This is a genomic window from Acidovorax sp. ACV02 (assembly GCF_014851475.1).
Classification (GTDB): Bacteria; Pseudomonadota; Gammaproteobacteria; order Burkholderiales; family Burkholderiaceae_C; genus Acidovorax; species Acidovorax delafieldii.
Map to the genome: position 1 here is coordinate 279,896 of NZ_JACUZU010000005.1, position 56,696 is coordinate 336,591.

52 protein-coding genes (1 of these 52 cut by a window edge) are annotated in these 56,696 nt (G+C 65.2%); 24 read left to right on the forward strand and 28 right to left on the reverse strand.

Features of this window, described 5'->3' with window-relative positions:
• The 3 genes from IB236_RS14150 to IB236_RS14160 all read right to left on the reverse strand — a co-directional run.
• On the reverse strand, positions 1–363 hold the start of the coding sequence (locus tag IB236_RS14150; RefSeq protein WP_192421324.1) for an O-acetylhomoserine aminocarboxypropyltransferase/cysteine synthase family protein. It extends 921 nt beyond the left edge of the window; the window shows 363 of its 1,284 coding nt (coding positions 1–363); its start codon is at positions 361–363; its stop codon lies beyond the left edge, outside the window.
• A gap of 169 nt (positions 364–532) precedes the next feature.
• Positions 533–3,226, reverse strand: coding sequence for a cation-translocating P-type ATPase (locus tag IB236_RS14155; protein ID WP_192421227.1), 2,694 nt, complete (start codon positions 3,224–3,226; stop codon positions 533–535).
• A 169-nt stretch (positions 3,227–3,395) separates the two neighbouring features.
• On the reverse strand, positions 3,396–5,399 hold the full coding sequence (locus tag IB236_RS14160; protein WP_192421228.1) for a U32 family peptidase: 2,004 nt from the start codon (positions 5,397–5,399) through the stop codon (positions 3,396–3,398).
• 196 nt (positions 5,400–5,595) lie between these two features.
• On the opposite strand from IB236_RS14160, the gene IB236_RS14165 reads away from it, so the two are divergent.
• From IB236_RS14165 to IB236_RS14180, 4 genes are all read left to right on the forward strand, one after another.
• Complete coding sequence (locus IB236_RS14165; RefSeq protein WP_192421229.1) at positions 5,596–6,750, forward strand: branched-chain amino acid ABC transporter substrate-binding protein; 1,155 nt, start codon at positions 5,596–5,598, stop codon at positions 6,748–6,750.
• A gap of 141 nt (positions 6,751–6,891) precedes the next feature.
• Positions 6,892–7,143, forward strand: a complete 252-nt coding sequence (locus IB236_RS14170) for a hypothetical protein (RefSeq protein WP_192421230.1) — start codon at positions 6,892–6,894, stop codon at positions 7,141–7,143.
• 58 nt (positions 7,144–7,201) lie between these two features.
• Positions 7,202–8,593: a tRNA adenosine(34) deaminase TadA gene (gene tadA / locus IB236_RS14175; protein ID WP_056744206.1), complete on the forward strand. Its 1,392-nt coding sequence runs from the start codon at positions 7,202–7,204 to the stop codon at positions 8,591–8,593.
• An 84-nt stretch (positions 8,594–8,677) separates the two neighbouring features.
• Positions 8,678–9,667 carry an LD-carboxypeptidase gene (locus IB236_RS14180; protein ID WP_192421231.1) on the forward strand — a complete coding sequence of 330 codons (990 nt, stop codon included), beginning with the start codon at positions 8,678–8,680 and terminating at the stop codon, positions 9,665–9,667.
• A gap of 91 nt (positions 9,668–9,758) precedes the next feature.
• Here the strand turns inward: IB236_RS14180 and IB236_RS14185 are convergent, their stop codons facing one another.
• The gene (locus tag IB236_RS14185) at positions 9,759–10,118 is read right to left on the reverse strand and encodes a hypothetical protein (RefSeq protein ID WP_056067399.1); all 360 of its coding nucleotides are present in this window, start codon (positions 10,116–10,118) and stop codon (positions 9,759–9,761) included.
• 397 nt (positions 10,119–10,515) lie between these two features.
• Between IB236_RS14185 and IB236_RS14190 the strand changes: the two genes are divergently transcribed.
• Positions 10,516–11,445 carry an adenylate/guanylate cyclase domain-containing protein gene (locus tag IB236_RS14190; RefSeq protein WP_192421232.1) on the forward strand — a complete coding sequence of 310 codons (930 nt, stop codon included), beginning with the start codon at positions 10,516–10,518 and terminating at the stop codon, positions 11,443–11,445.
• A gap of 113 nt (positions 11,446–11,558) precedes the next feature.
• A complete protein-coding gene (locus IB236_RS14195; RefSeq protein WP_192421233.1) occupies positions 11,559–14,111 on the forward strand; it encodes a penicillin acylase family protein in 2,553 nt (850 codons plus the stop codon).
• Between the two features lie 294 nt (positions 14,112–14,405).
• On the opposite strand, the gene IB236_RS14200 is transcribed toward IB236_RS14195, so the two are convergent.
• Positions 14,406–15,023: a hypothetical protein gene (locus IB236_RS14200; RefSeq protein WP_192421234.1), complete on the reverse strand. Its 618-nt coding sequence runs from the start codon at positions 15,021–15,023 to the stop codon at positions 14,406–14,408.
• A 233-nt stretch (positions 15,024–15,256) separates the two neighbouring features.
• Here IB236_RS14200 and IB236_RS14205 point away from each other — a divergent pair, with 233 nt between their 5' ends.
• Complete coding sequence (locus tag IB236_RS14205) at positions 15,257–15,985, forward strand: hypothetical protein (RefSeq protein ID WP_192421235.1); 729 nt, start codon at positions 15,257–15,259, stop codon at positions 15,983–15,985.
• Between the two features lie 36 nt (positions 15,986–16,021).
• On the opposite strand, the gene IB236_RS14210 is transcribed toward IB236_RS14205, so the two are convergent.
• The 5 genes from IB236_RS14210 to IB236_RS14230 form a co-directional block, all read right to left on the reverse strand.
• On the reverse strand, positions 16,022–17,296 hold the full coding sequence (locus IB236_RS14210; protein WP_056067410.1) for an acyl-CoA dehydrogenase family protein: 1,275 nt from the start codon (positions 17,294–17,296) through the stop codon (positions 16,022–16,024).
• 52 nt (positions 17,297–17,348) lie between these two features.
• Complete coding sequence (locus tag IB236_RS14215) at positions 17,349–18,434, reverse strand: phosphotransferase (RefSeq protein ID WP_192421236.1); 1,086 nt, start codon at positions 18,432–18,434, stop codon at positions 17,349–17,351.
• A gap of 44 nt (positions 18,435–18,478) precedes the next feature.
• Positions 18,479–19,198 (reverse strand): Crp/Fnr family transcriptional regulator, encoded by a 720-nt coding sequence (locus IB236_RS14220; protein ID WP_015013747.1) that lies wholly within the window; start codon positions 19,196–19,198, stop codon positions 18,479–18,481.
• A 183-nt stretch (positions 19,199–19,381) separates the two neighbouring features.
• Positions 19,382–20,161, reverse strand: coding sequence for an oxepin-CoA hydrolase, alternative type (locus tag IB236_RS14225; RefSeq protein WP_192421237.1), 780 nt, complete (start codon positions 20,159–20,161; stop codon positions 19,382–19,384).
• Positions 20,162–20,197: 36 nt separating this feature from the next.
• A complete protein-coding gene (locus IB236_RS14230) occupies positions 20,198–21,721 on the reverse strand; it encodes a 3-hydroxyacyl-CoA dehydrogenase (RefSeq protein WP_192421238.1) in 1,524 nt (507 codons plus the stop codon).
• Positions 21,722–21,887: 166 nt separating this feature from the next.
• On the opposite strand from IB236_RS14230, the gene IB236_RS14235 reads away from it, so the two are divergent.
• The gene (locus tag IB236_RS14235; protein WP_370539917.1) at positions 21,888–24,005 is read left to right on the forward strand and encodes a hypothetical protein; all 2,118 of its coding nucleotides are present in this window, start codon (positions 21,888–21,890) and stop codon (positions 24,003–24,005) included.
• Between the two features lie 102 nt (positions 24,006–24,107).
• On the opposite strand, the gene IB236_RS14240 is transcribed toward IB236_RS14235, so the two are convergent.
• From IB236_RS14240 to thiO, 4 genes are all read right to left on the reverse strand, one after another.
• Entirely contained in the window at positions 24,108–25,004 is an 897-nt protein-coding gene (locus IB236_RS14240; protein WP_146872408.1) for a thiamine phosphate synthase, read from the reverse strand.
• Complete coding sequence (locus IB236_RS14245; RefSeq protein ID WP_146872409.1) at positions 24,997–25,806, reverse strand: thiazole synthase; 810 nt, start codon at positions 25,804–25,806, stop codon at positions 24,997–24,999. Before IB236_RS14245 ends, IB236_RS14240 begins: the two co-directional genes overlap by 8 nt.
• A gap of 78 nt (positions 25,807–25,884) precedes the next feature.
• Positions 25,885–26,082 (reverse strand): sulfur carrier protein ThiS, encoded by a 198-nt coding sequence (gene thiS, locus IB236_RS14250; RefSeq protein ID WP_056067422.1) that lies wholly within the window; start codon positions 26,080–26,082, stop codon positions 25,885–25,887.
• A complete protein-coding gene (thiO, locus tag IB236_RS14255) occupies positions 26,079–27,212 on the reverse strand; it encodes a glycine oxidase ThiO (RefSeq protein WP_192421239.1) in 1,134 nt (377 codons plus the stop codon). Before thiO ends, thiS begins: the two co-directional genes overlap by 4 nt.
• A 534-nt stretch (positions 27,213–27,746) precedes the next feature.
• Here thiO and thiD point away from each other — a divergent pair.
• Complete coding sequence (gene thiD, locus IB236_RS14260) at positions 27,747–28,622, forward strand: bifunctional hydroxymethylpyrimidine kinase/phosphomethylpyrimidine kinase (RefSeq protein ID WP_146872411.1); 876 nt, start codon at positions 27,747–27,749, stop codon at positions 28,620–28,622.
• 81 nt (positions 28,623–28,703) lie between these two features.
• Here thiD and IB236_RS14265 read toward each other — a convergent pair whose 3' ends face one another.
• The gene (locus tag IB236_RS14265) at positions 28,704–29,984 is read right to left on the reverse strand and encodes a cytosine permease (protein ID WP_192421240.1); all 1,281 of its coding nucleotides are present in this window, start codon (positions 29,982–29,984) and stop codon (positions 28,704–28,706) included.
• Between the two features lie 2,025 nt (positions 29,985–32,009).
• Between IB236_RS14265 and IB236_RS14270 the strand changes: the two genes are divergently transcribed.
• Both IB236_RS14270 and IB236_RS14275 read left to right on the forward strand, forming a co-directional pair.
• Positions 32,010–32,537, forward strand: coding sequence for a hypothetical protein (locus IB236_RS14270; RefSeq protein ID WP_192421241.1), 528 nt, complete (start codon positions 32,010–32,012; stop codon positions 32,535–32,537).
• 315 nt (positions 32,538–32,852) lie between these two features.
• Positions 32,853–33,296, forward strand: coding sequence for a DUF4375 domain-containing protein (locus IB236_RS14275; protein ID WP_192421242.1), 444 nt, complete (start codon positions 32,853–32,855; stop codon positions 33,294–33,296).
• 297 nt (positions 33,297–33,593) lie between these two features.
• Here the strand turns inward: IB236_RS14275 and IB236_RS24605 are convergent, their stop codons facing one another.
• From IB236_RS24605 to IB236_RS14335, 12 genes are all read right to left on the reverse strand, one after another.
• Positions 33,594–34,475, reverse strand: a complete 882-nt coding sequence (locus tag IB236_RS24605; RefSeq protein ID WP_056744236.1) for a helix-turn-helix domain-containing protein — start codon at positions 34,473–34,475, stop codon at positions 33,594–33,596.
• A 12-nt stretch (positions 34,476–34,487) separates the two neighbouring features.
• Entirely contained in the window at positions 34,488–34,847 is a 360-nt protein-coding gene (locus IB236_RS14285; RefSeq protein ID WP_056744238.1) for a nuclear transport factor 2 family protein, read from the reverse strand.
• 125 nt (positions 34,848–34,972) lie between these two features.
• Positions 34,973–36,028 (reverse strand): NAD(P)/FAD-dependent oxidoreductase, encoded by a 1,056-nt coding sequence (locus IB236_RS14290; protein WP_192421243.1) that lies wholly within the window; start codon positions 36,026–36,028, stop codon positions 34,973–34,975.
• A 124-nt stretch (positions 36,029–36,152) separates the two neighbouring features.
• Positions 36,153–36,482 (reverse strand): ferredoxin FdxA, encoded by a 330-nt coding sequence (fdxA, locus tag IB236_RS14295; RefSeq protein WP_056744243.1) that lies wholly within the window; start codon positions 36,480–36,482, stop codon positions 36,153–36,155.
• Between the two features lie 114 nt (positions 36,483–36,596).
• Positions 36,597–37,967 carry a sulfate adenylyltransferase subunit 1 gene (locus IB236_RS14300; RefSeq protein ID WP_056744245.1) on the reverse strand — a complete coding sequence of 457 codons (1,371 nt, stop codon included), beginning with the start codon at positions 37,965–37,967 and terminating at the stop codon, positions 36,597–36,599.
• Positions 37,967–38,920, reverse strand: coding sequence for a sulfate adenylyltransferase subunit CysD (cysD, locus tag IB236_RS14305; RefSeq protein WP_056744248.1), 954 nt, complete (start codon positions 38,918–38,920; stop codon positions 37,967–37,969). The genes IB236_RS14300 and cysD overlap by 1 nt, the downstream gene beginning before the upstream one ends.
• Before the next feature lie 14 nt (positions 38,921–38,934).
• Entirely contained in the window at positions 38,935–39,558 is a 624-nt protein-coding gene (locus tag IB236_RS14310; protein WP_192421244.1) for a phosphoadenosine phosphosulfate reductase family protein, read from the reverse strand.
• 50 nt (positions 39,559–39,608) lie between these two features.
• Positions 39,609–39,995: a DUF934 domain-containing protein gene (locus tag IB236_RS14315; protein ID WP_056745094.1), complete on the reverse strand. Its 387-nt coding sequence runs from the start codon at positions 39,993–39,995 to the stop codon at positions 39,609–39,611.
• A gap of 40 nt (positions 39,996–40,035) precedes the next feature.
• Positions 40,036–41,820, reverse strand: coding sequence for a nitrite/sulfite reductase (locus tag IB236_RS14320; protein ID WP_192421245.1), 1,785 nt, complete (start codon positions 41,818–41,820; stop codon positions 40,036–40,038).
• A gap of 6 nt (positions 41,821–41,826) precedes the next feature.
• A complete protein-coding gene (locus tag IB236_RS14325; RefSeq protein ID WP_192421246.1) occupies positions 41,827–42,630 on the reverse strand; it encodes a sulfite exporter TauE/SafE family protein in 804 nt (267 codons plus the stop codon).
• Positions 42,631–42,745: 115 nt separating this feature from the next.
• A complete protein-coding gene (gene mnmC / locus IB236_RS14330; protein WP_192421247.1) occupies positions 42,746–44,704 on the reverse strand; it encodes an FAD-dependent 5-carboxymethylaminomethyl-2-thiouridine(34) oxidoreductase MnmC in 1,959 nt (652 codons plus the stop codon).
• A 297-nt stretch (positions 44,705–45,001) separates the two neighbouring features.
• Complete coding sequence (locus tag IB236_RS14335) at positions 45,002–45,274, reverse strand: oxidative damage protection protein (RefSeq protein ID WP_010461281.1); 273 nt, start codon at positions 45,272–45,274, stop codon at positions 45,002–45,004.
• 158 nt (positions 45,275–45,432) lie between these two features.
• On the opposite strand from IB236_RS14335, the gene IB236_RS14340 reads away from it, so the two are divergent.
• The 13 genes from IB236_RS14340 to IB236_RS14400 all read left to right on the forward strand — a co-directional run bounded on the left by IB236_RS14340 (position 45,433) and on the right by IB236_RS14400 (position 55,246).
• Positions 45,433–46,455, forward strand: coding sequence for a sulfate ABC transporter substrate-binding protein (locus tag IB236_RS14340; protein ID WP_056744259.1), 1,023 nt, complete (start codon positions 45,433–45,435; stop codon positions 46,453–46,455).
• 176 nt (positions 46,456–46,631) lie between these two features.
• The gene (gene ssuE, locus IB236_RS14345) at positions 46,632–47,222 is read left to right on the forward strand and encodes an NADPH-dependent FMN reductase (RefSeq protein WP_056067455.1); all 591 of its coding nucleotides are present in this window, start codon (positions 46,632–46,634) and stop codon (positions 47,220–47,222) included.
• 138 nt (positions 47,223–47,360) lie between these two features.
• Positions 47,361–47,537, forward strand: coding sequence for a hypothetical protein (locus IB236_RS14350; RefSeq protein ID WP_156379578.1), 177 nt, complete (start codon positions 47,361–47,363; stop codon positions 47,535–47,537).
• 58 nt (positions 47,538–47,595) lie between these two features.
• Positions 47,596–48,567, forward strand: coding sequence for a sulfonate ABC transporter substrate-binding protein (locus IB236_RS14355; RefSeq protein WP_056744263.1), 972 nt, complete (start codon positions 47,596–47,598; stop codon positions 48,565–48,567).
• 41 nt (positions 48,568–48,608) lie between these two features.
• Positions 48,609–48,749: a hypothetical protein gene (locus IB236_RS14360; protein ID WP_165836556.1), complete on the forward strand. Its 141-nt coding sequence runs from the start codon at positions 48,609–48,611 to the stop codon at positions 48,747–48,749.
• A 46-nt stretch (positions 48,750–48,795) separates the two neighbouring features.
• The gene (gene ssuD / locus IB236_RS14365) at positions 48,796–49,959 is read left to right on the forward strand and encodes an FMNH2-dependent alkanesulfonate monooxygenase (protein ID WP_056744266.1); all 1,164 of its coding nucleotides are present in this window, start codon (positions 48,796–48,798) and stop codon (positions 49,957–49,959) included.
• Positions 49,960–49,982: 23 nt separating this feature from the next.
• Positions 49,983–50,357, forward strand: a complete 375-nt coding sequence (locus IB236_RS14370; RefSeq protein ID WP_056744268.1) for a VOC family protein — start codon at positions 49,983–49,985, stop codon at positions 50,355–50,357.
• Positions 50,354–51,220 (forward strand): aliphatic sulfonate ABC transporter permease SsuC, encoded by an 867-nt coding sequence (gene ssuC, locus IB236_RS14375; protein WP_056067463.1) that lies wholly within the window; start codon positions 50,354–50,356, stop codon positions 51,218–51,220. The genes IB236_RS14370 and ssuC overlap by 4 nt, the downstream gene beginning before the upstream one ends.
• 48 nt (positions 51,221–51,268) lie before the next feature.
• A complete protein-coding gene (locus tag IB236_RS14380) occupies positions 51,269–52,231 on the forward strand; it encodes an aliphatic sulfonate ABC transporter substrate-binding protein (RefSeq protein WP_192421248.1) in 963 nt (320 codons plus the stop codon).
• 4 nt (positions 52,232–52,235) lie between these two features.
• Positions 52,236–53,045 (forward strand): ATP-binding cassette domain-containing protein, encoded by an 810-nt coding sequence (locus IB236_RS14385; protein ID WP_056067467.1) that lies wholly within the window; start codon positions 52,236–52,238, stop codon positions 53,043–53,045.
• Positions 53,046–53,105: 60 nt separating this feature from the next.
• Positions 53,106–53,321, forward strand: a complete 216-nt coding sequence (locus IB236_RS14390) for a molybdopterin-binding protein (protein ID WP_015013774.1) — start codon at positions 53,106–53,108, stop codon at positions 53,319–53,321.
• 440 nt (positions 53,322–53,761) lie between these two features.
• Positions 53,762–54,166: a GreA/GreB family elongation factor gene (locus IB236_RS14395; RefSeq protein WP_121943170.1), complete on the forward strand. Its 405-nt coding sequence runs from the start codon at positions 53,762–53,764 to the stop codon at positions 54,164–54,166.
• 123 nt (positions 54,167–54,289) lie between these two features.
• Positions 54,290–55,246, forward strand: a complete 957-nt coding sequence (locus IB236_RS14400; RefSeq protein ID WP_192421249.1) for a universal stress protein — start codon at positions 54,290–54,292, stop codon at positions 55,244–55,246.
• 56 nt (positions 55,247–55,302) lie between these two features.
• On the opposite strand, the gene IB236_RS14405 is transcribed toward IB236_RS14400, so the two are convergent.
• Positions 55,303–56,667 (reverse strand): LLM class flavin-dependent oxidoreductase, encoded by a 1,365-nt coding sequence (locus IB236_RS14405; protein WP_108497575.1) that lies wholly within the window; start codon positions 56,665–56,667, stop codon positions 55,303–55,305.
• Between the last annotated feature and the right edge of the window lie 29 nt (positions 56,668–56,696).

Sequence of the window (56,696 nt, forward strand, 5' to 3'; positions counted from 1 at the left end):
CTGCTGCGGCAGTGTGTGGGCAAAGAGGTTGTAGGTGCCGCCGTAGAGCGTGCTGGCCGAGACGATGTTGTCGCCCGCCTCGGCAATGGTCTGGATGGCGTAGGTGATGGCGGCCATGCCCGAGGCCACGGCCAGCGCGGCAATGCCGCCTTCCAGCGCCGCGACGCGCTTTTCGAGCACGTCGGTGGTGGGGTTCATGATGCGGGTGTAGATGTTGCCCGGCACCTTCAAGTCAAACAGGTCGGCGCCATGCTGGGCGCTGTCAAACGCGTAGGCCACCGTCTGGTAGATGGGCACGGCCACCGCCTTGGTGGTGGGGTCGGGGCTGTAGCCAGCGTGGACGGCCAGGGTTTCGATCTGCATGGGTGCTGTCTCTTTCATTGAAGGGATGGGAGTGGAACAACCGGGCTCGGCCCATTGCTGGACGAGGCCCGATGTGCCGATGGCGCGGGCCATTCTGGCACCCTGGACCCCTGGCGTCATCGAATCGTTGGCTATGTGCTTATGACGTTCTTGTGCGCCCTGGACTCTTTCAGGCCGAGGGCTCGTCCATGGCGCTGTCCATGGGCTCTGGGGTGGTGCGCCGCGTCTGCTGGCTACGGCGCCAGGCCTTCTCGACTTCCACGACCACCAGCACCACCAGCGCGGCGCCGATGCACAGCACCAGCTCACCCAGGCTCAGCGGCTCGGTGCGGAAGATGGGGTTGAGCCAGGGCACATAGATGGTGGCCATCTGCAGCGCAAAGGTGAGCAGCACGGCACCCAGCAGCGGGCGGTTGCTCAGCAGGCCCAGGCGCCAGATGGGTTCGGATTCGGAGCGAATGGCGATCACATGCGCCATCTGCGCCAGCGTGAGCACGGTGAACACCATGGTCTGCCAGTGCGTGTAGCCGGTGTGCAGGGCCCAGGCCTGCACCGCCAGGCACAGCCCGCCGATGAGCAGGCCCACACCCAGGATGTGCTGCCACATGCCGTGGGCAAACAGGCTTTCGCGCGGCGCGCGGGGCGGGCGCTGCATGATGCCGCGCTCGGCCGGTTCGGCCGCCAGCGCCAGGCCGGGCAGGCCATCTGTGACGAGGTTGACCCACAGGATGTGGATGGGCAGCAAAGGGATGGGCAACAGCAACAGCGGCGCGAGGAAGATGGTCCAGATCTCGCCCGAGTTGCCCGTCATCGCGTAGCGCACAAACTTGCGGATGTTGTCGTAGATGCGGCGGCCCTCGCGCACCGCCGCGACGATGGTGGCGAAGTTGTCGTCCAGCAGCACCAGGCTTGACGCCTCGCGCGCCACGTCGGTGCCGCCCTGGCCCATGGCCACACCGATGTCGGCACGCTTGAGCGCGGGGGCATCGTTCACGCCGTCGCCCGTCATGGCCACGAAATGGCCTTGCGCTTGCAGGGATTCGACGATGCGGATCTTCTGCGCCGGGTCCACGCGGGCGTAGACCTGCACCTGCTCCACGCGGGCGCGCAGGGCAGCATCGTCCAGTGTGGCCAGGTCGGCGCCGGTGAGCACCGAGGCATCGCTGCTCTTCAAAATGCCCAGGCGGTGCGCAATCGCGCGCGCGGTGGCGGGGTGGTCGCCCGTGATCATCACCGGGGTGATGCCCGCGCTGATGCAGTCGCGCACTGCGGCCTGGGCCTCGGCGCGGGGTGGGTCGATGAGGGCGATCAGGCCCAGCAGCTCCAGCTGGTTTTCTACTGCGTCGATGTCGTTGGTGTCCGGCAGGCGGGCGTGGCTGCGGCGGGCGAGGGCCAGCACCCGCAGGCCCTGGGCGGCGAGCTGCTGGGCGGTGGCGAGGACCTTGGCGGTGTCGAGTGCGGCAGCGCCTTCAGGCGTCCAGTGGGCGGTGCAGCGGGGCAGCACGGATTCGGGCGCGCCTTTGGTGTAGGCCACAAAGCCTGCGGCCGCGCGGTGGAAGGTCGTCATGCGCTTGCGGTCGGAGTCAAACGGTTGCTCCTGCACGCGGGGGCTGGCGGCATCGAGCTGGGCCTTGTCCAGCCCGCCCGCGTGGGCGGCCAGCACCAGTGCGGTCTCGGTGGGGTCGCCCAGCCAGTGGATGCCCGACTGGCCCTCTTCGTTGTGGACCTGCAGCGTGGCGTCGTTGCACAGCGCGGCGGCGCACAGGGCTTCAGCATGGGCGGGGCCGGGCAGGGGATCGCCGGGCACCCAGCGCACACCGTGGGCCAGCAGCAGCTCGGCATTCATGCGGTTCTGGGTCAGGGTGCCGGTCTTGTCCGAGCATATGGTGGTGACCGAGCCCAGGGTCTCCACCGAGGGCAGGCGCCGCACCAGGGCATGCACCGCCACCATGCGACGTGCGCCCAGGGCCAGCAGCACCGTGACCACGGCGGGCAGGGCCTCGGGGATGGCGGCCACCGCCAGGCTGATGGCGGTGAGGGCCATGAGCAGCGGCGCCTCGCCGCGCAGCACCCCCACCACAAAGATCACCGCGCAGATGCCCAGCACCGCTATCGCCAGGCGCTTGCCAAACGCCGCCAGGCGCAGTTGCAGCGGCGTGCTGCGGTCGCTGGTGTCGAGCAGCGTGGCCACCTTGCCCAGCTCGGTGCGCATGCCGGTGGCCACCACCAGGCCGCGTGCGCGGCCGTGGGTGGCGGTGGTGCCCTTGAAGGCCATGTTGGTGCGGTCGCCCAGCGCGCCCACGTCTTCGGCTGCCAGGGCTTCGGTCTGTTTGGCTACGGTGACGGACTCGCCCGTGAGGGCCGATTCATCCACCTGCAACTGCGCAATCTCGATGAGCCGCAGGTCGGCCGGGATCTGGTTGCCCGCCTCCAGCAGCACGATGTCGCCGGGCACGAGCACGGTGGCAGGAACCACCTGCACCGCACCGCTGCGCAGCACGGTGGCGTGCGCCGCTGCCAGCTGGCGCAGTGCCGCCATGGCCTGGTCGGCGCGCCAGGCCTGCACAAAGCCGATGACGGCATTGAGCACCACGATGACGAGGATCACCAGCGTGTCGGTGACCTCGCCCACCAGCCCCGAGATGACGGCCGCACCCAGCAGCACCAGCACCATGAAGTCCTTGAACTGGTCGGCCAGCAGGCGCCACCAGGGGCGGTCCTGCGATGCGGCCAACTCGTTGGCGCCATGGGTGGCGCTGCGGCGCAGCGCTTCGTCGGCGTGCAGGCCTGCGTCAGGGTTGACGCCATGGGCCTGGGCCACGGCGTCGGTGGGGTGCAGGTGCGGCGCAGTGGATGGGGACATGCGGCGATCGGTGAAACGGGCCGCACGCCCACACAAGGGCTTCTTCGCGTTGCCTTAGAGCGGCTAACAAAACTCAGCGAAGCGGCCCTGGCTAGGCGTTTCGCCGCAGGCAGTACAAGTAGTACGACAAGGCGAGACAACGACGCCAGGGGAGTTTTGTTAGCCGCTCTTAGTGCGCGACTTGCGGCCGGGCTTTGTAGAACTGGAGCGGGGCTTCTGGCACCTGGTTCAGCACCTGGCGCTTGATCTTGCCCACCACATGCATTTCACAGGGCTTGCAGTCAAAGCGCAAGGTCAGCTTTTCCTTGCCATTGATCAACATCAAGGGTTCGGCCTTGATGGTGCCCTGCACACCCGTCACGCCCTTGGCCTGCTTGGGGCACAGGCTCATGGAAAAGCGCACGCAGTGCTTGGTGATCATGAGGCTGACCTCGCCTTCCTCTTCGTGCGCCTCGTAAGCCGCAGCGATCACCTTCACACCGTGGCGCACGTAGAAGTCGTGGGCCTTGTGGTTGAACACATTGCCCAGGAAAGAAAGCGTGTCCTCAGGGTAGGGCGCAGGCGGCTCCACCGGCGTGGCGCGCGGCAGGCGGGCAAAGTTGTGGGCCCGGTTGGCTTCCAGTTCGGCCACGGCATCGCGGCGCAGGGCGTTGAGCACCGAGGCGGGCACAAACCACGGCTGCGAGAGCTGCAGCGCAATGTCATGCACCGCAAACGCCGTGGCGCCAAAGCGGCCGAGCTGCTCGCGCAGGCTGGCCTCGGCCTTGGCTGCGTCAGTGGCTGGCTGGTGGGGTTGCTGCACGGATGCACAGCCCACGTTGCCGTCCTCGTCGGTCAGCATCAGGCTGAAGCCGGTGGGCGTTTCGCTCAGGTGCGCCCACAGGCCGATGCGGCGGTCGCTGGACTTTTTCTCCAGCGTGCGCACCCAGTCCATGTCGCGGTTGCGGTTGACCTCGGTGCCCTTGCGCAGGTCCTTGAAGCCGTCCATCGGGTCCTTGGGGTACACGCGCCATTGGCCCACGCTGCGGGCCGACACCGGTTCGGCCACATTGATGGCCATGCCCACCAGTTCCTTGTGCAGGTCGTAGTAGCACAGGCCGTCGCCGTTGTGCAGCACGGTGGCTGGGTCACTCAGTTCCAGCTCCACAAAGTCTGGGCCCAGCTTGGTCACCCAGCCGATGGCCTGGCCGGGGTTCTTGGGGGTGTCGAACGCGCCGATGTCTTCCTTGCGGCCGGTCACGAAGTAATCGGTGAACTCGCGGTTGAAGTTCTGCAGTGGGTCGGGTGTGAAGGTGAAGGTGGTGCGACCACTGGACGAGCGCGACAGCGGCCGGCCTTGGGCCTCGCGCTCTTCGATGATTTCGTCGAGCAAGGTGCGGTAGTGGGCGGTGATGTTCTTCACGTAGCCCATGTCCTTGTAGCGCCCTTCGATCTTGAAGCTGCGCACGCCCGCATCGATGAGCGCGCGCAGGTTGTCGCTCTGGTTGTTGTCCTTCATGCTTAGCACGTGCTTGTCGTGCGCGATGAAGCGGCCCTGCGCGTCGGTCACCTGGTAGGGCAGGCGGCAGGCCTGGCTGCAGTCGCCGCGGTTGGCGCTGCGGCCAGTTTGCGCATGGCTGATGTTGCACTGGCCGCTGTAGGCCACGCACAGCGCGCCGTGGATGAAGAACTCGATGTTGGCGCGCCCCGGCGCATCCACGGGCCCCAGCGCCTTGTGCACTGCGGCGATCTGCTGCACCGTCAGCTCGCGTGCCAGCACGATCTGCGAGAGGCCGGCGTCCTGCAAGAAGCGTGCTTTTTCGGGCGTGCGGATATCGGTCTGGGTGCTGGCGTGCAGCTGGATGGGCGGCAGGTCGATTTCGAGCAAGCCCATGTCCTGGATGATCAATGCATCCGCGCCCGCCTCGTACACCTGCCAGGCCATCTTGCGCGCCGCCTCCAGTTCATCGTCGCGCAGGATGGTGTTGAGCGTGATAAAGATGCGGCTGTTGAAGCGATGCGCGTGCCTGACCAGGCGCTCGATGTCCCGGATGTCGTTGCCCGCACTGGCCCGCGCGCCAAAGGCCGGGCCGCCGATGTAGACGGCATCGGCGCCGTGGTTGATGGCTTCGATGCCAATGTCTGCGTCGCGCGCGGGCGAGAGCAGTTCGAGCTGGTGGGGCAGGAGGGACATGGGGCGCGATTATCCCAGCCTGCCTGGCCGGGCGGTAGGCGCCGGACTCATTAGCCCGGTTAATGCCGGAGCAAATTACTAAGTTTGCTTAGTAATTTTGCGAAAACGAGGGTTGAGGTGGCTACGATGCGGGGTTTGTTGTGTACAAGTTCGGTGCACAACAGGATGCTTTGACCGACCCAGGAGACTTTGTACCGTGCTGCGCCCCGTTTTCGCTTCTTCGCCCCTGTTCCGAATTTCTGCACTGACCGCCCTTGCGCTGGCGGCCCATCTGGCCTCTGCCCAGGACGTACAGACCGTCAAGATCGCCCACGCAGGCCCGGTGTCGGGCGGCATTGCCCACATCGGCAAAGACACGGAAAACGGTGTGCGTCTGGCCATTGACGACCTGAACGCCCAGAACCTCGTCATTGGCGGCAAGAAGATCAAGTTTGAAATCGCGGCCGAAGACGACGCGGGCGACCCACGCCAGGCCACCGCCGTGGCCCAGAAGCTGTGCGACCAGAAGGTGGCGGGCGTGGTGGGGCACCTGCAATCGGGCACGTCCATTCCCGCCTCGGCGGTCTACGCCAAGTGCGACCTGCCACACATCACGGCTTCTGCCTCCAACCCCGACCTGACCAGGCCCGGCCACAAGACCACCTTCCGCCTGATCGCCAACGACAACGCGCTGGGTGCTGCCCTGGCCTTGTTTGGTGCGGATCACCTCAAGCTCAAGAGCGTGGCCATCATCGACGACCGCACGGCCTATGGCCAGGGCGTGGCCTCGGTTTTCAAGGCGACGGCGCAACAAAAGGGCCTGAAAGTGGTGGCCGAGGAGTTCACCAACGACAAGGCCACCGACTTCATGGCCATCCTCACCGCCATCAAGAACAAGAAGCCCGACGCGATCTTCTACGGCGGCCTGGACGCCCAAGCTGGCCCCATGCTGCGCCAGATGGAGCAGCTGGGCCTGGGCAGCGTGAAGTTCTTTGGCGGTGATGCGCTGTGCACCGAGAAGCTGCCCGAACTGTCGGGCAAGACCCCCGCGCTGAAGAATGTGACCTGCGCGACGGGCGGGGCCTCGGTGGACAAGATGCAGGGCGGCTCGGACTGGAAGAAGCGCTACGACGCCAAGTTCCCCGGCCAGTTCCAGATCTACAGCCCCTATGCCTATGACGCCGCCATGGTGCTGGCCGACGCGATGAAGCGCGCCAACTCGGTGGACCCCAAGGTGTTCGCGCCGTTCCTCACCAAGACTGAATACAAGGGCGTGACCGCCAACATCGCCTTCACCGCCAAGGGCGAGTTGACCACGCCCGCCGTGACCTTGTACACGTTCAAGGACGGCAGCCGCGTGGCATTGAACTGAGGTCACTCTCCGGCGTTGCTTCATCGACTCCTGACCCCACGGCCGCTCCATGCGGCCGTTTTTGCGTGCGGCGTTTGGCTTTACAGTCAGATCCCATCGCAAGAACGCGCGGGCCCCCGGTGCCCGCCAAGGAGCCCAGGTATGCGCGCAATGTTTGGATTGGTCGGACTGGTGGTGGTGCTGGCCATCGTGGGCCTGCTGGCCAAGAAGCAACTGGCGGCCACGCGCGCCCCCGTGCCCGCATTGCAAACCGCCACAGGCGCGGCGGGGCCTGCGTCGGCGCCGACCGGCACGGTGCGTGAGCAGAGCCAGCAGATGCAGCAGCAGTTCAAGCAGCAGGTAGAAGGCCTGATGCAACAGGCACGCCCCATGCCCGAAGACGAGAAAAAATGAGCCAGATCGGCTTCAAGCGCTGATATTTCATGCCTTGGATGCTATTGAAAATATAGTGATGAAAACCGCCGACGATGCGCACTGGATGCGACTGGCCCTGACCGAGGCGCAAGCGGCTGCCAGCGCGGGCGAGGTGCCCGTGGGCGCCATCGTGGTCAAGGACGGCCAGGTCATCGCCACTGGCCGCAATGCCCCGGTGGAAGGCCACGACCCGACGGCCCATGCCGAGATCGTGGCCCTGCGTGCCGCGGCGCTGCGCCTGGGCAACTACCGGCTGGACGGCTGTAGTCTGTATGTGACGCTGGAGCCTTGCGCCATGTGCAGTGGCGCCATGCTGCATGCCCGCCTGGCACGGGTGGTGTTTGGTGCGATGGAGCCCAAGACGGGGGCGGCAGGCTCGGTGCTCAACCTGTTTGGGCATGCCGAGATCAACCACCAGACCGAGGTGCAGGGCGGGGTGCTGGCCGAGGAGTGCGGCGGCCTGCTGAGCCGCTTTTTTGCGCAGCGGCGCCGTCAGCAACGCGCCGAGGCATTGGCCCGCCACCCCCTGCGTGACGATGCCTTGCGTACACCCGATGCGGCTTTCGCGAACCTGCCCGGCTACCCCTGGGCTCCCCACTACGTCAGCGACCTGCCGAGTCTGGCGGGCCTGCGCCTGCACTACCTGGACGAAGGCCCCCGCGATGCACGCCGCACCTGGCTGTGCCTGCATGGCAACCCGGCCTGGAGCTACCTCTATCGCCGCATGCTGCCCACCTTTCTGGCTGCAGGCGACCGCGTGGTGGCGCCCGACCTGATCGGCTTTGGCAAAAGCGACAAGCCCAAGAAGGAAGGTGCGCACCAGTTCGAATGGCACCGCCAGGTGCTGCTGGAGCTGATCGAGCGGCTGGACCTGCGCAATGCCGTGCTGGTGGTGCAGGACTGGGGCGGCATCCTGGGCCTCACGCTGCCCATGGCGATGCCCGAGCGGTTTGGCGGCCTGCTGGTGATGAACACGCTGCTGGCCACAGGCGATGCACCGTTGCCCCAGGGCTTTGTGGACTGGCGTGCGATGTGCCGGGACAAGCCGCTGTACGGGGTAGGGCGCCTGTTGGCACGCGGCAACCCGCACCTGAGCGCTGCGGAATGCGCAGCCTACGATGTCCCCTTTCCGGACAAAGGTTACCGGGCTGCGCTGCGTGCGTTCCCCGAACGTGTCCCTGCCGCCCTGGATGACGCCGGTGCGGCGCTGTCGCGTGCAGCCCGCGATTTCTGGCAGCACCAGTGGCAAGGCCGCAGCCTGATGGTGGTGGGGGCGCAAGACCCCGTGCTGGGGCTGCCTACCATGCGGGCGCTGCAACACAACATCCGTGGATGCCCCGAGCCGGTGGTGCTGCCCCATGCGGGCCACTTCGTTCAGGAGCATGGCGAGGCCATTGCTGCACAGGCTGTGGAATACTTCACGCACTGATGTGCCCGATGGCGCCCCATGACCGCATGGGGCAGCGGGCATCCCCCCTGTTTACGGAGCAGGCCCCACCGGGGCCTGAGCGCTTTGCACGACCACCATCACGATCCCTCGCAGTGCGACCACGACCACGGTCCCAAGCACATCTACATCTACTCGCCTTCCAGTGCGGTGCGCGACAAGGCCGCCTTCAAGCGGGGCATCGCCCGTCTCAAGGCCCAGGGCCATGAGGTGGAGGTGGATGTGGACGCGCTGGCCACACACACACGCTTTGCGGGCGACGACGCCACCCGGTTGGCCGCCATCCACCGTGCGGCGGCCAGTGGTGCCGATGTGGCGCTGATCTCGCGCGGGGGCTATGGCCTCACGCGCATCCTGCCGGGCGTCCGCTACAAGGCGGTGGCCAAGGCCATCGAAAAGGGCACCCACTTCGTGGGCGTGAGCGACTTCACCGCCTTCCAGCTCGCCGTGCTGGCCAAAACCGGGGCCACCACCTGGGCGGGGCCGTCGCTGGGGGCCGATTTTGGCGTAGAGGGCGCGCCCGACGACATCATGGAAGCCTGCTTTGACGACCTGCTGACCGGCCATGGTGAAGGCACGGGCTGGCGCATGCACAAGCAAAAGCAAAAGCCTCATGCCACTACCGGCAAGCCTGCTGTGCCCAACGTCTATGTGAAAAGCGCCACCCTGTGGGGCGGCAACCTGGCGGTGCTGGCTTCGCTGGTCGGCACGCCGTACTTCCCGCAGGTCAAGGGTGGGGTGCTGTTTGTGGAGGATGTGCACGAGCATCCCTACCGCGTTGAGCGCATGCTGACCCAGCTGCTGCACGCCGGTGTGCTGGCCCAGCAAAAGGCCGTGGTACTGGGGCAGTTCACCAACTTCAAGCTGGCGCCGCACGACAAGGGCTACAAGCTGCAGTCGGTGGTGGACTGGCTGCGCACCCAGATCAAGGCGCCCGTGCTGACCAACCTGCCGTTTGGGCATGTCGAGACCAAGGTGCTGCTGCCCGTGGGTGCAACGGTGTCGTTGTCGGTGGAAGAGCGCGATGCGCTGATCTATTGGGGCCACCAGCACTGAACAGGCGGCGCTAACCTGGGGCCGCTGCGTGGCACGCTGCCGGCGCAGCGCATTGACCGGCCCCGGCTGTCAGGGCTGCAATCTCAGGGTTTCAGAGGTGCGCGCGGGGTGCGTTGGGCATTTGTGGCACCCGCAGCGACAGCGGCAACTGCCCCTGGAACATCGGCGTGACCTGGTCCAACACCGTCTGTGCGATGGCCTCGCCGCGCAGCAGGGTGAGCGTGTCGAGCAAATCGCTGCGCAGGTACCACAGCGCTTCAATATCGCCCGCATAGCGCAGGCGCATGTTCATGCGCGCCACTTCGCAGCCGGTCAACCCCATCAGGCTGTGCAGCATGGCACGCCGCACCTCTTCCAGACCCTGGTCGCGCACCCAGGCCGTCGATGACGGCTTGTCACGACCGAGCAGGTCGTGCAGGTTGTTGCGGAGATTGGGCTTGTTCCAGCGCATGGACGGTTAGCTGTGCGATTTTTGTAACAGGGTCGATCAAAGTAAGCGGGAGTGAGGATTGATGCAAGGGTGACGCTCCTGTTTTTGCATAAAGACAACACGGCGCCCCCGTTTGTTGCGAACTTTTACGCAATTCATCGCGAATGCTTCCGGCGGCCTGACGCGAGGCGACCGGGCGAACAGGTGCGCGGCTCGGCGTGGGCTTTGCCGGGTCTTCAGGCACCCAAGATGCGCGCCCTCTACGCCTAATGCCACCCCCAGCGCCTGCAGTGAGGCCGCAAGTGGGGTGCGTGGCTCGCAAAGACCTTGGCAAAGGATTGTTGACGCTTTGATAGATGCGTCTTCGTTGAGCTTGCACTAAACTGGTTCACATGATGTTACTAATCGGCCATCGTCCATGAGTGTGTTGTCAACGGTGGTCTTCGCCGACATTTCGGGCAGCACCTCGTTGTATGAAACGCTGGGCAACGAGCGCGCCACCGAGGCGGTGACGCAGGTCACGCAGTGGATCAGTGACACCATCGAGGCGCATGCGGGGCGCGTGGTCAAGAAGCTGGGCGACGGGGTGTTGTGTGTGTTTGGTGATGCGGCCGGTGCCGTGACTGCCACCACCCACATGCTGCGCCAGCACCAGGTGCGTCTGGACCGGTGGCCGCAGCCGCTGCGCATGGACATCCGCGTGGGAGTGGCCAGTGGCGAGGTGGTCGATGTGGATGGCGACTGCTACGGTGATGCCGTCAATGTGGCCTCCCGCCTGTGCGAGCGCGCGGGCCCCGCCGAAATCTGGGCCACCGAGACGACTGTGCTGCTGGCGGGGGCCGCTGCCGATGTGTGGTACCGCAAGCTGGGCCTGATGGAAATCCGCGGCAAGGCCGAGCTGCAGATGCTCTACCAGGTGGAGTGGCGCGAGAACGAAGAGCCCGATTCGCTCACCATGCAGGCGGCGCTGGTCAGCAGTTTTGCTCCGGCCGATTCCATCCTGGGGCAGATCCAGTTTTCCTGGCATGGGGTGGACATGTCGTTCACCTCGTCGGATGCGCCCGTGCATGTGGGGCGCGCCAACCATGCCCAGCTGTGCATCAATGACCCCCGCGTTTCACGGCTGCATGCGCGCATCGACTGGCGCAACAGCGGCTTTGTGCTGACCGACATGAGCAGCTTCGGCACCTGGGTGCGGTTTGACGGCAGCGACTCGCCCGTGCGGCTGCGCCGCGATGCCTGCATCCTGCATGGCACGGGGCAGATTGCGCTGGGGGTTCCCTTTACCGAGTCCAGTGCTCCGATCATGAACTTTCAGGTCGCCGGCACCAGCGTTCATCTGGGCTGAGGCCGTCGGCTGCCGCCGACAGCTGTCACAGCGCGGCGGGCTCCCGGTCAGCGCGCAGCCCTTTCACTTCCGAACCCACACAAACAACCCAGAACAATCAGGAGACACGAGACATGGCGTGGATGAAGCGAACAGCCGTCGGGCTGGTGGTGGCGGCCTTGCTGGCTGGCACGGGGGCCGCCGTGTATGTACAGCGCAGCTTTGCGACACTGGATGGCAAGTTGGTCGTGAAGGGCCTGCGGCAGGCCGTGCAGGTGCAGCGCGATGGCGCAGACGTCACCCACATCCGCGCGCAGAGCCCGCAAGACGCCTGGTTTGCGATGGGCTACGTGCATGCGCAGGAGCGCACCTGGCAGCTGGAGTTCAACCGCCGCGTGATGCACGGCGAGCTGTCCGAAGTGTTTGGGCCGGCCACGCTGGAGACCGACAAGCTCATGCGCGCGCTGGACATCATGGGCACGGCCAGGCGGCAGTACGCAGGCCTGCCGTTGTATGCCCAGGAGGCCCTGCAGGCCTACAGCCAGGGCATCCACGCCTTCCACCAGAACCGCCCCCAGGCGCTGCCGCCGGAGTTCCACATCCTGGGCGTTCAGCCCAGCGGGACCACGGGCGCCGTGTGGGAGCCGGAGGACAGCGTGGGCTGGGCGCTGATGATGGCGCTGGACCTGGGCGGCAACTGGGGCAACGAGTTTGCGCGACTGTCCATTGCGAAAACGCTGGACACCGAGCGCTTGTGGCAACTGATGCCACCGTACCCGGGCGAGCGCCCCGCAGCCTCGGCCGACCTGGCCACGTTGTACCGGCAGCTGGGGGTGTACCAGGCCACCGATGCCAGCGCTTCTGCTGCACCGGCGGCCGCCGCTGAACCGGTCGACCGGGGAGCTGCATCTGCCGCGCTGGGTGACGGGCCTTTGTCCCGCCAGATCAGTGCCGGCATGCTGGCCTGGGCCGACGAACTGACCCGCAACGCGGGTACCAACGAGGGCAAGGGCAGCAACAACTGGGTGCTGGCGGGCACCCGCACCGTCAGTGGCAAACCGCTGCTGGCCAACGACCCGCACCTGGGCCTGTCGGCACCCGCCATCTGGTACTTTGCGGGCTTGCAGGCACCTGCGGGTCAGGCGTCTGACGGCACCCCCATGGGTGCCATCGACGCGGTGGGCGCCACCTTGCCCGGCATGCCCTTTGTGGTGCTGGGCCGTACGGACAAAGTGGCCTGGGGCTTCACCAACACCGGCCCCGATGTTCAGGACCTGTACCTGGAGCAGATCAACCCCGCAGATGCCTCGCAGTACCGCACGCCCGAAGGCTGGGCGCCCTTCACGGTGCGCAACGAAACCATTCGCGTAAAAGGGCAAACCGACGTCACCCTGAAAGTGCGCAGCACCCGGCATGGCCCTGTGTTGAGCGACGCGCAGAAGTCGCATGCGGACGTGCTGGACCTCGGCAAATACGTGCTGGCGCTGCGCTGGAGCGCGCTCGATGCCGACAACCAGACGGTGCTGGCGGGCCTCCAGACCAACCAGGCCAAATCGGTGGACGCGTTGTTCGCGGCACTGTCGCACTACCACTCGCCGATGCAGAACGTGGTGGCGGCCGATGACCAAGGCAACATCCGCTTCAAGGCCGCAGGCCGCGCACCCGTGCGAGACCCGGCCAACGACATCCGGGGCGTGGCGCCCTCACCGGGCTGGGATGCGCGGTACGACTGGAAGGGCTGGCTGCCGTATGACCAGACGCCCGAGGACAACGGCGCCCGGGGCTGGATTGCCACCGCCAACCAGCGGGTGACCGCGCCGGACTACCCCCACTACCTCACCCAAGACTGGGCCTTGCCCTACCGCTACGAACGCATTGCGCAGTTGATCGAGGCGACCGACAAGCACGATGCCGCAAGCATGCAGGCGATCCACCGCGATGTGACCTCACTGGCCACGCGCAAGCTGCTGCCCTACCTCCAGCAGGCCAAGTCATCGCACCCGCTGGCAGCGGCGGCGCAAGAGCAGCTCCAAGGCTTTGACGGCGTGATGGATGCGGGCAAGGCAGCGCCCCTGGTGTTTGCCGCGTGGACCGACGAGCTGGCACGCGGTCTGATCGTGCCGCGCATTGGCGAGGCGCGATTCACCGCCACCTATGGCAAGCGCGACTACCGGGCGGCTCTGGAGGGCATTCTGGAGCGCAACGACTCCTGGTGGTGCCAGCCTTCCTCGTGCGTAGAGCAATCGGCCGCAGCCCTGGGCCGTGCGCTCGACCGGCTGCAGGCGGCCTACGGCGCCGACCCCGCGCAATGGCGCTGGGGCGCGGCGCACCCAGCACTCAGCGTGCACCGGCCGTTTGGCAATGTGCCCGCGCTGGCCCGCTTTTTTGACGTGAGCGAACCATCACATGGCGACGCCTACACCGTCAATGTGGGGCAGTACAACGCGGGCGAATCCAAGGGCCCGTTTGTGAACCGCCACGCCGCATCGCTGCGCGCTGTGTACGATATGGCCGACCTGGAGCAGTCGCGCTTCATCTACCAGACAGGGCAAAGTGGCCTGGTGTTTTCGCCGCGTTACCGCGACATGAGCAGCACCTGGGCGCAGACGGGCTACCGCGCCCTGCAGCGCCAGCCAGCACGCTGGGCCCATGAGCTGACGCTGGCCCCCGCACCGGCTGCACCGTAACCCCGGGGCCGAAGAATCCCAGCGGGTGGGGTCCTGGAGATCGAGCAGATTTGAGGCATGCAGGCCAACTACCGGCATTGGGAAGACGTCACGGTGAATCACTGCACTTCCGGTCTGTGGGCGCAGATGCCTGACCCGTACATGGTCACTTGAATGGGCTTCGTCATCGCGCCTTTTCAGGCCTGACCGGGAGCCGCAACGGATGGAGCCCACTGCATGACCGTGCGGAATGGCCGTTTTATTGTGCAGTGGCTCCTGGGTGCGCATTTTTGAGCGAAATGAGCCGGTAGCGCACTATTCATATGTGTTGACTGCTTCAAAAAATGTAGCAAAAGGCTCGGTGTCCGGCAGCACGTAGATCACCCCTGGCGCCCGCCCGAACCAGGGGGCGATGAACTGGTCGTAGAACGCTGCGGGTGCATTCACACAGCCATAGCTGATGCGTTTTTCTCGGGCGCTGGAGCTTGCCAGGCGCTGTAGGCGGCGCTCTGCGGCGCTCACGCTGCGCACCCGGTGCAGTGAGACGGCAGCGTCGTAGTCGATCCACACAATGTCTTCACCCTGCAGGTTGCGGCCGGGCTCGGTCACAAAGCGGCCTGCAGGGGTGGTGCGTTCGTGCGGGCGGATGTGGGCCAGCGGCTTGGCCCCGATGCCCGGGGCTGAGCGGTCGCCTGCCGCGGCACCCAGCAGCACGGGCGCGCTGCCCAGCCATTGGGCCTGGGCAGAAAACACGTGGATGCGCGCGGCAGGCTTGTCGATCACGGCAAACGGCAAGCCCTGGTGATCGGCCGTTGCGGTGGACCAGCGCGCCAGCTGGCGCACCCGGGCCGATGCATCGTCGGGCAGCGCCAGGGCGGCCCCCGGAGCGGCCAGCGCACCAGCCAGGGTGATCAGGGCAAGTCTGCGGTCCATAGAGAAGAGCATGTGGGCTGTTCAGATCGCCAAAAGTGAATGCGGCGGGGTTGCTCCGGCGCGGTGCAGTGCCCATGCGCTTGGGTAGTGGCCGCACCAGCCGTTCGCCGCTTTGCCCTTCCGGTATGGTGAACCAGGTCACAGAACGCGTTCCGCCGGTTTGCCGCAGCGGCCGATGCCCCCAATAATGCCTGCATCCGTGACTTCCGCGAAGCCTTGGGCTTCGAATCGCCATGTTTGACCGTCTTCGCAAAGCGCTGCATCTGCCCGGTGGCCAGAATACCGCACGGCCCGTGTCCAACCAGGAGGTGGTGCGTTGGGCGGCCACCCAGCGCCTGGCGGTGGTGCCGCAGGCCGTGGACGGGCATTTTGACCTGGGGGGCGACCTGAATGGCCACCCGTGGCGGCTGGAATGTGGCAATCCCACGCGTGACTATGTGCGCGGCCTGGAGTTGCGGGGGCGCGCCGACCTGGGGGTGGACCCGGACGCGGCGGTGATGGTGCTCAACCGCCCCTTGCAGGAGTCCCTGGAGGGCAATGCCTACAACGCCATCACCGACACCCTGCAGACCACGGTGAATGCCAGCCTGCCCGAGGAAATGCGCTGGCTGGCGATGTTTGAAGAGGTGACCTGGCCGGGCCTGCCCGCCTCGTTTCGCCAGCACTTTGCGGTGGTGGCGGAGCGCATGGAGACAGCGCAGCGCTGGATCCATGCGCCGGTGGTGTCCCAGTTGCTCAACATCGTGGAAGGTGAGGGCGGGGAGGTACGGGCGCAGTCGCCGCTGCTATTGATGCTGGTACGCGGCAAGGTGTACCTGCGCATGGAGCACACGCAGCGCAGCATGACGGAGATCGCCCAGGCCACGCAATTGCTGCTGGCGGCTGCCCAAGGGGCATTACACAACCTGCCGCCCCCTGCGGCCGCAGGCGGGGCGACGGGAGACGCTGAAGACCCGCAGTAGAGCGTCTGCGGGTCCTGTGTCCTGTGCCGTGGAGCGTCAGCTGCCGCGGGTGACCGGCACGGCGGCGTCGCGGCCGTAGGTGCCGTACTTGCCCAGCTCCCACTTGGCAATGGCGTTGCGGTGCACTTCGTCCGGGCCGTCGGCAAAGCGCAGGGTGCGCGCACCGGCGTAGGCATAGGCCAGCGGGAAGTCGTCAGACATGCCGCCACCGCCGTGCACCTGCATGGCCCAGTCGATGACCTGGCAGGCCATGCTGGGGGCCACCACCTTGATCATGGCGATCTCAGTCTTGGCGACCTTGTTGCCAGCCACGTCCATCAGCCAGGCAGCCTTCAGTGTGAGCAGGCGGGCCATGTCGATCTTGCAGCGGGCCTCGGCAATGCGCTCCTGTGTCACCGTCTGCTGCGCAACGGTCTTGCCGAAGGCCACGCGTGACGATGCGCGCTTGCACATCAGCTCCAAAGCACGCTCGGCCAGGCCGATCAGGCGCATGCAGTGGTGAATGCGTCCAGGGCCCAGGCGGCCCTGGGCGATCTCGAAGCCACGGCCTTCGCCCAGCAGGATGTTGGAGACGGGCACACGCACGTTCTCGAAGGTCATCTCAACGTGGCCGTGCGGGGCGTCGTCGTAGCCCAGAACATTCAGCGGACGGATGATCTTGATGCCAGGGGCGTCGGCGGGCACCAGCACCATGCTCTGCTGCGAATGGCGCGGGGCTTCGGGGTCGGTCTTGCCCATGGTGATGAACACGGCGCAGCGCGGGTCGGCCGCACCAGAGATCCACCACTTGCGGCCGTTGATCACGTACTCATCGCCCTGGCGTTCGATGCGCGTCTCGATGTTGGTGGCGTCGCTCGATGCCACATCGGGCTCGGTCATGGCGAAGGCCGAGCGGATCTTGCCTTCGAGCAGGGGCTTGAGCCAGCGGGCCTTGTTGGCTTCGTCGCCGTAGCGGGCAATGGTTTCCATGTTGCCGGTGTCGGGCGCGGAGCAGTTGAACACCTCGCTGGCCCATGGCACGCGGCCCATGATTTCGGCCAGCGGTGCGTATTCCTGGTTGGTCAGGCCGGCACCTGCATAGCCGGAGGCTGCGGCGCTGTCGACCGGCAGGAACAGGTTCCACAACCCGGCGGCCTGGGCCTTGGGCTTGAGGTTTTCGATGGTGTTCAGCGCGCTCCAGCGCTTGCCTGCGACGGTGTTGGCGGCCAACTCATCCTTGTAGGCAGACTCGTTCGGATAGATGTGGTCATCCATGAACTGGAGCAGCTTGGCCTGCAGTTCCTTGGTTTTGGGCGAGTAGTCAAAGTCCATGGGTTTCTTCTCCGTTGGTAATCGTGGGCGGCGCTGGTGTTGCGTCGTGTGTTCAGCCGCGTTGCGCGAAGGACCAGGCCAGCTGGGCCATGGGTCGTGCGGTGTCGCCCGAGGCCTTGGCCTGGGCGCTGGAGGCCGTGCCAGCCTCTACCCGCTTGGCAATGCCCTGCAAAATGGCGGCGATGCGGAACATGTTGTAGGCGAGGTAGAAGTTCCAGTCGGCACGCAGCGCATCGGGGGTGGTGATGCCGGTGCGCTCGCAGTACAGGCGGATGTAGGTGTCTTCGTCGGGAATGCCCAGTGCGCCCAGGTCCAACCCCGCAATGCCACGCCCCAGCGAGGCAGGAATGTGCCAGCTCATGCAGTGGTAGCTGAAGTCCGCCAGCGGATGGCCCAGTGTGGACAGCTCCCAGTCGAGCACGGCGATCACGCGGGGCTCGGTGGGATGGAACATCAGGTTGTCCAGGCGGTAGTCGCCGTGCACGATGGACACATGGCCCTCATCCCGTGCGCTGGCGGGCATGTTGGCGGGCAACCATTCCATGAGGCGGCCCATCTCTTCGATGGGCTGCGTGATGGAGGCCACGTATTGCTTGCTCCAGCGGCCGATCTGGCGGTCAAAGTAGTTGCCGGGCTTGCCATAGTTGGCCAGGCCTCGGTCTGCAAATTTCACCGTGTGCAGCGCCGCGATCACCCGGTTCATCTCGTTGTAGATGTCACCGCGTTCAGCTGGCGTCATGCCGGGCAGGGACTGGTCCCACAGCACGCGGCCCTGCATGCACTCCATCACGTAGAAGGCGCGCCCAATCACCGACTCGTCCTCGCACAGCACAAACATGCGCGGCACGGGAACGTCGGTGCCGTACAGGCCGCTCATCACCGCAAACTCGCGCTCGATGGCGTGGGCTGAAGGCAGCAGCTTGGCCACGGGCCCGGGCTTGGCACGCATCACGTAGCTGGCGCCCGGGGTGATGAGCTTGTAGGTAGGGTTGGACTGCCCGCCCTTGAACATCTCTACGGTCAGCGGGCCCGCAAAGCCCTCCATGTTCCTGGAGAGCCATGCAGTCAGCGTTTCGATGTCAAAGGCGTGCTGATCGGAAACAGGGCGGGTGCCGACGAAATGGTCAAAGTTGCTCATGGAGGCGGATGAAGGTTCTGGCTGTCAGTGATGGGGTAAATGAGTCAGTTGTCGGCTTCAGCGATGCGCATCAGGGCTTCGCGGTCCCGCACCACCAGGCCGCCCGGCTCGATGCGGATGGCGTCTTCGCGTTCCATGGCCTTGAGTTCCTGGTTCACGCGTTGCCGCGACGCACCCAGCAGTTGTGCCAGTTCTTCCTGCGCCAATTGCAGGCTGATCCGCATTTCGCTGCCGTCCGACAGGCTGGGCACGCCGTAGCTGCGCACCAAGTGCACCAGCTGCTTGGCCAGGCGCGATCGCAGGGGCAGCGTGTTGAGGTCTTCCACCAGCCCGAACAGCTGGCGAATGCGCCGCGCATGCAGGCGCAGCATCGCTTCGTACAGCTCGGTGTGCACGGCCAGGATCTTGCGAAAATCGGCCTTGGCCACACACAGGATCGTGGTGTCGCCGTGCGCGTAGGCGTCGTGCGTGCGCCGGTCCCCATCGAAGATCGCCACATCGCCGAACCAGATGCCCGGCTCCACATAGGTCAGCGTGATCTGCTTGCCCGAGATGGATGTGGAGCTCACCCGCACTGCACCGCGCGCGCAGGCAATCCACTCCTCGGGCGGGTCGCCGCGTGCGGCGATGAGGCCGCCGTCCTTGAAGCGTTTGACGTATGCACATCGCAGGATGTCGTGGCGTAGCGAAGGTGAGAGTGATGAAAACCAGCGACCGGAGTTGATCGCTTCACGTTCTTCGATAGTAAGAATCGGGTCGTCCATGGCCTGTCTTTTGGGTGACTAGAAACAGGCCCATTGTCGCGTCAGGGACCTGCGCAATGCGTCAGGGTTGTCACCTGCGTGTCTGCGCGTAGGCCAAAAGAAAACCCCCGGCGCTGGGTGGCAGCGTACCGGGGGTTGATGGGTCTGCGACGGTGGCTGCGTCGAGGCGTTTGTGGTGCAGCGCTACTCGTAGCGGGGCACGCGCTTTTCCAGAAACGCTGAGATGCCTGCGCCGCCATTGGCGTGGTGCAGGTTCTTCACGAAGTGGTCGCGCTCATGGCCCAGGTGGTGCGTGAGCTGGGCATGGGGAGCTTCGTTCAGCAGCTCCTTGATGCTGGCCAGTGCATTGGGTGCACGGGCATTGAGCTGCTCAGCCATCGCCAGGGCAGCGTCGAGTGCATTGCCTGCTTCGGCAAGGCGGTTGACCAGGCCCAATGCGTGCAGGCGTTCTGCGCCGATGCGGTCCCCGCACATCAGGATCTCGGTGGCAATCTGGCGGGGCAGCGCGTGGGCCAGGCTCCAGCTGGCGCCGCCATCGGGCGACAGGGCCACGTTGCTGTAGGCCATCACAAACACGGCATTGCGGGCCGCCACGATGAAATCGCAGGCCAGTGCCAGCGAAAACCCCGCGCCGGCTGCTGCGCCCTCCACGGCGGCGATCACCGGCTTGGGGTAGGTGCGGATGGTCTCGATCCAGTTGTGCAGGCCCTCGATGCTTTGCGCTTGAACCTCGGGCGGCTGTTGTCGGTTGGCCAGCAGGCGCTGCAGATTGCCGCCCGAGCAGAACATTCCATCGGCGCCCGTGATGACTACGCTGCGGATGTCGGGGCTGCTTTCGGCCACGCCCAGTGCTTCCACACCCGCGGCATACATCACCGGGTCGATGGCATTGCGCCGCTCGGGGTTGCGAAGGGTCAGGATCAGGGTCTGACCCTGGCTTGTGCTCTGGAGTTCTGCGGGCATGGTGGTCTTCAGTGAGGCGGCCGTGGTGCTTGGCAATCAGTCTTCTTCGACATGGCTCAGGCTCAGGCCAATCGCACCCCTTCGGCGCAGCCATGGGCTGGGGCGGTAGCGCGTGTCGCCATACACGGTCTGCATGTTGAACAACACTTCCAGGATGTTGGTGGGGCCCCAGCGGTCGCCCATGGCCAGGGGGCCCAGCGGGTAGCCTAGGCCCAGGGTCACGGCGGTCTCAAGATCCTTGGGGGTGCAGATGCCTTGCTGGCAGATGTCGCTGGCGATGTTCACGATGGTGGCCACCACGCGCTGCGTGACGAAACCACCGCTGTCACGGATCACGCTGACAGCCTTGCCGTCGCGCGCAAACAGCGCATGCGCCGCGTTGCGGATGTCAACGCGCGTGGCGGGGTTGGTGGCCAGCACGCGGCGCTTGGTCGCGGCGTCATCGATGAGCATGTCAATGCCGATGGTGCGGGCTGGGTCCAGCCGCTCCACCACGGCGACGGTGGTCACGTCAAAGCCCAGTGGGGCAACCAGCGTGATGGCCTGGGGGGAGGGGGATTGGCCGGTTTCGATGGTGGCCCCCAGGTCCTTGAGCAACTGGTACAGCTCGGCCCGGCGTGCAGCGCGCGGGGACACCCACACCGGCGGAATGTCGTTGACCACGGGGGCAGGCGCCTCGGCAGGCACCTGCGCCATGCCCTCCACGTAGCGATAGAAGCCTTCGCCCACCTTCTTGCCCACCACGCCCCCCGCCAGACGCTGCGCGGTGATCACGCTGGGGCGGAAACGGGGTTCGTCGTAGTACTGGCGATAGATGGACTCCATGACCGGGTGCGACACGTCCAGCGCCGTCAGATCCATCAACTCGAAGGGCCCCAGCTTGAAGCCGACCTGGTCGCGCAGGATGCGGTCGATGGTGGCGAAATCGGCCACACCTTCGCCCACGATGCGCAGGGCCTCCGTGCCGAAGCCGCGCCCCGCGTGGTTCACGATGAAGCCAGGGGTGTCCTGCACCTGTACAGGGGTATGGCCCATTTCCTTGGCATACGCGGCCAGCGCAGTGCAGATCGCTGGATCTGTCTTGAGGCCCGCGATCACCTCCACCACCTTCATCAAAGGGACGGGGTTGAAGAAGTGGAACCCGGCCAGGCGTTCGGGGCGCTTGAGGGCTGCGCCAATGGCCGTCACGGACAGGGAGGACGTGTTGGTGGCCAGCACCGCATCGGCGCGCACCACCCCTTCCAGTTCGACGAAGAGGGCCTGTTTGGCATCCAGCCGCTCCACGATGGCTTCCACCACCAGATCGCAGGCCGCCAGGTCTGCCGCCGTTTTGACGGGGTGCAGCCGCGCGGTCAGCGCTGTGGCTTGGTCCGCTTCGATCCGGCCCTTGGCGACCAGCTTGTTCCATTGCTCCTGCAGGGCGGCCCGTGCGGCGTCGGCGGCTCCGGGGTTGGCGTCCAGCAGAAAAACCTGGCTGCCAGCCTGGGCAGCAATTTGTGCGATGCCCCGGCCCATGGCACCGGTACCCACGATGGCGATGTTGGGAAACTGAATTTTCATAGCGGCATTATGGCTCTGGCCTTATCTGGGTCTTATGTGCAAGAATCCTTCGGACCGAAAAACAGAATTGATTGTGAAAATTCGTAACACCATTTTTGGGCCAGGATTGTGGGCGCTTGCAGCCGGTGCTTCGGCGCTGTCCCTAGGCAATGGTAGTGGTACGGTCGTGCTGGGCGCCCCGGTCGATCTGTCGTTCGAGTTGCAGCCCGACCCGGGCACGGATGTCGCATCGTCCTGCGTCACGGCCAAGCTGGTGGCTGGCGACAACGCCATCAGTGACAGCAAGGTGCGTGTGGTCCCATTGCCCGAGGTGCGTGGGCGTCCTTCAGGGGTCCGCGTGCTGGCCTCGGTATCGCTGGATGAACCGGTTCTCACCGTGACCCTGACCGCAGGGTGCAACGGAAAAACCACGCGCAGCTACACCTTCCTCTCGGATTTGCCGACCACCGTCACCCGGTCCGCCTCTGCGTCCCCGGTGGACTTGGCGCGGCTTCCTGCAGCAACCCCCAGCGTAGCTTCAGAGTCACAGCGTTCGCCTTCACAGGGCAGTGGCAGCGCATCTGCGGCTGCCGCCGGTGCGATGCAGGCCACCAGGCACCGTGACAAGGCGCCTGCACCGGCAAGGGCTTTGGGTTCGCCCTCCGCTGAGAGCCGCGCCTCCGGCTCTGCAGCTGCCGCACGGCCTTCCGCGCGTGTGGGCACGGCAGCACCTGGCAAGTCGGTGGTGGCCGCTGCACCTGCAGCGCGCTCGCGTTTGGTGGTTGAGCCCCTGGATACCTGGCTGGACAGTCCTGTGGCGTTGCGCTCTACCGCGCAGCTACCCACGGCACCTTCTGAAGAGATGTCGGCCCTGCGCACCCAGGCCGCCGCGTTGTGGAGATCATTGAACGCGCAGCCGGAAGAATTGCAAAAAGACGGCGAACGGTTGAAGGCGCTGGAATCGGACACCGCCGCATTGCGAGCACAGGCTGCCAAAGACCGTGCAGCCGCTGGTCAGTTGCAGCAGCAGCTGGAGGCGATGGAGCAGGAGCGTTTTCCTGCGACTTTGGTATACGCCTTAGGCGGTCTGCTGGCCTTGGCCTTGGCGGGGGTGGCATGGATGTGGTCGCGGATGCGCAGCGCCTCTGACAAGGCAGTGCGTTCGTGGCGCGATTCTGTGGCCTTGGGCGCACGTGGCGATGCAGCATCGGCGCATGAAGAAGCGGTCAGTCTTACCCCCCATCCCGGCGACACGTGGCTGCCGTCGGAAACCCAGCCTCATGCCGTCGCGGCGAACCCCGAGTCCGGTGCCATGCCCCTGCGCAAGGCAGCCGCTGCGGCCGTGGAACCACGCTTCGTAGCGACCAGCCCGGCGGCGAGTGCTCCCGCTCCCTTGCAGGCGAAGTCGGTTTCCGCGCCGGCCGCCGCCTCGGTAGCGCCCCACATCGTCAACCCTGAAGAGCTGTTTGACATCCAGCAGCAGGCTGAATTTTTTGTCTCGGTGGGCGAGCACCAGCAGGCCATCGAGGTGCTGAAGAATCACATTGCCGAGCACCGCCAGACCTCGCCCTTGGCCTACCTGGAGCTATTGCGGCTGTACCACACGCTCAGCCGTGTGGATGAGTTTGCGCAGCTGCGAACGCAGTTCATGCAGTCCTTCAACGCGCAAGTGCCGGAGTTTGCGGGCTTTCACCGCACGGGCCGCATGCTGTACCACTACACCGACGCACTCGCCGAGATCGAGGCCGAGTGGACAACGCCTGCGGTGCTGGGCCTGCTGGAGAAATTCCTGTTCCGCCGCACGGGCGCTGAAGCGGTGGAGCCGTTTGATCTGGCGGCCTATGACGATTTGTTGCTGCTGCTGGCGATTGCACAGACCACGCCCGCCAGCGCGCGTGGTGCAGCGCCCCCGCGCAAGCGGACGACGCCCCTGGCACCGCCCCGGTCCGAGACCCTGGTGGCACCTGCAGCTCCTGCACCGGTGGCGCTGCACGACGACCAGCCGCTTGATTCACTGGCCGCCAGCCTGGAGTTCGAGTTCGCGATGAAGGCCCAGCAGGAGCCCGAGCCCGTGCGCTCTGCAGCCACTCCCTCCAGGCCCGCAGCGGCAGTAGGCGAGGATTCGCGTGGCATTCCGCTCGACCTGGATCTGTCGGACCCACCCCACCTCACGCTCAGCGATCTGCCCCCGGTGCCCGTGACGGCGCCGCCGCCAGCGGGCCAGCCGGTCGGCTTTGGCATGGAGAACGATCTCATGGAGCTCCGCCTTGAGCTGGAGCAGATGAAGAAGCCCGACAACAAGTAGCGAGCAGGCGACCAATCGGCCACCCGGCGACTATCCAGGGGGCGCTGCGATGGTCGTGAGGGATGCGCGATAGCCGCCGTGGCCGCTATCGCCACCCGGCCGTCACCGCATCAGCGCCATCAGCTCTGCGGCCGATGCTTCAGGGTCCGGTGCGTTGACCAAGGCCCGCACCACGGCCACGGAACCCACGCCAGTGGCCAGTACCGTGGGGAACTGCTCGGCGCTGATCCCCCCAATCGCCACCTGTGGGTAGTCCCGCATCAGCCGCGCATACACGCCCAGCCTGCCCACGCCCTGGGGAGCGGTGGCCATTTTTTTCAAGGTCGTGGGGAACACGGCACCCATAGCGATATAGCTGGGCCCCACGGCGTCGGCACGCACCATTTCGGCATACCCATGGGTGCTCACGCCCAGGCGCAGGCCCGAGCGATGAAGCGTTTGCAGTTCCTCGGCGGTGAGTGCGTCCAGGTCTTCCTGGCCCAGATGAATACCGTAGGCGCCAGCTTCGATGGCGTCCCGCCAGTGGTCGTTGATGAACAACAGCGCGCCCGTGCCTTGCACCGCCTGGACGGCGGCCTGAACTTCGGTCCGGATGGCCTGGGCGTCGTCCGACTTGAAGCGCAATTGCACCGTGGGCAGCCCGGCACGTGCCATGCGGCCCACCCACTGGGCGTCGGGCAGTACGGCATACAAGCCCAAATGCTCCGGGCACGCTGCGAACTGATGGGCGCGTGGAAGGCGCTGCAGGCCAAAGTCCTGGGGCTCGTCCGGCCATTGCTCGGGCTGTGCACTGCCAGTGCGCAGCGCGCGCGCCTGCCAGGCGCGGGCCAGGCATTCGGCGTCATGGGCGATGAAGCCCAACTGACTGCAGGCCTGTAGCGCGGCGAGGTAGACAGGGTCCTGCAACGTGGGGGTTGGCACGGGCTCGGGCGCAAACCCCGCAAAGGTGGCCGCGTGGTGGCTCAGGATGGCCTGCGCCAGGGTGGTGGTGTCATGCATGGGCGTGGTGCCAGAAAGGGGTGCCCAGCACGGGGGTGCTGGGCTGGGCGGCGTCTTGTGCGTCCATGGCACCGGCCAGGCGGGCTGCGCGCCCGGCGCTGACGGCATCGGCAAATGCACCGGCCATGGCCACGGGGTCTTGTGCCAGGGCCACGGCGGTGTTCAGCAGCACGCCGTCATAGCCCCATTCCATGACCTGGCAGGCGTGCGAGGGCAGGCCCAACCCGGCATCCACCAGCATGGGCACGTTCAGGCGCTCGCGCAGCGTTTGCAGCGCATAAGGGTTGACCGGGCCGCGCCCGGTGCCGATGGGCGCGGCCCAGGGCATCACGGCCTGGCAGCCCACGTCCACCAGGCGCTGACACAGCACCAGGTCTTCGGTGCAGTAGGGCAGCACCTGAAAGCCTTCCTTGATGAGGTGTTCGGCCACGCCCACCAGGTTCAGCGTGTCCGGCTGCAGGGTGTAGTCATCGCCGATCAGCTCCAGTTTGATCCAGGGGGTGTTGAACACCTCACGCGCCATCTGGGCGGTGGTGATGGCCTCTTGCGCGCTGTGGCAGCCGGCAGTATTGGGCAGCACGGGCACGTTGAGCTTGCGCAGCAGATCCCAGAAGCTGCTGCCGCTTTCGGCCGGGTTGCTGCCCTGGCGGCGCAGTGAGGCAGTGACCATGGCGGGCTTGGCGCGTTGCACAGCGGCTTCGAGCACGGCGGGCGATGGGTAGCGCGACGTGCCCAGCAGCAGGCGGCTGGCGAACGTCTGGCCGTACAGCACCAGCGGGTCTTGGGGCGTCGGAGTGGTCATTGGTTTACTATGGTTTTTGTAGCTGCTGGTGCATGATTTATAAGCGCTTGCAGCTCTTTTGATTGAATTTTGGCTGGCTCAGCCGCCCGTGACCGGCGAGATGATCTCCACACGGTCGCCAGGCTGCAGCGCATGGGCGGCGTAGCGGGTGTTGGGCACAAAAGTGGTGTTGACCGCCACGGCAAACGGGGGGCGCGCTTCGATGGCGGCCACGGCATCGGCCACGGTGGCGCCTTCGGGCAGTTCGTGCGGGATTTGGTTGATCGAGATGTTCATGCAAATGCGGGGGCTGCAACGCCGGCCGGGGCGGGTGCGGCTGGCTCCAGTTCCAGCCGGAGGTCAAAACGTTCGGACAGGGTCGATTGTCCCGTGTTCAGCACCTCCAGGGTCACATCCAGCATGGCGGGCGAGATCATGAAGCCGTGGCGGTACAGACCGTTGATCTCCAGCACGCCCGGGCGGGTCTGGCGGATGGCGGGCAGGTTGTCGGGCAGCGTGGGGCGGCACTGCGTGGCCAGCTCGATGATGCGGCCTTCGCCAAAGCCGGGGTGCACCGCATAGGCGGCGCTCAGTAGTTCCAGGGTGGAGCGAACACTGGCCGGGGAGCGGTCGTCGGACTCGATCTCGGTCGCGCCAATGACAAACAGATGGTCTTCCTTGGGCGCAATGTAGATGGGGTAGCGCGGGTGCACCAGCCGGGTGGGGCGCTGCAGCGTGACGTCGGGCGCATGGATGCGCACCACTTCGCCACGCACGCCGCGCAAGGTACTCCACTGGCCCTTGGCGCCCAGGCCCCGGCAGTCCAGCACCCGGTCAGGCTGGCCGGGTGCGCCGGGCGTAAAGGCTTCGGGCGACTGGGGCGTGTGCCAGTGCATGCGTACTCCCAGGCGCTCCATTTCCACCACCAGGGCGGCCAGCAACTGGCGATTGTCCAGCTGGCCCTCGCCGGGCAGGTACAGGCCCTGGTTGAAGCGGTGCGCAAGGGCGGGCTCCACCTGCTCCAGGGCGCCACTGTCGAGCTTTTGCAGGGTGGGCAGCTCGGGCAGGCCGCGCTGGTTGTTTTCGAGCTGGCGGGTGAAACGCTGGGCTTCGGCCGCGTCCTGGCGGTGCCACACGATCAACGTGCCGGCCTGCTGGAAAAACACAGGCTCTGACAAGGTTGCCAGCAACTCGGGCCAACGGGTCAACGCGTGGTGGCCCATGCGCACCACGCCGGGTTCGGTGATCGCAGACTCTGCCAGCGGGGCCAGCATGGCCGCAGCCACGGTGGCGGCCGAGTTTTCGGCGGCGGGGCTGCCCGCGTCGTAGATGTCTACACGGTGCCCAAGGCGCGCAAGCTCCACAGCCAGCAGACGGCCCATGAGCCCTGCGCCCAGGATGGCAAAGGAAGAAGGTTGAAGTGACATAGCTCCGTCAGTGTGTCCATGTAGTGGCAAGCAGCCATGGACAAAACGGGGTCACCGTTGATGGAAACTCCCCACGCCAGCATGACCTGGATCGGGTAGCGGGGCTGCTGCGTGTGCCGCAGTGCACAGGGTTCTGTGCGTGCCCCAGGGTATTTCTCAGTCGCGTGCCAAGAGCCGGTTCCAAGTCTTTTTGGAGTTGCACAAGTACCTTGCCGGGAAGGGGTGCTAGGCGCGGTGCGCAGTTGATAGCTCGGCTATCAACAAGCGCCGCAACGCCGCAGACCTCCCGGCAAGGCACTTGCCCGAAGGGTTGGAGTGAAATCGGGCGATTGGACGCCCCGGCTGCTTGCATGGGCATGAGCCCATGCAGCGCACCCGAAGCATTCACTCATCCCGATTGCACTCCAATGCAGTCTCCAAAAAGACTTGGAACCGGCTCTAGGGTGGGACACCCCTGTTTCGTCCGGAAAATGAATTACAGCACATCCCCCATGCGCCCCGTTTTGACGTGGCGCATAGGCCATAATTTTTGCCATGATTTCACCGACGATCTCCTTGCCCTCCACGGGCCACCGCTACGCACGCGTGCTCTCCATTGCCGGGTCTGACAGCGGCGGCGGCGCGGGCATCCAGGCCGATCTCAAAACCTTCAGTGCCCTGGGCTGCTATGGCATGACAGCCATCACCGCCATCACGGCCCAGAACACCTGTGGGGTGACAGGCATCCACGGCATTCCGCCCGAGATGCTCAAGGCCCAGATCGATGCGGTGGTGCAGGACATTGGCGTGGACGCCGTCAAGATCGGCATGCTGCACTCACCGGACGTGGTACACGTGGTGGCAGAAGCCATTCGGACCTATCAGCTGCCGCACGTGGTGCTGGACCCGGTGATGGTGGCCACCAGTGGCGATCGGCTGATTGCCCAGGAGACGGTGGCCGTGCTGGTCCAGGAGCTGTTTCCGCTGGCCGAAGTGGTCACGCCCAACCTGGACGAGGCCGGATGGCTGCTGGGGCGCAGCATCGAGGGCGTGGAGGCGCTGGAGCTGGCCGCGCAAGACCTGCTGCGACTGGGCGCCCGCGCCGCGCTGCTCAAGGGCGGGCACCTTCCGGGCGATTGGGTGGTGGATGTGCTGGCCGTGCAAGGCGGGGAACACGCACAAGGACAGGGCCACCGGTTGCAGTCACAACGCATTGCCACCCACAACGGGCATGGCACCGGGTGCACCCTGTCGTCAGCGATTGCCGCGCAGCTGGCACTGGGCCAGCCGCTGCAGCAGGCCGTGGAGCAGGCACGGGCCTACATCCTGGGGGCCATTGCTGCCGGCGCGGATGTCACCACCGGCCACGGCCATGGTCCCCTGAACCACGGCTACGCGCCCTTGGCGCAGCGGGTGTTTCAGGCACTGTAGAGCGATTTTTTGGGTGTTTTGAGGCTCAGGCGCTAGTCAATCATGCGCTGAGTGCTCATCTTTTGATAGTGACTGGTTAATTCAGTGCGCCTTGGGCCTCGTGGCCCAGGCGAGCACAAAGCTGAACACCAGTGCGGGCAGGGCAGAGCCCGCATCGGGCAGCGCCTTGGGTGCCAGGTGGTACACCGCGATGCCCGCCAGCCAGATGGCCACGGGCACCGCATTCACCTTGCGCGCAACCGCCAGCAGGGCGGGCGCATCGGTGCCGAAGGCCAGGCGCCCCAGAATCACGCCAAACAGCGGCACAAACACCGAGCTGAGCAGCAGCAAGAACGGCTCCAGGCTGTGCATGGGTAGCACCAGTGCCAGCCCGGTGCACAGCGCGGCCACCAGCAGGCCCCAAGCGCGTACGCCCCAGCGCGGCAGCAGGCTGTGGGCCGACACGGCGCCCGAATAGGCGTCGCCATAGGCGTTGTCCACCTCGTCGATCAGGATCAGTGACAGCGCAATCAGCCCGCCCTGGGCCAGCAGCAGCGCCTGCACCAGGTCCTGGCTGGGCAAGGTCAGCGCCACCAGCACACCGAGGCTGTAGCACCAGATGTTGGCCAACGCATAGCCCAGCCAGGTGCCGCGCAGTGCCGAGCCGCCGTTCTTGCCATGGCGCGCGTAGTCGGCCACCAGCGGCAGCCACGAGATGGGCATGGCGATCACCAGGTCCAGAGCGGGCAGCACGCCCATGCCGCCGTCGCCCTTGCGTGTCCACAGCGCTTCAAAACCTTGGGTTTGCGCCAGCGAGAGGAACTGCCACGACAGCCACAGCAGCGACAACACCACCAGCGGCAGGGCAATGCGCGCAATCAGCTTGCGCACCAGCTGCACCATCGAGCCGCTGATGAGCAGCATCACCACGCCGCCCCACAGCAGCGTGGCCAGCACCGGCCAGTGGGCACCGGCCATGGCGCCCGACTGCTGGCCGATGGCCACGGTGGCATCGCGCATCACCACCAGCTCGAACGTACCCCAGCCCACCAGCTGCACGATGTTCAGGATGATGGGCAGGCTGGCAAACGTGCGGCCGTACACGGCGTGCATCAGCCCGGCGCTGGCCAGGCCGCTGTCGCAGCCCAGCTTGGCCACCCAGCCCAGCAGGCCCGCGCCCACGAAGGAACCGGCGACGACGGCGATGAGTGCCTCTTTGGTACCCAGCGCAGGCATCAGGTAGGCGCCCACCTGCATGACCAGCAGGCCCACGCCCAGGCTGAACCAGAGCGAGGCGTGGTCATGCCACTGGAAGACGCGGCGATCGGGGGAGACGGGAGCCAGCGCTTCGTTGGTGGCGTGCGTGGCAGGCGATGAGGACATGGAATGGCTCCGTAAGCAGATACAGAGCAGGGGCCGCCCACCAGTGCGCCCTGACGTGTTCAGGGCCGTGCCATGGCGGACTTGCTTCCCTGCGCGAGGATGATCTCAAGCCTGCAAAGTAAAACAATGCAGGCAACAGGTTCGAAGGGTTTGATCTCAGCCCAGCAACGGATTTATTGCAGGACACCCCCAGCGATATGGTTGGATTCTAGTTAAACAGGGTTGAGTGAGGTCAACGAGCTGTTTCACAAGTGGCGCAGTTCATTTCCTTCATAGGTGCGAATGGCGCCTTGAGGCAGCGGTGACTGTCTAGAGCGGGCCCGCTCGCGTCCCTCGCCGTGGGGCAGAATCCGGCCAGGAGCAGTCCATTGTGAACAATGAAAGCGGACGTTCACTATGGAAACTCAGCCGACGCCTAAGGTGATCGACGGCAAAACAAGCTTTGCCGGCCAAGGGCTCTGGGACTCAGGCGACATATCCGGAAGGTGCAAGCCGGGACCTGATTTTTGTAATGAGTTCTTCCTGACGTTGCGTCAAACCGCATATGCAGTTCGCTGGGGCGAGAATGGCGGGACCAACAGCATCAAATGCCGGGCAGTCTGGATCGTGCTCTGCGTACGAGCCAAGAAAAGTTCGTAACTCCACAACTAGCGGATCTTCGGGATTGCTCATATGGGCTGAACTCTAACGCGTTACGCTTCACAAGACCTGCGGGATGAATTGGACGGCACAGAATGTTCTGGTCACTACTTTCTCCTTGAGCTGGCTTGCAGCCTAGGTACGCGGGCAGTTACCTAATTAGAAAAACCGGGCAAGCTTTAGCGTGTTAAGGGGCAAGGACCGCGCATTCCGACAGCACGTTTGGACGGTCAGGCAGCTCGCAGCGGCTCAACGGACGCTTTGCAGCAGTGTTTCACCGCGTCGGCTCAGGGCCCGCTAGCGCCCCTCGCCATAAGGCAGAATCCGGCCAGGAGCGGTCGGTTGCAGCAAGGAGAAGCGGACGTTCAAAGTTGGAGTTACTGCCGCCCGCGACGCGTGTCGGCGGTAAACGAATTGTTAAGACGCATACCCGCTTACCACTAGCCCTGCTGAGGTGATTTGGTAAGGGTACTGCCCCAGCGAATCAATTTCCGCCTGGACTCTGCCTATATCTTGGGACTCATAACGATGCTGAGGTTGCGCTTGGGGCCACCTGGTTGTCTTTTCGGGGATGAGCAGCCACTCAATCTCTGAGTATTGAAATGGTCCACCCTGAACCGCACCACAATCACCGACACCTAGCTCGGTGAGGCAATCTAGTGCGGGAAGAAAGCCATCTCTGGAACTCTCCCACTCCAGCAATTTCCATGTGCAACAGCTAGCCACCCCTGCTTGTGCCAGGTGTGCAAAGAGCTTCTTCCATTTGGCGTTGGACATTAGCCCAATCATTTCTTCCATTGCTCTGCCTAGCTGAATCCAAACATAATTTATCTCGCAGGACCTGCGGGATAAGCTGAACGATAGGAGCTACTTTCGGACACTGATTGCTCCTGAAAACGGCTTGGAGCCCAGATTTGGAAGCGCTGGGCTGCCACCGCATTCCATACAAACATTCCGCCCCCCGGAAAGTTCACCGAGGCAAACTATAGCCTGCGAACCTGCAAAGCCAGGGCTCTCGACAGTCACGTTTTCAGCTGCAAGCAGGTGGATACGAATCAATGACTGCTCTGGGGAACGGTGCCCACTTTCGGCTCTAGGCCCAAAGCCGCCGTTCAGAAGCTCAGCCCGGGAGCCGCAATTGACTTGCTGCTGCGGCTCTTGGAAATCCCAGTGTCTGCCGACTGGCGAGCTATAGTTTGTCGAGGTGACGCTTGCCGGGTTTAGCGGATTTTTGTACTTGGATGTTTAAACAGTTCATCACTGCAAACCTATGCTGCAAGACACTTCCAGGAGAATCAGTGTCCAGAATATCCCGCGCGGTTCAGTTTATCCCACAGGTTTTGTGGTCTAAATCACGTTAGTCCGCTCAGAACCCACACTGGATTTATGTCGAAGAACATTTTGCTTCCCTTGCTGCTTGCCGCCGCAACCGTCGTGAACCTCGGATGCACGACGGTTTCGTCCCAGACTTCCGTCGTGAGCCAGGCGGCAGCCGCCGGCGCCGGCCAAGATGTCAGAGTGGGCGCCTCCGCTCGGGCGCCAAGCCCTCCCATCGGTGAACTCGTACCTATCGAGAAGTGGATAGTGACACTCGTCACAGCCAAGAGCGTCCCTAGGCTCGGTGAGGTTCGCGAGATCGCGGATACGTTCACGTTCGAGGGCCGAATATATGCACACGCCACGTTGACGTCACAACCCGGTGTTCACGGTGGGCAGCCATCTGTCGAGATTCGTTGGTTCAATGGGGAGAGGCTAGTCTCGGTTCAGAAGGCCCAACCGGTAGTCAACAAGTCGCCGTACTACATGGTCTCGTCTACTTCAGGCACAGCGCTTGGAATAGGGCAAGGCAGAGTGGAGTTCTCCGCCAATGGCAAGCTCATCGCTACCAAGGCGTTTGTCGTGTCTGAGAAGTGAAACTCTGTCAGCCGAGAGGGCGGCCCAAGTGCCTTGCCGGTGGCGTCCGCTCAGCTCAATCGTTGAGCGTTCGCTTTCATCTGCCGCCGCAGGCTGCGGCTGGCCGAACTGCCCCACAGCGAGGGACGCTAGCGGGCCCTTAGCCTGCGATGGGGCCACATTCCCCGAAGAAGGCATTGATTCAGAATGGATTGATAAGAGCCAACAGCGTTCGGTCGATGAGCCCCATCCCGCCTACGAGCATCTTGTGTGCAGAATATCCCTCGAGATGCATTTTTATCCGGCAGTTTGTGTGGTCTAGATTACTTTATACGTATGACTCAGTCCCTGCTTGAACGTGCATCTGCATACACCACAGCGAAGGTGCTTGAGGCGGATTGCTGCGTGAGTCGGTTACCAGAGGCCTTGCAAACAGTGGTGGTCATCAACACAACTCAGGGCATCATCGACAACGGCGGTCTGGAGTATTTCTACGAGAGCGACTTCCCCGCGAATCCGCCGTATTCCTTCTTTGCGGAGACCTTCCGTCGTATTGGTGTTGAGTCCGTCGCTTCGTGCATTGACGAGGGTTCACGCATGTTCCCGTTCCCGGAGCCACACCTACATGAGGCCAAGCGACGGACTTGGCTTGATTCCGTGAAGGACGACGAAGCGCATCCATTCGTCCATCTAAGTCGCAAGGCGCGCGGCGACGAGTTGGTATTTCAGAAGCTCGCCGAATATGTCGACAGGCATCGAGATGCATTCAGAGCTGCATAGCTGGGCAGTCAATTCAGACACCTTGCGGTAAAGGGCTCCACGACTATCGGAAGTCCTGCACCGTGTAGCCCTTCACCGCAAGGTGCCGGTTGCCTTTACGTTGAGTGTCCGCTCTCAATTGCAGCTGCTGACCACTCCTGGCCAGTAGGTAGCGGGCAGCTCAATTACTGTTCCGACCCTGGCGCAGGATGATCTTAATCAGGTTCAAAGGGACTCTCTCAGTCGGTTCCGGCAGGCCGATTCGACGCCTCTAGCGATGGCGCCCCAAAGGAGCACGGTCCTCTTGGAGGGGGAGGGTCAGCGCTTGCCCTGGGCGATCGGGATCGCGTAGTGCATCACGGAGTCGCTGGACGTCGGGTGGTATTGCGAGCCGTAGATTTCCAGATCCGGCCCCAGGGTGTGCGACGGGCCGGCCGACAGCAGCCAGCTCGCATAGATGTAGTTCACCGTCGCATCGACGTTCTGCGCAGGGCCCCGGTGGGTGAAGCGTGCATAGGTCGATCCGGGGATTTCCATGGCCACCATGCCCGGTGGCAGCGCACCGAGGCCCCGCACTTCGATGCAGGCCAGGTAGCGCAGTTCTTCGGTGTGGGGCCCCGCTGGGGCTACGACGCCGTAGCAGACCCCGGGCACGGTGTTCGCAATCTCGCCCAGCCGGGGCAGGAACTTCGCCCACAGGGGCGGCAGTTTTTGCCCCAGATTGTTCTTTTCGGAGTCGATGCCGTAGTAGTCCGTGGGCAGCCCGACCAGCTGCATGGGAGGCTGCTCCTTGATGTCGGGTTTCAGCGAAATGTTGTGGTGAATGTGCGCGAGGTAGCTTTCGTCGAAGCGGATCTTGCGCACGAACAGCGAGCGGTTGCCCATCTTGCGGTACTGCGACGGCGTGAGCCGAAAGCAATCGCGGAACGCGCGCGTGAAACTCTCCTGCGTCTCGTACCCGGACGCCAGCGCAATGTCGAGCACGCTCAGCCGCGTGTTGGTCAACTGCTCCAGCGCCCGCGAGAACCGGCGCGACCGGATATAGGTCTTGAGGGTTTCGTTGGTCAGCGCCTTGAAGATCCGCTGGAAGTGCCACTGGCTCATCCCGGCAGCCCGTGCCACCTCGGAAAGCTGGATATCGGATTCGAGATGGGCCTCGATGAAATCGATGCCCTCCTGGATTTGCCGGAGATAAAGCACGGCGGCGTCGGTTCAAGGGATTTCAAAGAAACCGGTCATGGCAACCAGGCGATTCCGGTCGTTGTACCGGCCGTAGCTCACGCCTTCTCCGATCACCTGTCCGCTGCCATCCACCATGTTCCATTTGGCGATGCTCTGCTGGTTGTGGCTGGCGAAATAGTGGGTCACAAAATGCCCGCCGGGCACCTGGCTGTGAAAGTTGTCCATGTAGGCCGTCAATTGGTCCCAGCCCTGGGCGGTGGCCAGCGGGTCGTTGTAGGTGCAGGCGGGGTCGAGGGACTGGGTAAAAAGGGCTGTGCGGTCCGCGGCCGAATCGGTCTTCCACGACGCGGTGTAGGTGTCCCAGATGGATTGAAGGGGGGGTTGGCTCATGGCGTGCTCCTGGTGGGTGGATGGAGACGCCATCGTGCCGGGCGCTTGCGCGCCTTTTGGACATTTTGTGCTTATTTGTGGGCCCGTCGTTTGGGCACGAAGTGACGAGCCCTGGCCCGCCGGGGCTACACGGCGGCAGAAGGTGCCGATAACGGTGCGACACCCAGCAACTGGTGCAGCCGTGGACTGGTGGTGGTGTATTGCAGCGCCACCTTGTCGCCCTTGAGCACCTCGGCCGCACCAAAGGCCGCCAGCGTGGCTTCGTGGAAGCCGCACAGGATGAGCTTGCGTTTGCCGGGGTAGGTGTTGATGTCGCCCACGGCGTAAATGCCGGGCACGCTGGTGCGGAAGGCCTCGGTGTCCACCACCAGCTGTTTGCGGTCCATGGCCAAACCCCAGTCCGCAATGGGTCCGAGGCGGGGGGAGATACCCAGCACGGCCACCAGCAGGTCCAGCGCCAGGGCGCGGGTGCTGCCGTCGGCATCCACCACGTTCAGTGCGGTGAGGCGGTCGCCCGCAGTGTCAATGCCGGTGATCTGTGCGGCCTCGACGTGGATCCGGCCCGCATCGCGCAATTGCTGCAAGCGTTGCAGCAGGGCTTCAGGCGCCTGGAACACGTCGCGGCGGTGCAGCAGGCTCACGCGGGTCGCCTGGCCTTGTTCGGTCAGATCCACGGCGCGGGCCACGGCGGGCTCGTCGCCGCCGTGCACGACGACGTGGCGCCCGGCCACATCCGCAGTCGCGGGCAGGTGTTGGTAGTGGACCTGGTTGCCCACAAAGCGCTCGATGCCGTCCACCTTGAGCGTGCGCGGCACAAAGGCGCCCACACCTGCGGCAATGAACACACTGCGGGCCCGCAGTTGTGCGCCTTGCGAGGTTTCGACCAGCAGGCGCCCGTCAGCTTGTACGGTGAGTGCGGACACCAGCGTGTTCAGGTGCCACTGGGTCTTGAACGGCGCAATCTGCTGCAGCAGCAGACCCGCCAGCTCACGCCCGGTGCACACCGGGATGCCCGGGATGTCGTAGATGGGTTTGTCGCCGTACAGCTCGACGCACTGGCCGCCCGCATGGGGCAGGGCGTCGATCAGGTGAGCGGTGATGCCCTGCAGGCCCAGCTGGAAGACCTGGAACAGGCCCACGGGCCCCGCGCCGATGACGACGGCGTCGGTATCTTGAATCATGCTCAAGCCACGCGCGCAGCGCCCGAAACTGGCGCTGCCAAAGACCTGTGCCACCGTGGAACTGGCTTTGCCAGGCCACTGGTGGCGTCCCCCTTGGGGGATGGCGCGAAGCGACTCAGGGGGGTCACTTGACTAGTTCGTTGACCTTGCCCGGCTTGCCGTTCCACTCGTCGGCGTCAGGCAGCGCGGGCTTGCGTTTGGTGATGCTCTTCCAGCCGTCGGCAAAGGACAGATCGGCGTTGAGTTTGATGAAGGCGATCTGGTCGGCCGGCAGGTCTTCTTCGGCAAAGATGGCGTTGGCCGGGCACTCGGGGATGCAGACGGCGCAATCGATGCACTCATCGGGATCGATGACGAGCATGTTCGGGCCTTCGCGGAAGCAGTCCACGGGGCACACGTCCACACAATCGGTGTACTTGCACTTGATGCAGTTTTCGGAAACGACGTGGGTCATGACAGGAGTTGTGTGGGTCGGTGAAAACCCTCGATTTTAAAAGCTTTCACCGACCTTTGGTTGCAGGGTCCCTCACCCCGATGGGGTGACTGGGGCTTGGGGCGCTGATCTGGATCAGTTGACGAGCACGGCGCCAGCGGTTTTGTGGCTGGCGGTGTCCACCAGAATCAGCGAGCCCAGCACGCGGGCCTGGCTGAATGCTGCGGCGGGAATCGCCTCCTGCAGCAGCAGGTCCACATGGCCTATGGCATTGGGATCGAGCTGTGTGGCGGCTTCTTCGGCCAGCGTGTTGATGTTGAGCTTGTGCACCACGGCCTTGACCTTGGCCTTGACCCAGCGGTGGCCGTGGAGCGCCCAATACACGCGGCCTGCAACCAGCGGCTCGTCGTCCATCCAGGCGACGGTAGTGCGCAGCTCGCGGCTGGCGGGCCAGGCCGGGGTGGCGGCGGGCGTGTCGCCAAAGTCGTCATCGGCTGGGGCTGCTGCGGGTGTGGGCGCTGCCAAAATCCAGTCGCCGCGCGATACGTCCACCTCGCGGTCCAGGATGATGCCCGCGCTGGTGCCTGCGGGCACGTCTTTGGGGTGGCGGGCGTGGTCCAGCACCTGGGCCACCGTGGCGAGCTGGCCGCTGGGGAAAATCTGCACCGCCGTGCCGGGCGCAAAACTGCCGGCGGCCACGCGGCCCCAGAACACGCGGCGGCCCTGGCTGGTGTCCGACGAGGACGAGAACTTCTCGACCCACTGCACCGGGAAGGCAGGTGCCAGCGCTGTGTCGGCGGGGGTGTTGGGCAGTTCTTCCAAGACTTGCAGCAGGGTAGGACCGTCATAGCCGCACCAGCCTGCGTGGGCGTCCACCACGTTCCAGCCCTTGAGGGCGGAGACCGGCACCATGGCGCGCACGGTGATGCCTGCCGCCTGGGCAAAGGCCTGCAGTGCGCCTTGAATATGCTTCCAGGCCAGCGCGGGGGCTTCCACCGCGTCCAGCTTGTTCACGGCAAACACCAGCGAGTGCACGCGCAGCAAATGGGCCAGCAGGCTGTGGCGGCGCGTCTGCGGCAGCAATGCGAGGCCGGGGTTCTTCCAGTCGAGCTTGGTCGCATCGACCAGTACCACGGCGGCGTCGGCACTGCTGGCGGCCGTCACCATGTTGCGGGTGTACTGCTCATGGCCGGGCGCGTCGCCAATGATGAACTTGCGCTCTTCCGTGGCGAAGTAGCGGTAGGCCACGTCGATGGTGATGCCTTGCTCGCGCTCGGCGGAAAGGCCGTCGGTCAGCAGGGCCAGGTCGGTCTCACCCTGGCGCTGAACGCCGGCCAAGTGGTCTTGCAGCACGGCCTTGCTGTCCACCAGCAGGCGGCCGATCAGCGTGCTCTTGCCGTCATCGACGGAGCCGCAAGTGATGAACTTGAGGGCGGAAATATGGTCGTTTTGGCCGGTAGCGCTAGTGTTGTTTGCGCCAGTAGCTATTGAATTGATAGCGGTCATCAGAAATACCCGTCCTTCTTGCGCTTCTCCATCGAAGCATCCGATGTCTTGTCGTCCATGCGTGTGGCGCCACGCTCGCTCACGTCGGCGGCCAAGGTCTCGATGACGATCTCGGCCGGGGTGGCTGCGGTGCTTTCCACGGGGGCGGTGCAGGTGATGTCGCCCACGGTGCGGAAGCGCACATCGCGCGTTTCCACCATATCGCCCTCACGCGGCGGGGTCAGCTCGGTCACCGGCATCAGCAGGCCCTTCTTGTCCACCACCTGGCGCTTGTGCGTGTAGTAGATGCTGGGCAGGCCGATCTGCTCGCGGTCGATGTACTGCCACACGTCCAGCTCGGTCCAGTTGCTGATGGGGAAAACGCGGAAGTGCTCGCCGGGCTGCAGGCGGGTGTTGAACAGGGTCCACAGCTCGGGGCGCTGGGCCTTGGGCTGCCATTGGCCGAAGCTGTCGCGGTGCGAAAAGATGCGCTCCTTGGCGCGGGCCTTTTCCTCGTCGCGGCGGGCGCCGCCGATCAGCGCGTCGAAGCGGAATTCCTCGATGGCCTCGAGCAGCGTGACCGACTGGTGCACGTTGCGCGATTCGCCGGGGTGGGCCAGGCGCACGGTGCCGCGCGCCATCGAATCTTCCACGCTGCGCACGATGAGTTCGGCGCCCAGCTCCTTCGCCCGGAAGTCGCGGAAGTCCGTCACTTCAGGAAAGTTGTGGCCCGTGTCGATCATCAAGAGCGGGTAAGGGATGCGGCCCGCGCCAAAGGCCTTCTCTGCGCACTTGAGCATGACCAGCGAATCCTTGCCGCCCGAGAACAGCAGGGCGGGGCGCTCGAAGGCGGCGGCGACTTCGCGCAGGATGAAGATGGTTTCTTCTTCCAGGGCGTCGAGGTGGGAGTTGTTGAGGTGGTAGCTCATGTTGTTGGTTTTCTCAAGCAGCGCTGAGTCGGTGCGGGCATTCATGGTCGGACCTGGGGTCAGTGGGCAATATGCAGGCCACACTCGCGGTTGTCTTCGCCCTTGGTGGGGTCCACGTAGTCGAAGTTGTTGGGCAGGCCGTGTTTCACGCAGTACTCGTGCAGGTCTTTGGACGACCAGTGCAGCAGTGGAGCGACCTTGATGAGGCCGTCGGGGTTGATGCTCACCGGGTCCATCTGCGCGCGCACGGCGGTGTCGGTGGCGCGCAGCGCAGTGAACCAGACTTGCGGCGCGGTCTCGCGCAGGGCGCGGGCAAAAGGCTCCAGCTTCACCTCTTCGGTGAAGGCGGCGTGGCGTGGGTCGTCCAGCGCGGGCGTAGGGCCGTCCACCGCTTCGCGGTGGGCGCGCGAGCGCAGGGGCAGGTAGATCTTCAGCTTCAACCCCAGCTGCTGGGTCACTTCGTCGGCAAAGCGGTAGGTGGCTTCGGTGTTGTAGCCGTTGTCCATCCAGACCACGGGCACTTCAGGATTCACCTGCGTGACCATGTGCAGGATCACGGCTTCGAAGGGGCGGAAGTTGGTGGTGACGATGCTGGTCTTGCCCAGGCCCAGGGCCCATTCCACCAGGGCGGGCGCGTTGCGTCCCAGGTCGGTGTTGATGCGTGCGAGATCGATTTGGCTCATGGTGAGGGGGCTCGTGTTTTGGTGCAGCGGGCGCGCGGGCAGTGCGCCTGTCAGGCGGCCTGGGCGGCAAACAGGGGTTGGGGGTTCACTGCGTCGCCCTGGTAGAAGCCAGGGAAGCGTTCAAACTGGCGCTGCGCATCGGCAGCGTCCACGCCCTCGCGCAGCACGGCGCTGGAAAAGCCCGTGCGTTGCATCTGCACCAGCTGATCGATCAGCACATCGCCGGTGGCGCGGATCTCGCCGGTAAAGCCACGGCGGCGGCGCAGCAAGAAGGCCTGGCTGAATGCGCGGCCATCGGTGAAGTTGGGGAAGTGCAGATCCACACGGTCCACGCCATCGAGCGGCAGGGCCAGCGCATCGGCATCGTTGGGCAGGGCCACGGCGCGGGCGTCGCCATCGGCAGGCGGCTGGTGGTCTTGGGCGGCGATTAGTTTCAACATCATGTCTGTGGGGCTGTGCTGTACGGCGCTGCGGGGCTCAGGCGGCAGCGGTTTCTGGTTCTTTGTGGCGTGCCTGCTTGGCGGCTTCCTTGAACGGGTCGAGGCCAGTGCGGCGCACGGTGTTCTGGAAGGTCTCGCCGCTTTCGCGCAGGTCGCGGTAGGTGCCGAGCACGGCCTCGATCACATCCGGAACTTCGGCCGCCGAGAACGACGGGCCAATCACCTTGCCGGCCACGGCAGCGCCCGACAGGTCAGAGCCGTCGGAGCCGCCCAGCGTGACCTGGTACCACTCTTTGCCGTCTTTATCGACGCCCAGGATGCCGATATGGCCGCTGTGGTGGTGGCCGCAGCTGTTGATGCAGCCGCTGATGTGCAGGTCGATCTCGCCGATGTCATCCAGCTCGTCCAGGTCCTGGTAGCGCTGGGTGATGGCCTCGGCAATCGGCAGTGAGCGGGCGTTGGCCAGCGCGCAGAAGTCGCCGCCGGGGCAGGCGATCATGTCGGTCAGCAGCTGCACGTTGGCGCTGGCCAGGCCCAGGGCCTTGGCTTCTTGCCACAGGTCAAACAGGCGGCTGGCGTGCACCCAGGGCAGCAGCACGTTTTGGTCGTGCGTCACGCGGGCTTCGCCGGCGGAGTATTTGTCCACCAGGTCGGCCAGTGCAATGAGCTGGTCGCTGGTGGCGTCGCCGGGCGACTGGCCGGGGCGCTTGAAGGACAGCGTGACGGCGCGCAGCTGAGCGTTTTGGTGGGCGTGCACATTGCGCTTGAGCCAGCGGCCAAACATCACATGCTCTGCCGCCTGTGCATCCAGCGATGCCTGCAAGGCTGCAGGTGCCACGTCAGCGATGTCGGCCAGCTTGGGTGGCACAAAGCATGCGGCCACACGGTCAAATTCGGCCTGCGGGATGGTGTGGGGGCCGCCGTCAATCTCCACGATCTGGCGGTACTCGGCTTCCACGTCGTCGATGTACTGCTGGCCTTCGGACTTCACCAGAATCTTGATGCGGGCCTTGTACTTGTTGTCGCGGCGGCCATGCTCGTTGTACACGCGCACGATGGCCTCGATGTAATTCATGATCTGGTTCCAGGGCAGGAACTCGCGGATTACGGTGCCGATGACTGGCGTGCGGCCCATGCCGCCGCCCACAAACACCTTGAAGCCGATCTCACCCGCATCGTTCTTGACCAGGTGCAGGCCCACGTCGTGCCAGCCGGTGGCCGCACGGTCGTCCTTGGCGCCAGTGATGGCGATCTTGAACTTGCGGGGCAAAAACGCGAACTCGGGGTGCAGCGTGGACCACTGGCGGATCAGCTCCGCATAGGGGCGGGGGTCCACGATCTCGTCCACGGCGATGCCTGCCAGCGCGTCGGTGGTGGTGTTGCGGATGCAGTTGCCGCTGGTCTGGATGCCGTGCAGGTTCACGCTGGCGAGCAGGTCCATCACGTCGGCGCTTTTGGACAGCGGAATCCAGTTGAACTGCACATTGGTGCGGGTGGTGAAGTGGGCGCAGTGCGTGGGCAGGAACGTGGTGCCCAGCTTGCCCTGGCCTTCCATGGCGGCCTTGAAGACGGCGGCTTCGGGCTCGTCGTATTCACGGGCAATCTGCGCCAGCACGCGCAGCTGGCGGCTGGCGATCTCGCCGTAGGGCACGGCCACGCGCAGCATGGGGGCGTAGCGCTGCACGTACCAGCCGTTTTGCAGGCGCAGGGGGCGGAAGTCGTCCTCGCTCAGCTTGCCCGTCTGCCAGCGCGTGAGCTGGTCACGGAACTGTGCGGCACGCTGTTTCACGAACTGGGTGTCGAAAGCGGTGTATTGGTACATAGGGGCTCAGATCAGAATCAGTTTGAAGCCTGCCCAGGCCAGCAGAATGGACAAGGCGGAGCGAATCAGGCGCTCAGGAGTACGGGCGACGAGGCGAGAGCCCAGCCAGATGCCCGGCAGCGAGCCAGCCAGCAATTGTGCAAGCAAAGGCCAGTCCACCGAGCCCAGGGATGCGTGGCCCAGGCCCGCCACCAGGGTCAGCGGCACGGCGTAGGCAATGTCGGCACCGATGATGCGTGGCAGCGGCAGCATGGGGTAGACGAGCAACAGCACCGTGACGCCGATGGCGCCTGCGCCCACCGAGGTAAAGGTCACCAGCGTGCCGATCACGGCGCCCAGCAGCACCGGCAGGCTCCAGTGGCGGGGGCGGGTGGGGTCTCCGGTGTGGCTTTTGCGGGCAGCGGCTTCGGCTGCCTGGCGCTGGGCAGAAAACGCCACCACCTTGTAGAGCGTGGCCGCCGCCGTGAGCAGCAGGGCGAAGCCCAGCGTGGTGGTCATGATGGCCTGCGCCGTGCCGCTGGCGGGCCCCAGGACTTTCAGCGCCCACAGCGCCAGCAGCGCCGCCGGAATGCTGCCGGCGCACAACTGGCCCACCACTTTCCAGGGCACCAGCCGTTGGCGGGCCAGGCTCACGGTGCCGCCCATTTTGGTGAAGGCCGCGAACAGCAGGTCGGTGCCGACCGCCATGTGGGGCTTGATGCCGAAGAAGAAGATCAGGATCGGCGTCATGAGCGAGCCGCCGCCCACACCGGTCAGGCCAACGATGAGCCCGACGGCAAAGCCCGCAAAAACAAACGCCAATTCATACATGGGGGTGAATGTAGGGGACGTGCTTATGGATGCAAACTATTGTTTTGCTCTGCCAATATGCCTATTTGCTTATAAGCAAGTGCTGGTGTGGTTTTCCAAAAGGCTTTTGAACCGCTTACAAACGCTCAGTGCCCAAGGCCCGGGCCAGCTTCGCATCGAGCGGCAGGGGCTCGCCCTGCACTCGGGCAGCCAGCAGTTCGCCGCACAACAGCGCCAGTGTCAACCCCCGTGCGCCCATGGCCGTGCTGGCCCACAGGCCCGGCAGGTGGACCGCATCCACCGGGCCCACGAGAGGCAGCCGGTCGGGCGCGGTGCAGCGAACGGCGGCCCAGGTGCGCAGAGCGGGGGACTCGCCCGGGGCGGGCTGAGGCGCCGACACGGCCAGCGCCTGGGTGAACAAAGGCTCCAGCTGGGGCGCGATGCCGGGCAGCAGGCCCTGCAGCTTGGCCCAGTTGGTGGCATGGGCGGTGTGGATGTCGGCTGTGCTGGGCGGCAGGGCCTGCACATCGCGTTCGAACGTCGAGCCCATCACCCAGCCTTGATCCCCGTCGGCTTGGTCGCCCAGGGGGAAACGGGGCACCAGATTGCCGTTGCCGTTGGCCGGGAACGGAATCAATGGCAGCTGCGGTGTTGCAGGGTCGGCGTGCACGCCCCACGACACCTGGCCGCGCACCGGCTGCAGGGGCCAGCGGTGGTTCAGCAGCGCCGCGCTGCCGGCGCCTGCAGCAATGACCACGGTGGGCGCCTCGGCCAGCACTTGGCCGTGGGCATCGATCACTTGCCACGTGGTGATGGCCGGACTGTGCGTCGTGGCGGGTGTCTCCACGCGCCGCAGCTGGGCCACCGCGCAATTTCCCCGCCATTGGATGCCAGGTTGGCCCAGCAAGGCCCTGGCCAGGCGCGCCGGGCGCACCCAGCCCGCCTGGTGGTGCCAGCAGGCGGTTGCGTCGGGCGGTAACTGGGCAGCCGCCAGGGCAGCGGGGGGCGCAGGCTCGCTCCAGGCGGCCCCCGGCCCTTGTGTCCAATCGGGTGACAGGCCGGGGCTGCCGTCAGTGCGATGCTCCAGCACGCCGCAATGCGCCCAGTCCACCCCCTCGTTCAGCAACCAGCGGGCCTGCTCCAGCGTGGAGCGGATGCCGCTGCGCGACAGGCGCGACAGCACACTGTCGTCGGGCGACACATGGGGCGCGAAGACCCCGGCGGGCAGGGCGGACGCGCCTGCGGCGGGCTCGGCGGCCTGGTCCAGCACAGTGACCTGCCAGCCGCGTCGGGCCAGGCTGGCGGCGGCGGCGGCACCTGCAATGCCGCCACCGATCACGATGCAGGGGCCGGGCAGAGACGGCTCCGGTGTCGCCCCGGGCTGGCGCGGGGTGCGCGGCTCCCAGCGCGGGTTGAAGGTGGCATGCAGGTTGTCGCGCTTGGGCGGCACGCCGGGCACGCGGGTCACTTCAAAGCCGCATTGCGCCAGGGCATCGCGCACGGCGCGTGCGATGGTCCAGGTGGCGAGCTGTGTACCGCGACGGCAAGAGCGCGCCACGGCCTTCAGAGTGTGCAGGTCCCAGCTTTCGGGGTTGCGCTGGGGGCTGAAGCCGTCGAGGTAGATGGAGTCCACCGTCAGGTTCTGCTGGCGCAGCATGGCCTGGGTGTCGCCCACATACAGGGTGAGCAGCACCCGGCCTTCATCAAAACGCAGGCGGTGCACGCCCGGCAGCAGGCCCCACCACTGGCGGTGCAATGCCTCAGCCAGCGGCGCCAGCTCAGAGTGGACCGAGGTGGCACGCAGCAGATCGGCTGCACTCACGGGCCAGGCTTCTGTCGATACGAAGTGCAGCAGCGTGGGGCGCTGCGGGTCAGCCCGCCAGGCGGCCCAGGTCACCAGGAAATTCAGGCCAAAGCCAAACCCGGTCTCCAGAATGCGCCACTGCGATTGCCCCGCCCAGGCCTCGGGCAGGCCACAGCCGTGCAGAAACACGCGGCGGGCCTGGGTGAGGCCGCCGTTTTCGCTGTGGTAGCGGTCGCCGAAGCGGGGGCTGTAGGGGGTGCCATCCGGCAGCCACTCGATGGGTTCAGTCATGTGGACGGCAAAAGGCCGGCGTGGCGCCGGCCTGTTGGAAAGGGAAGGCGGTTTTTACCGCGAACCGCTCCGGGGTGTGTTGCGTTGCGTCACGTGCCGGGCGGGACATATCCCGCCGCAGCGTCAGCACCGCTGCCAAAAAAGTGGTTTTAGCGAAACCACTTTTTGCAGCGCTGCACTGCGCTTCGCTCCATTACGCACTGGGCGGGACGTATCCCGCCGCGGCGTCTGCGCCGCCGCCAAAGAAATGGTTTTGGCGAAACCACTTTTTGCAGCGCTGCACTTCGCGTCGCCCCGTTACGCGCTGGGCGGGACGTAGCCCGCCGCGGCGTCTGCGCCGCCACCAAAAAAGTGGTTTTCCATCTGGCGTGCCAGGTACTGGCGGGCGCGCGCATCGGCCAGGTTCAGGCGGTTTTCATTGACCAGCATGGTCTGGTGCTTGAGCCAGCCGGCCCAGGCTTCCTTGCTCACGCTTTCCCAGATGCGTTTGCCCAGTTCGCCGGGGTAGGGGGGGAAGTCGAGGCCTTCGGCTTCCTTGCCGAGCTTGATGCATTGAACGGTGCGTGCCATGGGATGTCCTTGGTGTGGGGCGAGCGAAAAAGGCTTCGCTCAGATGATTTGGATATTAAGAACTGAAATCTCAGTAGTTCCAGTTTTGAAGAGGGCCTTCCAGAATGCGTTCCATCGGTGATTTGCACCGCAACACATTCACAAAAAGAGGCCCCTCCATGAACTTTCGCCGCGACTTTATCAAGTTTCCCTTCGCCGCTGCCCTGGTGGGCAGTTTGGCCCTGACGGCATTGCCGTCGTTTGCACAGTCTGTGACGCTGCTCAATGTGTCGTACGACCCGACCCGCGAGCTGTACGTGGAGTTCAACCAGGCCTTTGCCAAGCACTGGAAGGCCAAGACCGGCCAGGACGTGACCATCAAGCAAAGCCACGGCGGCTCGGGCAAGCAGGCGCGCTCCATCATCGACGGGCTGGACGCCGACGTGGCCACCCTGGCGCTGGCGGGCGACACCGATGCGCTGCACACCAACGGAGGCTGGATCCCGAAAGACTGGCAAAAGCGCCTGCCGCACAACAGCTCGCCCTACACCTCCACCATCGTGCTGGTGGTGCGCCAGGGCAACCCCAAGGGCATCAAAGACTGGGACGACCTGGTGCGCCCCGATGTGAAAGTGATCACGCCCAACCCCAAGACCTCGGGAGGCGCCCGCTGGAACTACCTGGCAGCGTGGGAATTCGCCAAGCGCAAGTACGGTGGCGACGCCAAGGCCAAGGACTTCGTGGCCAAGCTGTACGGCAACGTGCCCGTGCTCGACACCGGCGCACGCGGCTCCACCATCACGTTTGCGCAGCGCAACCAGGGCGACGTGCTGATTGCGTGGGAGAACGAGGCCTACCTGCTCGAAAAGGAATTCGGCACCAAGTTCGACGTGATCGCGCCGTCTATCTCCATCCTGGCAGAGCCCGCCGTGTCGGTGGTGGACAAGAACGTGGACAAGAAGGGCACGCGTGCCGTGGCCGAGGCCTATCTGCAGTACCTGTACACCGAAGAAGGCCAGGACATTGCGGGCAAACATTTTTACCGCCCCGCAGTCTCTGACAAGGCCAAGGCCAAGTACGCCAAGCAGTTCCCCAAGCTGAACCTGTTCACCATCAACGACGCGTTCGGTGGCTGGGACAAGGCTGCCAAGGACCATTTTGCGGACAACGCGAGTTTCGATCAGATCTACACGCGCAAGTAAGCAGGCCCAACCGCCCCGAAGGTGGCTGGGGTGATGCTCCGCCACCATGGAAGAACCCTGGTCCCAACGGGCCGGGCGGGGCGTTGTTTGTCCTTTTTATAAGAAAAACAAGCTCAAGCGCTAGTCCGTCATGCGCTGGTAGCTATCAAAACAGTAGTAACAAAGGAACCAACACCATGTCCGCCTTGCTCATCGCTGGCAGCCCTTCAGAGCGCTCCCGCTCCGCCGCCTTGCTCGACGCCGTGGCCCAGCGCCTGTCGGTGCGCGGCGCGCTGGTGGATCGCGTCCATATCCGCGACCTGTCGCCCCAGGCGCTGTTGCTGGCCGATTTTGGCCATCCCACCGTGGTGAAGGCGATTGACCAGGTGGCAGATGCCAGCGTGCTGGTGGTGGCTACGCCCGTCTACAAGGCGGCGTACAGCGGCGTGCTCAAAGTGTTTCTGGATTTGTTGCCGCAGACAGCACTCAAGGGCAAGACTGTGCTGCCCCTGGCCACGGGCGGCAGCCCGCACCACATGCTGGCGCTGGACTATGCGCTGCGCCCCGTGCTGCAGTCGCTGGGTGCCAAGAGCATCCTGCCCGGCATCTACGCCACCGACGCCCAGGTCACGCTGACGCCCGAGGGCACCTACCACGTGCAGGCCGACATTGCCGCCCGGCTGGATGACGCGGTGAACGTGCTGGTCACCGAAACCCTTCGCCCATCGCCCGCCCAGGCCACACGGTTCGCGCCCGTGCATTTCTCGCAAGTGCGATGTAGCGTCTGACGGACCGCGCGCCTGCGGCCCTGGCCGCGGGTGCCCACGCTCCGCCCGCCTTCCTCCTTTCCATTGTTTTCCTGGTAATGCCCGCTGAGCGCAGGCAGGGTGGGCTGTTGCCTGCTTGTACAAAAAAAGGTGCTGTTCATGTCCGGTGACGCAATCCCTCTGTCCGCACAGCCACAGGCTCCATCGGTCCTCGAAGACCGTCCCCTGGGTTTGCGCGACGCCCTGCGCTGGCTGGGTGTTGCCTTGCTGGTGGTGGCTTCGCTTGTGGTCATCGGTGCCTTCTTGCTCATGCCGGTGGTGCCTGTCGCGGGCTGAATTCCCGCAGTTTTGGCCTCTTTTTGCCGCCCCATTTTTCTAGAAACAAACCATCACCATGACGAAACCTTTCTCTCTTCATCGCCGCCAGGCGCTGCTCACCGGTCTGGCCGCCGCCGCTCTCGGCGTCACGGGGGCCCCGGCCCTTGCACAAACGACTGCGCCCGGCCGCGTGCTGCGCGTGGGCCACCAAAAGGGCTGGCTTTCCATCCTCAAGGGCCGTGGCACGCTCGAAAAGCGACTGGCCCCGCTGGGCGTGAAGGTCACCTGGACCGAGTTCAACGCCGGCCCCGTGCAGCTGGAAGCGCTCAACGTCGGCTCCATCGACTTCGGCGACGTGGGCGAAGCCCCGCCCATCTTCGCCCAGGCCGCTGGCGCGCCGCTGGTCTACGCTGGCGCCACGGTGCCGCGCCCCGCGCTGGAGGCCGTGATCGTGCCCAAGGACTCCCCGATCCGCAGCGTGGCCGACCTCAAGGGCAAGCGCGTGGCCTACAACAAGGGCTCCAACGTGCAGTATTTCCTGGTCAAGCTGCTGGAGAAGAACGGTCTCAAATACGGCGACGTGCAGTCTGTCTTCCTGGCCCCAGCCGACGCGCGCGCCGCGTTTGAAAAGGGCGCTGTCGATGCCTGGATCATCTGGGACCCGTTCCTCGCTGCCGCCCAGAAGACGCTGGATGCCCGCCTGCTGGCCGACGCCACGGGTGTGGTCAACAACCGCGCCTATTACTTCACCTCGCGCGACTTCGCGACCAAGAACACCGATGTGTTGCGCATTGCGATCGAAGAGGTCAACGCGATTGACACCTGGGCGTCCAAGAACAAGGCGGCTGCAGCCGCAGAGCTCTCTGCCGTGCTGGGGCTGGACAAGTCCATCACCGAGCTGTACCTGAACCGCGCGCAGTTCGGCACCGCCCCGGTCACGCGCGAGATCCTGGCCGAGCAGCAAGGCATTGCCGACACCTTCTTCGACCTGAAGCTGATCCCCAAAAAGCTCAACCTGCTGCACGCCGCGCCGGTCGATCTGCTGTAACCCCACCACCCAGACCACAAACACGTTCCAAGGAGCTTGCCATGCCTGCGCCCATGCCTTTCCCGTTGCACGCCCAGCTGCGACGCGTTCTGTGCGTCACGGCCACCGCCTGGGGGCTGAACGGTCAGCAGCGGCGCGCAGTCTTGCGCCCGCCCCAGTTCGGCTTTGCCATCTCCTACTGATTTCGTTCGGACCTCGTTGAGATCCCGTTTTGAAGAGACCTGTCCCATGCAAATCTTCTGGTTCATTCCCACCCACGGCGACAGCCGCTACCTTGGCACCGCCAAAGGCGCTCGCCAGCTCAGCCATGACTATCTCCAGCAGGTGGCGGTTGCCGCTGACAGCCTGGGCTACGAGGGCGTTCTGATACCCACCGGCCGCTCCTGCGAAGACCCGTGGGTGGTTGCGTCCAGCCTGCTTGCCGTGACCAGGAAGCTCAAGTTCCTGGTGGCTGTGCGCCCCGGCCTGCACCAGCCCGCACTGGCTGCACGCATGGCGGCCACGTTCGACCGGCTCTCGGGCGGGCGACTGCTCATCAACCTGGTGACCGGGGGCGATCAGGCCGAGCTGGAGGGCGACGGCGTGTTTCTGGACCACGCCACGCGCTACGAGCAGTCGGCCGAGTTCATCCGCATCTGGCGCGAAATCCTCACGCGCAGCCACCAGGGCGAAAGCCTCGACTACGAGGGCAAGCACCTCACGGTGAAGGGCGCAAAGCTGCTGTTTCCGCCCTTGCAGCAGCCGCACCCACCGGTGTACTTCGGTGGGTCGTCCGACGCCGCCCACGACCTGGCGGCCGAGCAGGTGGAGACCTACCTGACCTGGGGTGAACCCCCCGCCGAAGTGGCCAAGAAGGTGGCCGACGTGCGCGCCCGCGCTGCAAAGCGGGGCCGCACGGTCAAGTTTGGCATCCGCCTGCACGTCATCGTGCGCGAAACCGAAGACCAGGCCTGGGCCGCTGCAGAAGAACTCATCAGCCATGTGGACGACGTGACCGTGGCGCGTGCCCAGGCGGTGTTCTCACGCATGGATTCCGAAGGCCAGCGCCGCATGGCACAGCTGCATGCGGGTGGTGTCAAGCGCAGCCGGGCCGACCTGGAGATCAGCCCCAACCTGTGGGCTGGTGTGGGCCTGGTGCGTGGTGGTGCGGGCACGGCGCTGGTGGGTGACCCGGAAACGGTGGCGGCGCGCATCGAGGAATACGCGGCGCTGGGGCTGGACACCTTTGTGCTCTCGGGCTACCCGCACCTGGAAGAGGCTTACCGGTTTGCCGAGCTGGTGTTCCCGCTGCTGCCCGTGGGCGTGCGCGAGAAGCTCTCTGGCGGCAACCCGCTGGGGCCGTTTGGCGAGACCGTCGCCAATGACTTTGTGCCCCGTGCGTCGCAAAGCTGAATCGGCACCGCAGGAGATATGCCATGAGCATCCAGTCCATCAACCACGTGCAACTGGCCTTCCCGGCCGGGGCCGAGGCGCCCATCCGGCGCTTTTACGCCAGCCTGCTGGGCCTGCCGGAGGTGCGCCTGCAGGCCGGTAACACGCTGCGGTTTGCCGCGGGCACCCAGCGCATCGATCTGGTGCCTACCGAGCACTGGCAACCGGCGCCTGCGGTGTCGCACCTGGCCTTCGAGGTGCAGGACCTGCCCGCGCTGCGCCACCGCCTGCTGCAGGCCGAGCTGCCGCTGGTGGAAAACCGCGCGCTGCCCGGCTACCTGCGCTTTTACGTCAAGGACCCGGCGGGTAACCAGCTGGAGTTCCTGGAGCCCGATAACGAACAGGACATCACGCCATGACACAGACCACCCGAGAGCTGCAGATATCGCCTGTGGCGGACTCCGTCGATCTCCCGCTCGAAGGGCCTTTGCTCCCAGCGTCGCTGGTCCGCTTTGTGGCCAACGTGGCGCAGCGTCTGCTGCCCTGGGCCGTGCCTGTAGGGCTCATCGTGTTGTGGCAGATCGCCTCTTCTTCGGGCTGGCTGTCCACCCGCGTGTTGCCTGCGCCGCTGGAGGTGGTGAAGGCGGCCTGGACGTTGACCCTGTCCGGCGAGCTGTGGACCCACGTCAAGGTCAGCGCAGGCAGGGCGCTGGCGGGTCTGGCCATCGGGGGCGGCCTGGGATTGCTGCTGGGCCTGCTCACCGGCTCGGTCAAGCTGTTCGAGACGCTGCTCGACTCCACCATCCAGATGGTGCGCAACATCCCTGCGCTGGCGCTGATTCCGCTGGTGATCCTGTGGTTCGGCATCGACGAGTCGGCCAAGCTGTTCCTTATCAGCGTGTCGGTGTTTTTCCCGATCTATCTCAACACCTTCCACGGCATCCGCAATGTGGACCCGGGCTTGATTGAGATGGGCCGCACCTACGGCCTCGGGCGCTGGCAGCTGTACCGCCAGATCATTCTGCCCGGCGCCTTGTCGAGCATCCTGGTGGGACTGCGCTTCTCGCTCGGCCTGATGTGGGTGATCCTCATCGTGGCAGAGACCATTTCGGCACAGGCGGGTATTGGCTACCTCACGATGAATGCGCGTGAGTTCCTGCAAACCGACATCGTGCTCGTGGGCATCCTGCTGTACGCGTTGCTGGGCAAGCTGGCTGACGTGTTTGCCAAGGGGCTGGAGCGCTACTGGTTGCGCTGGCACCCGGGCTACCAGACGGCTTGAGCTGCGGGGCCCTGACTCCGACATTCCTACAACGCATTCATCACGACCATGACCCTTCCTTTCCTGATTCATCGGCGTACCGTGCTCGGTGCCCTCGCGGCCCTGTCCAGCGGCTTTGCTGCGGCGCAAGGCAAGCCCGAGACCCTGCGCATTGGTTTGCAGAAATCATCCACGCTCACCACCATCCTGCGAACACGGGGCACGCTGGAGCAATTGCTGGCACCGCTGAACGTCAAGGTCTCGTGGCACGAGTTCACCAGTGGCCTGCCTTTGCTCGAAGCCCTGAACCTGGGCAACATCGATGTCAGTGCCGACGTGGCCGACACCGTGCCCGTCTTCGCCCAGGCAGCCGGCGCCAACCTGACCTTCGTGGCGCAGGAATCGCCATCGCCCGCCGCCCAGGCCATCGTGGTGCGTGCCGATTCGCCCATCAAGACCGTGGCCGACCTCAAGGGCAAGAAGATCGGTTTTGCCAAGGCGGCGGGCGTGCACTTCTTGCTGATTGCAGCGCTGGAGAAGTCCGGCCTGACGTTCAAGGATATCGAGCCCGCCTACCTCACGCCGGCCGACGGCCGTGCAGCCTTCGAGCGTGGCGCCATTGATGCCTGGGTGGTGTGGGACCCGTTCCTGGCCGCCGTGCAAAAGCAGTCGGCGGTACGGGTGCTGGCCGACGGGCGTGAGCTGGCGTCTTACCAGCGCTATTACCTGGCCGGGACTTCCTATGCCAAGGCCCGACCCGATGTACTCGGTGTGTTCTTCCACGAGCTGCAGAAGGCCGGTGCCTGGGTCAAGCAAAGTCCCAAGGACGCAGCCGCGCTGCTGGCACCGGTGTGGGGGCTGGATGCGGGCGTGATCGAGCTGGCCAATAGCCGCCGCAGCTATGAGGTGCGCGCCGTGGTGCCCACGGCCCTTGCCGAGCAACAGCGCATTGCGGACGCCTTTTTGGCCGAGAAGCTGCTGCCCAGGCGCGTGAATGCCCTCGATGTGCCTCTTTTCAAACCCGGAGCCTGATGCCATGAGCCAGAACGATCCCAACACAGCGCAGGGCGTGCGCCTGGAAGTGCGCAGTGTGGACAAGCGCTACGGCACGCGCGATGTCCTCAAGAAGACCGAACTCACGATTGAACCCGGCCAGTTCGTTGCGATTGTGGGCCGCAGTGGCTGCGGCAAGAGCACGCTGCTGCGTCTGGTGGCGGGCCTGGAGTCAGTCTCTGGCGGCGCGATCCGCCTGGACGGCCGGGACATCACGGGCCTGAGCGGTGACACCCGCATCATGTTCCAGGACTCGCGCCTCTTGCCCTGGAAGCGTGTGGCTGACAACGTGGCGCTGGGCCTGCCGCCCGAGCGGCGCGGCGCCGCGGCCGATGTGCTGGCGCGCGTGGGCCTGGGCGACCGGCTGGGCGAATGGCCGGCACGCCTGTCGGGCGGCCAGCGCCAGCGCGTGGCCCTGGCGCGTGCGCTGGTGCACAACCCGCGCCTGCTGCTGCTGGACGAACCCCTTGGTGCGCTCGACGCACTGACCCGCATCGAGATGCACCGCCTCATCGAAGGCCTGTGGCGCACCAGCGGCTTTACGGCATTGCTGGTCACCCACGACGTGCAAGAGGCCGTGGCCCTGGCCGACCGTGTGATCCTGATCGAAGACGGCCAGATCGCGCTGGACCAGCGCATCGACCTGCCACGCCCCCGTTCGCACGGTGACGCCGCGTTTGCTGCCATCGAAAAACGCATCCTGGACCGCGTGCTGCAAAAGCCCGATGGCGACCCCGCACACGAGGCGCCATGGCCAGGTGTGCCAGCGCATGGCCTGCGCTGGGCGGTGTGATTTTTTTGTTTCTCTCACCCACTGTTTTCATTTCTCAACGGACTATTCAAGGAGAACCCCATGTCCATTCAAGCCATCAACGTACGCAACCAGTTCAAGGGCAAAGTGCGCGAGATCATTCGCGGCGATGTCGTCTCTGAGGTCGATGTCGAAACCCCCTGGGGCATCGTCACCTCCGTCATCACCACCCGTTCGGTGGACGACCTGGGCCTGGTCGTGGGTTCCGATGTGGTCGCACTGGTCAAGTCCACGGAGGTGTCCATCGCCAAGCTATGATGATGGCGCGGGGCCGACGGCCTGATGCCGTGCGGCTCTGCACAGCCTCTGTAACCGTCACCCCTTTGCGCAGACTTGCGTGTACCCCTGGCGGGCGAGCGCCGTCCGCCGTGTCCGAGTACGGGCCAGCCGCTATCTGGCAAGAACCCTGGGGCTATTGCCCCCAGAACCGCCCGTGTTGCCTACACTCGGGCCCATGACGACCCTTCTGGTTTGCCCTTTTTCCGCCCTGGCTGTGCTGCCCCGCGCAGCGGCCTGCGCGCGAGCGGTGGCCAAGAAGAACGCGCGTCGTCAGCTGACGCCAGCACATTCCTGAGCCCGGCGGCACCCTCTCTCCTCATCCCCTTGTAGCGCAACCATCCACCGCCGGGCACCAGCCAAGCGCGGTAGCGGCCGTCTTGTCCCCACGGGGCACCGCCGCATTCGATGGAGTGCTTTGTATGCATGCAGTTGTGACCCCTGGCGAGCGCACGCTCACCGACCTGGACTATTCGCGCCTGACCAAGCTGGTCGGCAACCGGCCAGCCCCCTTGCTGGACGACCTGCTGGCCAACGCCGATATCACCAGCCCGCGCACCGTGCGGGCCGACGTGGTCACCATGAATTCACGCGTGGAGCTGGTGGACCAGCACACCCACCGGCGCCAGGTGCTGACCCTGTGCTACCCGCAGGACGCCGAGCCTGCGGCGGGCTTCATCTCGGTGCTGTCGCCGGTCGGCATCAGCCTGCTGGGCTTGCGGGCCGGGGACGTGGCCCGTTGGCAAACGCCCCATGGCGAAGAGTGCTCCGCCACCATCGAGAACATCCAGTACCAGCCCGAGGCCACGGGCGACTACCTCACCTAGTCGCCTTTGCACGCCGGCCCGCTGCGGGCCGTACCACCAGATCACTTCTCACCAGACCGGCGCCAATCGCACTGGCAGCCGTTGGAGGAGTGCGCGTTGTTCACCACAGAAGGACGTACCCTCATGACCCCTCGTTCCATCCTTGCCGTCACCGATTTTTCTGAACCGGGAGGGCACGCGCTGGCGCGCGCAGCGCTGCTGGGCGCAGAGCATCGGGCTGCGTTGCAGCTGGTGTATCTCTCCCAACCCGGCGAAGTGCCGCCACCCGACGTGGCCGTGCGACTGTTGCACCATGCGCTGCAGATTCGGCAGCGCCACCAGATTCCTGTTGATGCCGGAACACGCATGGATTGCACGGTGGCGGATATCGCCCGCGCGGCAGCGGGTCACGACCTTGTGGTGTGGGGCATGGCCCCGCAGCGCGGGTTGCGGGCCTGGTTCGGCGCGCACCCTGCGATCCAGTTGCTCCGTGCCTGCCAGCGCCCCGTGATCGTGGTGCGTAGCGCAGCGGCACAGCCCTACCAGAGCCTGACGGTGGCGGTGGACTTTTCTCAGGCTTCGCATCGCCTGGTGGAGCTGGGCCTCGCGCTCCACCCCCGCGCACGTGTGGAACTGTTCCATGCCGTCAGCACTGCCAACGAGGGCAAGCTGCGTTATGCCGAAGTGTCGGCACGCGCCATCCAGATCTACCGCGAGCAATGCAGGCGCCATGCGCAAGACCGCATGTTCACGCTGACCGACTCGTACGATGCGCGGCGCAACCGGCTTTCATCCTCCATCGGCCGGGGCGACCCGGCGCGGCAGGTGCTGGTGGCGCAGCAAGGGGCCGGGGCCGACCTGATCGTGGTGGGCAAGCATCCCGCGTCCCGGTGCGCAGACTGGCTGTTCGAGAGCGTTGCGCAACGCATCCTCCATGAAGCCCGCACGGACGTGCTGGTGGTACCGCACGGCTTTCAGTCCGCATCCCGGGGAGCCGCCCTGAAGCGCCTGGCGACCGATCTGCCCGTGCGCCGTGTCAAGGCAGGCCAGCCGCGCCTGCCGAGTCATCCCAACCCTGCGGCGCTGCAGGGTGGCACATGACGAAGGAGCCCTGCGGACAGCCCTGCCGATGTCATTGGGATCGCCATGCATGATGCCTAGGCCGCCTTCGCGAGCAGTGTTGTGTACCGGCTCGCGGGCCGTGCCAGGCCCAGGTTTTCCCGCAGGGTCGTGCCTTCGTAGGCGGTGCGAAACAGACCGCGCCGCTGCAGTTCAGGCACCACCAGGTCCACAAACTCGTTGAGTGATTGGGGCAATACAGGCGGCATCACGTTGAAGCCGTCCGCCGCCCCGTTCTCAAACCATTCCTGCATGCGGTCGGCAATGGTCTCGGGTGTACCGATCACCACCCAGTGGCCGCGTGCACCGGCGAGGTATTCGTACAGCTGACGCACGGTGTACTTCTCTCGCCGGGCCAGCTCCAGCACCACGTGGGCGCGGCTGTTGATGCCCTTGGGTGGCTCGGGTATGTACGGCGGAGGTGCGTCAAGGTTCCACTTCGACAGGTCCTCTCCGGGCCAGAAGGGTGTGAGAGTGGCCAGGCCCACGCTGGGGTGGATCAAGGCCTGCAGCTCGGCCCACTTGGCCTGGGCTTCTGCCTCGGTGCGGCCAATCACGGGGGAGATGCCGGGAAGCACCAGCAGTTCTTCAGGACTGCGGCCGTACTTGGCCATGCGACCCTTCACATCCTTGTAGAAGGCCTGGGCCTCGGCCAGGCTGGTCCAGGCGGTGAAGATGGCCTCGGCCGTCGCGGCGGCCAGTTCCTTGCCGTCTTCCGAAGAGCCGGCTTGCACAATCACTGGGTGGCCTTGCACCGAGCGTTCGATGTTAAGCGGCCCTTGCACCTTGAGGTGTTTGCCCACGTGGTTGAGTGCGTGCAGCTTGTCGGGGTCAAAGTAGATGCCGCTTGCCTGGTCGCGCACCAGGGCGTCGTCGTCAAAGCTGTCCCACAGCCCCTTGACCACGTCCACAAATTCGTGGGCGCGCTCGTACCGCGTGGCGGGGTCCGGGTGCGTGTCCAGGCCAAAGTTGCCGTGCACGTTTTCGGCGCTGGTGGTCACCACGTTCCAGGCGGCCCGGCCCTTGCTGATGTGGTCCAGCGACGCAAACTTGCGCGCCAGCAGGTAGGGGTCTTCGTAGGTGGTGGAGGCTGTGGCCACAAAGCCGATGTGCTTGGTGACGACCGACAGCGCCGCCCACAGCGTCACGGGCTCGAAGTGCGAGATGCGTCCCTGGCGGCTGAAGGACTCGCGGTCGCCCTTGTGCCACACGCCGGGGCTGTCGGCCACGAACACCTGGTCAAACAGACCACGTTCGGCTGTTTTGGCGACCTCGATGTAGTGATCGATGTTGACACCCGAATCGACCTGTGAGCCCGGGTGGCGCCAGGCGGCTACGTGGTGGCCCGTGGCCATGATGAAAGCGCCGAGGCGCAGTTTTCTGGATGTGTCGGGTTGGGTCATGTGAGATTCCAAAACTTGTGGAGATGGCT

Bases quoted from the DNA above. Each gene is read 5' to 3' on its own strand.
- IB236_RS14200 (WP_192421234.1), bottom strand. From the start codon at position 15,023: ATGGACCGCAGACTTGCCCTGATCACCCTGGCTGGTGCGCTGGCCGCT.
- IB236_RS14170 (WP_192421230.1), top strand. From the start codon at position 6,892: ATGCGCGCAATGTTTGGATTGGTCGGACTGGTGGTGGTGCTGGCCATC.
- ssuC (WP_056067463.1), top strand. From the start codon at position 50,354: ATGACACAGACCACCCGAGAGCTGCAGATATCGCCTGTGGCGGACTCC.
- IB236_RS14265 (WP_192421240.1), bottom strand. From the start codon at position 29,984: ATGTCCTCATCGCCTGCCACGCACGCCACCAACGAAGCGCTGGCTCCC.
- IB236_RS14385 (WP_056067467.1), top strand. From the start codon at position 52,236: ATGAGCCAGAACGATCCCAACACAGCGCAGGGCGTGCGCCTGGAAGTG.
- IB236_RS14215 (WP_192421236.1), bottom strand. From the start codon at position 18,434: ATGAGCAACTTTGACCATTTCGTCGGCACCCGCCCTGTTTCCGATCAG.
- IB236_RS14245 (WP_146872409.1), bottom strand. From the start codon at position 25,806: ATGACCACTCCGACGCCCCAAGACCCGCTGGTGCTGTACGGCCAGACG.
- IB236_RS14225 (WP_192421237.1), bottom strand. From the start codon at position 20,161: ATGCCCGCAGAACTCCAGAGCACAAGCCAGGGTCAGACCCTGATCCTG.
- IB236_RS14300 (WP_056744245.1), bottom strand. From the start codon at position 37,967: ATGACCGCTATCAATTCAATAGCTACTGGCGCAAACAACACTAGCGCT.
- IB236_RS14335 (WP_010461281.1), bottom strand. From the start codon at position 45,274: ATGGCACGCACCGTTCAATGCATCAAGCTCGGCAAGGAAGCCGAAGGC.
- IB236_RS14395 (WP_121943170.1), top strand. From the start codon at position 53,762: ATGCATGCAGTTGTGACCCCTGGCGAGCGCACGCTCACCGACCTGGAC.
- IB236_RS14270 (WP_192421241.1), top strand. From the start codon at position 32,010: ATGTCGAAGAACATTTTGCTTCCCTTGCTGCTTGCCGCCGCAACCGTC.
- IB236_RS14320 (WP_192421245.1), bottom strand. From the start codon at position 41,820: ATGTACCAATACACCGCTTTCGACACCCAGTTCGTGAAACAGCGTGCC.
- IB236_RS14310 (WP_192421244.1), bottom strand. From the start codon at position 39,558: ATGAGCCAAATCGATCTCGCACGCATCAACACCGACCTGGGACGCAAC.
- IB236_RS14230 (WP_192421238.1), bottom strand. From the start codon at position 21,721: ATGAAAATTCAGTTTCCCAACATCGCCATCGTGGGTACCGGTGCCATG.
- fdxA (WP_056744243.1), bottom strand. From the start codon at position 36,482: ATGACCCACGTCGTTTCCGAAAACTGCATCAAGTGCAAGTACACCGAT.
- IB236_RS14380 (WP_192421248.1), top strand. From the start codon at position 51,269: ATGACCCTTCCTTTCCTGATTCATCGGCGTACCGTGCTCGGTGCCCTC.
- IB236_RS14390 (WP_015013774.1), top strand. From the start codon at position 53,106: ATGTCCATTCAAGCCATCAACGTACGCAACCAGTTCAAGGGCAAAGTG.
- IB236_RS14355 (WP_056744263.1), top strand. From the start codon at position 47,596: ATGACGAAACCTTTCTCTCTTCATCGCCGCCAGGCGCTGCTCACCGGT.
- IB236_RS14240 (WP_146872408.1), bottom strand. From the start codon at position 25,004: ATGCATGACACCACCACCCTGGCGCAGGCCATCCTGAGCCACCACGCG.
- IB236_RS14405 (WP_108497575.1), bottom strand. From the start codon at position 56,667: ATGACCCAACCCGACACATCCAGAAAACTGCGCCTCGGCGCTTTCATC.
- ssuE (WP_056067455.1), top strand. From the start codon at position 46,632: ATGTCCGCCTTGCTCATCGCTGGCAGCCCTTCAGAGCGCTCCCGCTCC.
- thiD (WP_146872411.1), top strand. From the start codon at position 27,747: ATGATTTCACCGACGATCTCCTTGCCCTCCACGGGCCACCGCTACGCA.
- IB236_RS14160 (WP_192421228.1), bottom strand. From the start codon at position 5,399: ATGTCCCTCCTGCCCCACCAGCTCGAACTGCTCTCGCCCGCGCGCGAC.
- IB236_RS14400 (WP_192421249.1), top strand. From the start codon at position 54,290: ATGACCCCTCGTTCCATCCTTGCCGTCACCGATTTTTCTGAACCGGGA.
- IB236_RS14210 (WP_056067410.1), bottom strand. From the start codon at position 17,296: ATGGACTTTGACTACTCGCCCAAAACCAAGGAACTGCAGGCCAAGCTG.
- IB236_RS14220 (WP_015013747.1), bottom strand. From the start codon at position 19,198: ATGGACGACCCGATTCTTACTATCGAAGAACGTGAAGCGATCAACTCC.
- cysD (WP_056744248.1), bottom strand. From the start codon at position 38,920: ATGAATGCCCGCACCGACTCAGCGCTGCTTGAGAAAACCAACAACATG.
- IB236_RS14350 (WP_156379578.1), top strand. From the start codon at position 47,361: ATGTCCGGTGACGCAATCCCTCTGTCCGCACAGCCACAGGCTCCATCG.
- IB236_RS14275 (WP_192421242.1), top strand. From the start codon at position 32,853: ATGACTCAGTCCCTGCTTGAACGTGCATCTGCATACACCACAGCGAAG.
- tadA (WP_056744206.1), top strand. From the start codon at position 7,202: ATGAAAACCGCCGACGATGCGCACTGGATGCGACTGGCCCTGACCGAG.
- thiS (WP_056067422.1), bottom strand. From the start codon at position 26,082: ATGAACATCTCGATCAACCAAATCCCGCACGAACTGCCCGAAGGCGCC.
- IB236_RS14195 (WP_192421233.1), top strand. From the start codon at position 11,559: ATGGCGTGGATGAAGCGAACAGCCGTCGGGCTGGTGGTGGCGGCCTTG.
- IB236_RS14155 (WP_192421227.1), bottom strand. From the start codon at position 3,226: ATGTCCCCATCCACTGCGCCGCACCTGCACCCCACCGACGCCGTGGCC.
- IB236_RS14205 (WP_192421235.1), top strand. From the start codon at position 15,257: ATGTTTGACCGTCTTCGCAAAGCGCTGCATCTGCCCGGTGGCCAGAAT.
- ssuD (WP_056744266.1), top strand. From the start codon at position 48,796: ATGCAAATCTTCTGGTTCATTCCCACCCACGGCGACAGCCGCTACCTT.
- IB236_RS14190 (WP_192421232.1), top strand. From the start codon at position 10,516: ATGAGTGTGTTGTCAACGGTGGTCTTCGCCGACATTTCGGGCAGCACC.
- IB236_RS14370 (WP_056744268.1), top strand. From the start codon at position 49,983: ATGAGCATCCAGTCCATCAACCACGTGCAACTGGCCTTCCCGGCCGGG.
- IB236_RS14285 (WP_056744238.1), bottom strand. From the start codon at position 34,847: ATGAGCCAACCCCCCCTTCAATCCATCTGGGACACCTACACCGCGTCG.
- mnmC (WP_192421247.1), bottom strand. From the start codon at position 44,704: ATGACTGAACCCATCGAGTGGCTGCCGGATGGCACCCCCTACAGCCCC.
- IB236_RS14185 (WP_056067399.1), bottom strand. From the start codon at position 10,118: ATGCGCTGGAACAAGCCCAATCTCCGCAACAACCTGCACGACCTGCTC.
- IB236_RS14360 (WP_165836556.1), top strand. From the start codon at position 48,609: ATGCCTGCGCCCATGCCTTTCCCGTTGCACGCCCAGCTGCGACGCGTT.
- thiO (WP_192421239.1), bottom strand. From the start codon at position 27,212: ATGTCACTTCAACCTTCTTCCTTTGCCATCCTGGGCGCAGGGCTCATG.
- IB236_RS14325 (WP_192421246.1), bottom strand. From the start codon at position 42,630: ATGTATGAATTGGCGTTTGTTTTTGCGGGCTTTGCCGTCGGGCTCATC.
- IB236_RS14290 (WP_192421243.1), bottom strand. From the start codon at position 36,028: ATGATTCAAGATACCGACGCCGTCGTCATCGGCGCGGGGCCCGTGGGC.
- IB236_RS14340 (WP_056744259.1), top strand. From the start codon at position 45,433: ATGAACTTTCGCCGCGACTTTATCAAGTTTCCCTTCGCCGCTGCCCTG.